Annotated in this window: 58 protein-coding genes and 1 riboswitch; of the genes, 28 read left to right on the plus strand and 30 right to left on the minus strand. The window is 70.7% G+C overall.

The annotated features are described in order from the left end of the window. Together M8J74_RS30880 and M8J74_RS30885 are read right to left on the minus strand one after the other, a co-directional pair. Positions 1-1278, minus strand: a 1278-nt coding sequence (locus tag M8J74_RS30880; protein ID WP_308406132.1) for a S1 family peptidase, incomplete at its 3' end; no start/stop codon positions are given. Then, complete coding sequence (locus M8J74_RS30885) at positions 1275-1766, minus strand: CU044_2847 family protein (protein ID WP_249839603.1); 492 nt, start codon at positions 1764-1766, stop codon at positions 1275-1277. The genes M8J74_RS30885 and M8J74_RS30880, both read right to left, overlap by 4 nt. A gap of 146 nt (positions 1767-1912) precedes the next feature. Here M8J74_RS30885 and M8J74_RS30890 point away from each other — a divergent pair, with 146 nt between their 5' ends. Continuing rightward, a complete protein-coding gene (locus tag M8J74_RS30890) occupies positions 1913-2092 on the plus strand; it encodes a DUF6104 family protein (RefSeq protein ID WP_003992906.1) in 180 nt (59 codons plus the stop codon). Positions 2093-2221: 129 nt separating this feature from the next. On the opposite strand, the gene M8J74_RS30895 is transcribed toward M8J74_RS30890, so the two are convergent. After that, a complete protein-coding gene (locus M8J74_RS30895; RefSeq protein ID WP_249839604.1) occupies positions 2222-3106 on the minus strand; it encodes a hypothetical protein in 885 nt (294 codons plus the stop codon). Positions 3107-3252: 146 nt separating this feature from the next. Between M8J74_RS30895 and M8J74_RS30900 the strand changes: the two genes are divergently transcribed. Together M8J74_RS30900 and M8J74_RS30905 are read left to right on the plus strand one after the other, a co-directional pair. Continuing rightward, entirely contained in the window at positions 3253-4275 is a 1023-nt protein-coding gene (locus tag M8J74_RS30900) for a DUF4097 family beta strand repeat-containing protein (protein WP_249839605.1), read from the plus strand. A gap of 1 nt (position 4276) precedes the next feature. Next, positions 4277-5335, plus strand: coding sequence for a PadR family transcriptional regulator (locus M8J74_RS30905; protein WP_249839606.1), 1059 nt, complete (start codon positions 4277-4279; stop codon positions 5333-5335). A 199-nt stretch (positions 5336-5534) separates the two neighbouring features. Here the strand turns inward: M8J74_RS30905 and M8J74_RS30910 are convergent, their stop codons facing one another. The 4 genes from M8J74_RS30910 to M8J74_RS30925 all read right to left on the minus strand — a co-directional run bounded on the left by M8J74_RS30910 (position 5535) and on the right by M8J74_RS30925 (position 8802). After that, complete coding sequence (locus tag M8J74_RS30910; RefSeq protein ID WP_249839607.1) at positions 5535-6107, minus strand: Clp protease N-terminal domain-containing protein; 573 nt, start codon at positions 6105-6107, stop codon at positions 5535-5537. Then, a complete protein-coding gene (locus M8J74_RS30915; protein WP_016437953.1) occupies positions 6107-6316 on the minus strand; it encodes a helix-turn-helix domain-containing protein in 210 nt (69 codons plus the stop codon). Before M8J74_RS30915 ends, M8J74_RS30910 begins: the two co-directional genes overlap by 1 nt. 110 nt (positions 6317-6426) lie before the next feature. Next, a complete protein-coding gene (locus M8J74_RS30920) occupies positions 6427-7392 on the minus strand; it encodes a zinc-binding dehydrogenase (protein ID WP_249839608.1) in 966 nt (321 codons plus the stop codon). 186 nt (positions 7393-7578) lie between these two features. Further along, the gene (locus tag M8J74_RS30925; protein WP_058923274.1) at positions 7579-8802 is read right to left on the minus strand and encodes an NAD(P)-dependent malic enzyme; all 1224 of its coding nucleotides are present in this window, start codon (positions 8800-8802) and stop codon (positions 7579-7581) included. 570 nt (positions 8803-9372) lie between these two features. On the opposite strand from M8J74_RS30925, the gene M8J74_RS30930 reads away from it, so the two are divergent. From M8J74_RS30930 to M8J74_RS30940, 3 genes are read left to right on the plus strand one after another with little or no spacing between them, the layout of a single operon-like run. Continuing rightward, a complete protein-coding gene (locus tag M8J74_RS30930) occupies positions 9373-10335 on the plus strand; it encodes an ABC transporter substrate-binding protein (RefSeq protein WP_058923275.1) in 963 nt (320 codons plus the stop codon). A 32-nt stretch (positions 10336-10367) separates the two neighbouring features. Further along, entirely contained in the window at positions 10368-11297 is a 930-nt protein-coding gene (locus tag M8J74_RS30935; protein ID WP_249839609.1) for an amino acid ABC transporter permease, read from the plus strand. Further along, positions 11294-12094: an amino acid ABC transporter ATP-binding protein gene (locus M8J74_RS30940; protein ID WP_283948816.1), complete on the plus strand. Its 801-nt coding sequence runs from the start codon at positions 11294-11296 to the stop codon at positions 12092-12094. Before M8J74_RS30935 ends, M8J74_RS30940 begins: the two co-directional genes overlap by 4 nt. Before the next feature lie 58 nt (positions 12095-12152). Here the strand turns inward: M8J74_RS30940 and M8J74_RS30945 are convergent, their stop codons facing one another. Further along, positions 12153-12935 (minus strand): class I SAM-dependent methyltransferase, encoded by a 783-nt coding sequence (locus M8J74_RS30945; RefSeq protein ID WP_249839610.1) that lies wholly within the window; start codon positions 12933-12935, stop codon positions 12153-12155. A gap of 97 nt (positions 12936-13032) precedes the next feature. Here M8J74_RS30945 and M8J74_RS30950 point away from each other — a divergent pair, with 97 nt between their 5' ends. Continuing rightward, the gene (locus tag M8J74_RS30950; protein WP_249839611.1) at positions 13033-13662 is read left to right on the plus strand and encodes a CGNR zinc finger domain-containing protein; all 630 of its coding nucleotides are present in this window, start codon (positions 13033-13035) and stop codon (positions 13660-13662) included. Here the strand turns inward: M8J74_RS30950 and sodX are convergent. Next, entirely contained in the window at positions 13566-14000 is a 435-nt protein-coding gene (sodX, locus tag M8J74_RS30955) for a nickel-type superoxide dismutase maturation protease (RefSeq protein WP_249839653.1), read from the minus strand. The genes M8J74_RS30950 and sodX overlap by 97 nt on opposite strands. 145 nt (positions 14001-14145) lie before the next feature. Here sodX and sodN point away from each other — a divergent pair, with 145 nt between their 5' ends. Further along, positions 14146-14541, plus strand: coding sequence for a superoxide dismutase, Ni (gene sodN / locus M8J74_RS30960; protein ID WP_004983535.1), 396 nt, complete (start codon positions 14146-14148; stop codon positions 14539-14541). 109 nt (positions 14542-14650) lie between these two features. Here sodN and ppk2 read toward each other — a convergent pair whose 3' ends face one another. Genes ppk2 through M8J74_RS30975 form a run of 3 tightly spaced genes read right to left on the minus strand, consistent with a single transcriptional unit; the run spans position 14651 to position 16965 of the window. Then, positions 14651-15541, minus strand: a complete 891-nt coding sequence (gene ppk2, locus M8J74_RS30965) for a polyphosphate kinase 2 (RefSeq protein WP_249839612.1) — start codon at positions 15539-15541, stop codon at positions 14651-14653. 20 nt (positions 15542-15561) lie between these two features. Next, complete coding sequence (locus tag M8J74_RS30970) at positions 15562-15795, minus strand: hypothetical protein (RefSeq protein ID WP_249839613.1); 234 nt, start codon at positions 15793-15795, stop codon at positions 15562-15564. A gap of 15 nt (positions 15796-15810) precedes the next feature. Beyond that, a complete protein-coding gene (locus tag M8J74_RS30975; RefSeq protein ID WP_249839614.1) occupies positions 15811-16965 on the minus strand; it encodes an inorganic phosphate transporter in 1155 nt (384 codons plus the stop codon). 102 nt (positions 16966-17067) lie between these two features. Between M8J74_RS30975 and M8J74_RS30980 the strand changes: the two genes are divergently transcribed. Both M8J74_RS30980 and M8J74_RS30985 read left to right on the plus strand, forming a co-directional pair. Beyond that, a complete protein-coding gene (locus M8J74_RS30980; protein WP_058923283.1) occupies positions 17068-17460 on the plus strand; it encodes a helix-turn-helix transcriptional regulator in 393 nt (130 codons plus the stop codon). A gap of 27 nt (positions 17461-17487) precedes the next feature. After that, entirely contained in the window at positions 17488-17901 is a 414-nt protein-coding gene (locus M8J74_RS30985) for a VOC family protein (RefSeq protein ID WP_058923284.1), read from the plus strand. Here the strand turns inward: M8J74_RS30985 and M8J74_RS30990 are convergent. From M8J74_RS30990 to M8J74_RS31015, 6 genes are all read right to left on the minus strand, one after another. Further along, complete coding sequence (locus M8J74_RS30990; protein ID WP_249839615.1) at positions 17882-18118, minus strand: hypothetical protein; 237 nt, start codon at positions 18116-18118, stop codon at positions 17882-17884. The two genes, M8J74_RS30985 and M8J74_RS30990, sit on opposite strands and share 20 nt — an antisense overlap. Then, positions 18115-18432 (minus strand): DUF952 domain-containing protein, encoded by a 318-nt coding sequence (locus M8J74_RS30995; protein ID WP_249839616.1) that lies wholly within the window; start codon positions 18430-18432, stop codon positions 18115-18117. Before M8J74_RS30995 ends, M8J74_RS30990 begins: the two co-directional genes overlap by 4 nt. Before the next feature lie 64 nt (positions 18433-18496). Further along, entirely contained in the window at positions 18497-18691 is a 195-nt protein-coding gene (locus M8J74_RS31000) for a hypothetical protein (protein WP_249839617.1), read from the minus strand. Positions 18692-18771: 80 nt separating this feature from the next. Then, entirely contained in the window at positions 18772-19386 is a 615-nt protein-coding gene (locus tag M8J74_RS31005) for a GNAT family N-acetyltransferase (protein ID WP_249839618.1), read from the minus strand. Between the two features lie 199 nt (positions 19387-19585). After that, positions 19586-20704 carry a family 2 encapsulin nanocompartment cargo protein polyprenyl transferase gene (locus M8J74_RS31010; protein WP_249839619.1) on the minus strand — a complete coding sequence of 373 codons (1119 nt, stop codon included), beginning with the start codon at positions 20702-20704 and terminating at the stop codon, positions 19586-19588. A gap of 112 nt (positions 20705-20816) precedes the next feature. Then, the gene (locus M8J74_RS31015) at positions 20817-22223 is read right to left on the minus strand and encodes a family 2B encapsulin nanocompartment shell protein (protein ID WP_249839620.1); all 1407 of its coding nucleotides are present in this window, start codon (positions 22221-22223) and stop codon (positions 20817-20819) included. 296 nt (positions 22224-22519) lie between these two features. On the opposite strand from M8J74_RS31015, the gene M8J74_RS31020 reads away from it, so the two are divergent. Both M8J74_RS31020 and M8J74_RS31025 read left to right on the plus strand, forming a co-directional pair. After that, positions 22520-23110 (plus strand): N-acetylmuramoyl-L-alanine amidase, encoded by a 591-nt coding sequence (locus tag M8J74_RS31020; protein ID WP_249839621.1) that lies wholly within the window; start codon positions 22520-22522, stop codon positions 23108-23110. 22 nt (positions 23111-23132) lie between these two features. Next, complete coding sequence (locus M8J74_RS31025; protein WP_249839622.1) at positions 23133-24065, plus strand: 1-aminocyclopropane-1-carboxylate deaminase/D-cysteine desulfhydrase; 933 nt, start codon at positions 23133-23135, stop codon at positions 24063-24065. Here M8J74_RS31025 and M8J74_RS31030 read toward each other — a convergent pair. After that, positions 24062-25666 (minus strand): Na+/H+ antiporter, encoded by a 1605-nt coding sequence (locus tag M8J74_RS31030; protein ID WP_249839623.1) that lies wholly within the window; start codon positions 25664-25666, stop codon positions 24062-24064. The two genes, M8J74_RS31025 and M8J74_RS31030, sit on opposite strands and share 4 nt — an antisense overlap. An 86-nt stretch (positions 25667-25752) precedes the next feature. On the opposite strand from M8J74_RS31030, the gene M8J74_RS31035 reads away from it, so the two are divergent. The 3 genes from M8J74_RS31035 (at position 25753) to M8J74_RS31045 (ending at position 27802) form a co-directional block, all read left to right on the plus strand. Then, a complete protein-coding gene (locus tag M8J74_RS31035; protein WP_058923293.1) occupies positions 25753-26013 on the plus strand; it encodes a UBP-type zinc finger domain-containing protein in 261 nt (86 codons plus the stop codon). A gap of 269 nt (positions 26014-26282) precedes the next feature. After that, positions 26283-26696: an ATP-binding protein gene (locus M8J74_RS31040; protein ID WP_004925829.1), complete on the plus strand. Its 414-nt coding sequence runs from the start codon at positions 26283-26285 to the stop codon at positions 26694-26696. Continuing rightward, complete coding sequence (locus M8J74_RS31045) at positions 26693-27802, plus strand: RNA polymerase sigma factor SigF (RefSeq protein ID WP_249839624.1); 1110 nt, start codon at positions 26693-26695, stop codon at positions 27800-27802. The genes M8J74_RS31040 and M8J74_RS31045 overlap by 4 nt, the downstream gene beginning before the upstream one ends. Positions 27803-27829: 27 nt before the next feature. Here the strand turns inward: M8J74_RS31045 and M8J74_RS31050 are convergent, their stop codons facing one another. Continuing rightward, positions 27830-28279 carry a hypothetical protein gene (locus tag M8J74_RS31050; protein WP_058923294.1) on the minus strand — a complete coding sequence of 150 codons (450 nt, stop codon included), beginning with the start codon at positions 28277-28279 and terminating at the stop codon, positions 27830-27832. A gap of 140 nt (positions 28280-28419) precedes the next feature. Between M8J74_RS31050 and M8J74_RS31055 the strand changes: the two genes are divergently transcribed. Further along, positions 28420-29388, plus strand: coding sequence for a diacylglycerol/lipid kinase family protein (locus tag M8J74_RS31055; RefSeq protein WP_058923295.1), 969 nt, complete (start codon positions 28420-28422; stop codon positions 29386-29388). 319 nt (positions 29389-29707) lie between these two features. Next, entirely contained in the window at positions 29708-29965 is a 258-nt protein-coding gene (locus M8J74_RS31060) for a WhiB family transcriptional regulator (RefSeq protein ID WP_006142322.1), read from the plus strand. A 207-nt stretch (positions 29966-30172) separates the two neighbouring features. Here the strand turns inward: M8J74_RS31060 and M8J74_RS31065 are convergent, their stop codons facing one another. From M8J74_RS31065 to M8J74_RS31075, 3 genes are all read right to left on the minus strand, one after another. Beyond that, on the minus strand, positions 30173-31639 hold the full coding sequence (locus M8J74_RS31065; RefSeq protein WP_249839654.1) for a sensor histidine kinase: 1467 nt from the start codon (positions 31637-31639) through the stop codon (positions 30173-30175). Positions 31640-32011: 372 nt separating this feature from the next. After that, positions 32012-32644: a TetR/AcrR family transcriptional regulator gene (locus M8J74_RS31070; RefSeq protein ID WP_249839625.1), complete on the minus strand. Its 633-nt coding sequence runs from the start codon at positions 32642-32644 to the stop codon at positions 32012-32014. 85 nt (positions 32645-32729) lie between these two features. Further along, a complete protein-coding gene (locus M8J74_RS31075; RefSeq protein WP_249839626.1) occupies positions 32730-33800 on the minus strand; it encodes an SIS domain-containing protein in 1071 nt (356 codons plus the stop codon). 218 nt (positions 33801-34018) lie between these two features. Between M8J74_RS31075 and nagB the strand changes: the two genes are divergently transcribed. Continuing rightward, positions 34019-34804, plus strand: a complete 786-nt coding sequence (nagB, locus tag M8J74_RS31080) for a glucosamine-6-phosphate deaminase (RefSeq protein WP_249839627.1) — start codon at positions 34019-34021, stop codon at positions 34802-34804. 138 nt (positions 34805-34942) lie between these two features. Here nagB and M8J74_RS31085 read toward each other — a convergent pair whose 3' ends face one another. The 4 genes from M8J74_RS31085 to M8J74_RS31100 all read right to left on the minus strand — a co-directional run bounded on the left by M8J74_RS31085 (position 34943) and on the right by M8J74_RS31100 (position 39643). Further along, a complete protein-coding gene (locus M8J74_RS31085; RefSeq protein ID WP_249839628.1) occupies positions 34943-36430 on the minus strand; it encodes a glycoside hydrolase family 3 protein in 1488 nt (495 codons plus the stop codon). Between the two features lie 9 nt (positions 36431-36439). Next, positions 36440-37294: a carbohydrate ABC transporter permease gene (locus tag M8J74_RS31090; protein ID WP_372500326.1), complete on the minus strand. Its 855-nt coding sequence runs from the start codon at positions 37292-37294 to the stop codon at positions 36440-36442. Positions 37295-37299: 5 nt separating this feature from the next. Next, a complete protein-coding gene (locus M8J74_RS31095) occupies positions 37300-38289 on the minus strand; it encodes a carbohydrate ABC transporter permease (RefSeq protein WP_249839630.1) in 990 nt (329 codons plus the stop codon). A gap of 73 nt (positions 38290-38362) precedes the next feature. Continuing rightward, on the minus strand, positions 38363-39643 hold the full coding sequence (locus tag M8J74_RS31100) for an extracellular solute-binding protein (RefSeq protein WP_249839631.1): 1281 nt from the start codon (positions 39641-39643) through the stop codon (positions 38363-38365). A gap of 308 nt (positions 39644-39951) precedes the next feature. On the opposite strand from M8J74_RS31100, the gene M8J74_RS31105 reads away from it, so the two are divergent. The 9 genes from M8J74_RS31105 to M8J74_RS31145 all read left to right on the plus strand — a co-directional run bounded on the left by M8J74_RS31105 (position 39952) and on the right by M8J74_RS31145 (position 50682). Beyond that, entirely contained in the window at positions 39952-40716 is a 765-nt protein-coding gene (locus M8J74_RS31105; protein ID WP_058923303.1) for a GntR family transcriptional regulator, read from the plus strand. 278 nt (positions 40717-40994) lie between these two features. Then, positions 40995-41258 (plus strand): DUF3311 domain-containing protein, encoded by a 264-nt coding sequence (locus M8J74_RS31110; RefSeq protein ID WP_249839632.1) that lies wholly within the window; start codon positions 40995-40997, stop codon positions 41256-41258. Then, the gene (gene mctP / locus M8J74_RS31115; RefSeq protein WP_249839633.1) at positions 41255-42892 is read left to right on the plus strand and encodes a monocarboxylate uptake permease MctP; all 1638 of its coding nucleotides are present in this window, start codon (positions 41255-41257) and stop codon (positions 42890-42892) included. Before M8J74_RS31110 ends, mctP begins: the two co-directional genes overlap by 4 nt. Before the next feature lie 83 nt (positions 42893-42975). Further along, positions 42976-43476: a GNAT family N-acetyltransferase gene (locus M8J74_RS31120; protein WP_249839634.1), complete on the plus strand. Its 501-nt coding sequence runs from the start codon at positions 42976-42978 to the stop codon at positions 43474-43476. Between the two features lie 62 nt (positions 43477-43538). Continuing rightward, positions 43539-43667: riboswitch (cobalamin riboswitch) on the plus strand. A 122-nt stretch (positions 43668-43789) separates the two neighbouring features. Further along, a complete protein-coding gene (locus tag M8J74_RS31125) occupies positions 43790-46138 on the plus strand; it encodes a ribonucleoside-diphosphate reductase subunit alpha (RefSeq protein WP_249839635.1) in 2349 nt (782 codons plus the stop codon). Next, positions 46138-47151, plus strand: coding sequence for a ribonucleotide-diphosphate reductase subunit beta (locus tag M8J74_RS31130; protein WP_249839636.1), 1014 nt, complete (start codon positions 46138-46140; stop codon positions 47149-47151). Before M8J74_RS31125 ends, M8J74_RS31130 begins: the two co-directional genes overlap by 1 nt. Before the next feature lie 26 nt (positions 47152-47177). Then, a complete protein-coding gene (locus M8J74_RS31135; protein ID WP_249839637.1) occupies positions 47178-47783 on the plus strand; it encodes a nucleotidyltransferase family protein in 606 nt (201 codons plus the stop codon). Between the two features lie 234 nt (positions 47784-48017). After that, the gene (locus M8J74_RS31140; protein WP_249839638.1) at positions 48018-50069 is read left to right on the plus strand and encodes a putative Ig domain-containing protein; all 2052 of its coding nucleotides are present in this window, start codon (positions 48018-48020) and stop codon (positions 50067-50069) included. Positions 50070-50181: 112 nt separating this feature from the next. Next, positions 50182-50682 carry a protease inhibitor I42 family protein gene (locus M8J74_RS31145; RefSeq protein WP_249839639.1) on the plus strand — a complete coding sequence of 167 codons (501 nt, stop codon included), beginning with the start codon at positions 50182-50184 and terminating at the stop codon, positions 50680-50682. Here the strand turns inward: M8J74_RS31145 and M8J74_RS31150 are convergent. Beyond that, the gene (locus M8J74_RS31150) at positions 50649-50867 is read right to left on the minus strand and encodes a hypothetical protein (protein ID WP_162494003.1); all 219 of its coding nucleotides are present in this window, start codon (positions 50865-50867) and stop codon (positions 50649-50651) included. The genes M8J74_RS31145 and M8J74_RS31150 overlap by 34 nt on opposite strands. Positions 50868-50960: 93 nt before the next feature. Between M8J74_RS31150 and M8J74_RS31155 the strand changes: the two genes are divergently transcribed. Beyond that, positions 50961-51926 carry a GlxA family transcriptional regulator gene (locus tag M8J74_RS31155; RefSeq protein WP_249839640.1) on the plus strand — a complete coding sequence of 322 codons (966 nt, stop codon included), beginning with the start codon at positions 50961-50963 and terminating at the stop codon, positions 51924-51926. A gap of 6 nt (positions 51927-51932) precedes the next feature. Here M8J74_RS31155 and M8J74_RS31160 read toward each other — a convergent pair whose 3' ends face one another. Beyond that, positions 51933-53309, minus strand: coding sequence for a bifunctional albaflavenone monooxygenase/terpene synthase (locus tag M8J74_RS31160; protein ID WP_249839641.1), 1377 nt, complete (start codon positions 53307-53309; stop codon positions 51933-51935). Continuing rightward, on the minus strand, positions 53306-54391 hold the full coding sequence (gene cyc1, locus M8J74_RS31165) for an epi-isozizaene synthase (RefSeq protein ID WP_249839642.1): 1086 nt from the start codon (positions 54389-54391) through the stop codon (positions 53306-53308). The genes M8J74_RS31160 and cyc1 overlap by 4 nt, the downstream gene beginning before the upstream one ends. Positions 54392-54507: the final 116 nt, after the last annotated feature.

Below are 54507 nucleotides of genomic sequence, written 5' to 3' on the forward strand. Positions count from 1 at the left end.
CGGTGCGATGCCCGGCCGGTCCGGTCCGCCGCCCGCCGTGCCCGCGGCGTCCGGCCCCCGCGTCCGCTGCCGCCGGCGCAGTGCGGACCACTCCTCACGGCGGCGCGCGAGGCTGCTGCGGTAGCCGCTGTCGAGACTGGCCGCCGCCTGGCGCACCCAGTCCCACAGCGCGCGCTCGGCGCTCAGCGTGCTGGGGGTGAGCGGCCGGTCGGCGCACATCACACGCATCGTGTAGTCGATGACGAGTTTGAGGACGCCGTCGTCCCGTGCGTTCTCGTAGAGCATGCCGAGGCCGTCGCGCCAGGCGCGCGGGGCGGGCAGCACGTGGGGGGCCTCGAAGTTGGGCAGGGAGTCGACGATGTCCAGCAGGGCCCGGGTGCTGGCGGGCGGGGGGAGTTCGGCGAGCCGGCCCAGCAGTTCGGTGCGCTCGTCCGGGTCCAGCGTGCGGCCCGGCCGGGCGCCGAGCCGCTTCTGCGCGTCGGCCCAGGTGGGGCGGCGGGAGTCGGAGGGCTGCTGGCGGTCGCGGTGGTAGCGGTCGTGGGCGTGGAAGACCGCCTGGTAGGCGTCCTCGTGCTCGGCGGTCACGGCGCCCTGCGCGACGGGCAGGGTCCGCAGCCGCTCGATGCCGGTGCAGGTGCCGCCCTGGCCGTGGTCGGAGCGGGACTTCAGGATGCCGACGACCTCGCCGCGCAGCGGGTCGACGACGGGGCCGCCGGAGACGCCGTACGGCAGGTCGTTGTGGCCGAGGCGCATCTGGACGCCCGTGGACCAGCCGCCGAGGGTGCCCTGGACCTCGATCGGCCCGTCCAGGATCTGCAGCTGTCCCGACACGACCGTCCAGCCCGCGTACAGCACCTTGCCCTCGCCGAGATACGTCGTCGGCCGTTCGGACACGTACATGCAGTCGTGGCCCACCGGCTCGCGCAGCCGGACCAGGGCCAGGTCCGGGGCCGGCCAGCCGCCGGTCGGTAACTGCCCGGCGCGGTCGGGCAGCGTCGCGGCCACCTCGCCGAGGACGACGGAGGAGGCCTGCTGGGGTCCGCTCTGGTGGATCACCGCGATCTCCGCCCCCTCACCGCCGGGCACGACGTGTGCGCAGGTCAGCACCCAGTTCGGAGCGACGAAGAAGCCACTGCCGAGAAAGGTGTCCGGTTCGTCAGGTGCATACCCGACACCTGTGCGATGGATGCGCACGGTCGCCGCCATGACGAGGTCACGCAGCGCACGGTGGGCCTCGTCGAAGCCGCCGGTTGCGCCCCCCTCGTGCTGCGGCGTCACGCCCCGCCCCCGTCGGCGCCCGCCGCGGTGCCGCCGTGCACCGGAGCGCCGGGGGACGCTCCCGCGCGCGTGGGCTCGCCGGACGGCGGGGCCGGCGGGGCGTCGCCGCGCGCCTGTGCGGCGGGGTCCGCGTCCGGCTGGGGCGGGCCGCCGTTCCAGGTGAGGGTGACGGTGAGGGCGGCCTTGGCCTCCCCGTCGGCCAGCAGGCCGACGACCTTGCCGGCCTTGGCGGTCAGCTCGATGCCGAACTCGACGCTCACCTCGTCGGGGCGCACCGCGCGCAGTGGCTCGGCGAGCGAGCGCGCGACCCCCGTGATGAGCGAGTGCAGACTGTCCACGCTCGCCTCGACCCGTTCGGCGAAGCCGACGTCGCTGAAGGACAGCTGTCCCGGCGGTGCGGTCAGCTCCTCGGTGCCGGAGATCCGGGCCCACACCGGTGTCCCGTCCGGCAGTGCGATGCGCGCTACCCGCGTCACGTCCTCGCTCATGGCGTTCCCCCATCGCCGCATATGCTTTTTCCGTCTCCCGGACGAACCGGAGGACCTTCCTCTCCCCGTCCCACCCATCGCAGGAGAAAGGGTCCTTCCCTTCAGGGAGCGTGCCAACCCCCGCAACCCATCACGGAGCACGATCCATGTACTTCACCGACCGCGGCATCGAGGAACTGGAGAAGCGGCGCGGCGAGGAGGAGGTCACCTTCGAGTGGCTCGCCGAGCAGCTGCGGACGTTCGTCGACCTCAACCCGGACTTCGAGGTTCCGGTGGAGCGCCTGGCGACGTGGCTGGCCCGCCTGGACGACGAGGACGACGAGTAGGCCTGCGGCGCTTCGAGGGCGGGGCGGGGAGCTGCGGCGCGCGCTGATTCTCGTCCTTGGAGGACTGGTCTTCGGGACCACGGCGTGAACGCGGTGGTCTTCGGGACCACGGCGTGAACGCGGCCGTCGTCAGTCCCGCGGCCGCACCACCTCGTACGCCAGCCCCAGCGCCCCGTGCGCCAGCAGGAGCGCCCCCGCCGCGGCCCAGCCGACGCTGTGCCGCCGTGCGCCCAGGACGGTGAGGGGGAGACCGGCCGCCAGCTGGGCGAGGGCCAGGGCGCGGGACTGGGGTGTGCCGGCCCAGGGGCGCCAGCGGCTCAGACGCCCGTCGCTGTCGACGTCGTCCAGTTCCGCCCGTACCGCCTCCCGCCATCCAGGCCACTCCACCGCACGGGTGTCCCGCTGCTCCTGAGCGGCCTGCCGCAGACGGTCGGCGGGCTCACCGGGGTCGAGGCCGGCCGGCAGGGCGACCCCCGCGCGTGTGAGGACGGCGAGCAGGGCGCGCAGACGGGCCGTGGCGTCGAGGGCGGGGTCGGGTTCGGTGAGTGCGTCGAGAGCCTGTACGTCCAGGACCGGGTCGAGGCCGAGGCGGGCCGCGAAGGTGCGCATCGCCTCGTCCTCGCCGGCCGGCGTGCCGTTGGCGAGCCAGACGTAGCCGACGGGGCGGCGGAAGCCGGACGCGAGGGTGTAACCGGCACGGTCGGCGTCCCACCACAGGGCCAGTACGGGCCACGGGGCGCCGACGGCGAGGGCGGTGGCCCAGCCGGTCAGGACCCGGTCGACGGGTTCGCCGCCGTCCCGCCAGGGCCGCCCCTCGGGCACGAGGACACTCCAGGTGTCTCCGACTCCCGATCCGGCTCCGGTTCCCTCCCCCTCCCCCTCCCCCGCTCCCGCTCCCGCGAGCAGCATGGGTTCACGCAGCAACTGGGCGGCGAAGGCGACGGAATCGGGCTCGGCCCGGCAGAGCAGCAGGGCTCCGGTGGCGGCACCGCCGCGAGAAGCATCCGTCGACATGGTCACAAACTAGGACGATTCCTCCCTCCGGTCGATTCCAGCGCGGGCGCCGTCCCCGGAAAGAGTGTCTTGACTTTCCGTGCCCGCGATATATCGTGAAATGAAGAAGACGCGATATGGCGCGTTGCGACGGGGAGGTCAGCACCATGCCCGAGTGGTCCGTCTCAGAGCCGCGGAAACTCACGTTCGACGAGCCCGTGCGAGAGCTCCACGTACGCATCGTCAACGGAACGGTGAACGTGGTGGGCACCGACGAAGGTTCCGCCCGCCTGGAGGTCTCCGACATCGAGGGACCACCCCTGGTGGTCACCCAGCAGCACGGCACGCTCACCGTGGCCTACGAGGACCTGCCCTGGAAGGGGTTCCTCAAATGGCTCGACCGCAAGGGATGGCGGCGCAGCGCCGTGGTCTCCCTGGCCGTGCCGGCCGACACCCGTCTCGAGGTGGGCGTGGTCGGCGCCGCGGCCGTGGTCTCCGGGCTGGAGGGGCGCGCGGAGGTCAAGGGGGTCACCGGCGACACGACCCTGGTGGGTCTCACGGGCCCGGTGCGTGCCGACACCGTGTCGGGAAACGTGGAGGCGCAGGCCCTGCGCGGGGACCTCCGCTTCAACTCCGTATCCGGGGACCTGACCGTCGTCGAGGCGGGCTCCTCGGTCAAGGCGGACTCGGTCAGCGGCTCGATGATCGTCGACCTCGACCCGGCGAGCCGGCCGACCGACATCAGTCTCACGAGCGTCTCCGGCGAGATCGCCATCCGGCTGCCCCACCCGGCGGACGCGAGGGTGGAGGCGAACACCGCGAGCGGGTCGGTCTCCAACGCCTTCGAGGACCTGCGGGTCAGCGGCCAGTGGGGGGCCAAGCGCATCACCGGCCGGCTCGGCTCGGGCAGCGGCAGCCTCAAGGCGACGACGGTCTCGGGCTCGATCGCCCTGCTGCGCCGCCCCCCGATCGAGGACGAGCCCTGGGACGTCGACCCGGAGGACATCGGCCCGGTCGTCGAGGACCCGGCGCCGGGCGGCTCGGGGACGGAAGCCACGCCCACGGGCGCCCCGGCAGACACCCCGGCGGACGGACCGCACGGCGACTCGGGGGACAATTCCGTTTCCGGCCAGGGCGGTGGCGCGAGCGGTGCCCCGGCCGATGGCACGACCGACAAGAAGGTGCTCTGACATGCCCCCCGTCTTCGCCCACGGCCGCCTCCGCCTCTACCTGCTGAAACTGCTGGACGAGGCGCCCCGCCACGGCTACGAGGTGATCCGGCTCCTGGAGGAGCGGTTCCAGGGGCTGTACGCACCGTCGGCGGGCACCGTCTACCCGCGCCTGGCCAAGCTGGAGGCCGAGGGCCTGGTCACCCACACCACCGAGGGCGGCCGCAAGGTGTACGCCATCACGGACGCGGGCCGCGCCGAACTGGCCGACCGCTCCGGCGAACTGGCCGACCTGGAGCTGGAGATCCGCGAGTCGGTCGCCGAACTCGCCGCCGAGATCCGGGCCGACGTGCGCGGCGCCGCGGGCGACCTGCGGCGCGAGATGCGGGCGGCGGCCACGGAGGCCCGGCGCGGCGGGGGCGCCAAGGACCACGGCGAGCGGGACGGCACGTCGCAGGACTTCGGGGACTACGAAGAGAAGGAGGCCTGGCGCGCCGCCAAGGAGGAGATGCGGCGGGTCAAGCAGGAGTGGAAGGAGCAGGCGCGGCGGGCCAAGGACGAGAGCCGGCGGGCCCGCGAGGAGGCCCAGCGGGCCCGGCGCCAGGCCAAGGAGGCCCAGGAGCGGGCCCGGGCCCAGGCCCAGGAGGAGCTGCAGCGCATCGGCCGGCGCGTGCAGGAGCAGGTCCAGGACCACTTCGCGCGCGGCGACTGGCCGACGGGGGTGCGCGAGGGACTGACGGAACTGGCCAAGGAGTTCGGGGACTTCGGGAAGGACTTCGGCAAGGAGTTCGGGAAGGACTTCGGGTTCGGCCGGAACGGCGCCGGCACCTCGACACCCCGGCCGGAGTACTCGCAGACGCCCGAGGACTTCCCCGCCGACTACGAACCGGCCTGGGCGCACGAGGACGCCACCGGCGATCCCTCCCGTGACCTCGACCGTCTCCTGGACCGCTTCCGCGACGACATCCGCGACGCCGCCAGGGACCACGGGGTGACGGAGGACCAACTCCGCGAGGCCCGCCGCCACCTGTCGACGGCGGCGGCCCACATCGGGGCGATACTGCGCGGCCCCAGGGTCTGAGCACCGGAGGACCGCTTCCCGTGTCCGCGGACGCCACAGCCGGCGGCGTCCGCACCACCACCGGAGGAAGCGGCCCTCCGCACGCCGGAGCACGAGAAGGGCACCACGCACCGCGCCCGCATCCGCGTCCGTCCTCGCCCTTCCCCTTCCCCCTCCCCTCTCCCCCCTCCCCCCTCTGCCCCCTCCCCTCCCCCTCCCCTCAGCCGGCCTTCGCCCGCCCCTCGCCGCCTCCGTACAGGACCCGCGTCAGCGACTCGTGGGTGACCCCGTGGTCGGCGAGGACCTCGGCCGCCACACCGCCGCCGGTCGTCAGGGCGAGCAGCAGGTGCTCGTCGCCGATGTGCCGGTCGCCGTGGGCGACCGCGGTGCGCAGCGACCTCTCCAGGACACCCTTGGCGTCGCGGCCGAAGGCACGGCGGCCCGACCACCGGCCCTTGTCCCCTCGGTCGCCGGACATGGCCCCGACGCCGTGCACCTCCTCGACGCGGGCGACGATCTCCGCCACGTCGATGCCCAGTCCGGAGAGGGCGTCGGCATCGGCCCGGGAGAGTCCGGCGCGCCGTCGGCCCTCGGCCACCGCGTCCCGTACGGACTCCTTCCTCGCGCCGGTCACCCCCAGCGAGGCCAGCGCGAAGGAGGCCCGGCTGCCCTCCCGTTCCAGGACCGCGAGGAGAAGGTGGTCGGCGTCGACCGTCCGCTCCCCCGCCCGCTCCACGTGCTCCACCGCGCCTCGCACCACGGCACGGGCGTCTTTCGTGAACCGTTCGAACATCAATGCCTCCCGTACTTCTTGTGCACGGCCTGCCTGCTGACGCCGAGTTCCGCGGCGATCTCCTGCCACGACCAGCCCTGATTGCGCGCACTGCGCACCTGCACCGCCTCCAACTGCTCCAGCAGACGGCGAAGGGCGGCCACGGCGCGCAGTCCGACCCGTGGATCGCGGTCACCGGCCCGCTCGGCGAGATCCGTTGCTTCGGTCATGCTGTCAACTTACATTGACAAGCCCTCACCGTCAACCACAGTTGACAAACGCCTGCGGCCGACCCGGAGAACGGGTCGGCCGCAGGCACGGACGAAGTACGGGACAGAGGTCAGTCGTTGGTGAGGACGATCTTTCCGAACAGCTCCCCGGACTCCATCCGCTCGAAGCCCTCACGCGCGCGGTCCATCGGCAGCACCTCGTCGATGACGGGACGGACGCCGGTGGCGGCGCAGAAGGAGAGCAGGTCCTCCAGTTCGTCCTTGGTGCCCATCGTGGAGCCGACGACCTTGAGTTCGAGGAAGAAGATGCGGGTGAGCTCGGCGTGCGAGGGCCGGTCGCCGCTGGTGGCACCGGAGATGACGAGCGTGCCGCCAGGACGCAGGGACTTGACGGAGTGCGACCAGGTGGCGGCGCCGACGGTCTCGATGACGGCGTCGACCCGCTGCGGCAGCCGAGCTCCCGACTCCACCGCCTCCACGGCACCGAGTTCCAGGGCCCGCTTCCGCTTGGCCTCGTCGCGGCTGGTGGCGAAGACGCGCAGCCCGGCGGCCTTGCCCAGCACGATCGCGGCCGTGGCGACACCGCCGCCGGCGCCCTGCACCAGCACCGAGTCCCCGGGCCGGACACCGGCGTTGGTGAAGAGCATCCGGTAGGCCGTGAGCCACGCGGTCGGCAGACAGGCGGCCTCCGCGAAGGAGAGCTCCTTGGGCTTGGGCAGGATGTTCCAGGTCGGCACGGCGACCTGCTCGGCGAAGGTCCCCTGGTAGCGCTCGGTGAGAATGGAACGGGGTTCCTTGGGCCCGACCCCGTGCCCGCTCTGGCCGATGACCGAGTGCAGCACGACCTCGTTGCCGTCCTCGTCGACACCGGCGGCGTCGCAGCCGAGGATCATCGGCAGTCGTTCCTCGGGCAGGCCCACGCCCCGGAGCGACCAGAGGTCGTGGTGGTTGAGGGAGGCGGCCTTGACGTTGACGGTGCTCCAGCCGGGCCGGGCCTCGGGGGCGGGACGGTCCCCGAGTTCGAGGCCGTTCAGCGGCTGGTCGCGGTCGATTCGGGCGGCGTAGACGGCGAACATGACCTTGACGATAGGCGGCGACCCGGACCGACGGAACCGTGCCGCCCTGTGACACATGCCCTCTTGCACCGGCCGGCCCGAGCACCGGGACACGTTCACTCGCCCGGCCGAGCGGCCGGGTAAAGAAATGACCCCGCCCTGACGGACGGGGTCATTCGGCCGATGCGACGGCCGGCGGCAGGGATGTCAGCGCCGGGCGACGCCCTCCGCACGGGCGGCGGCCGCGACCGCGGCCGTGACGGCCGGGGCGACGCGCTCGTCGAACGGCGAGGGGATGACGTAGTCCGCGGCGAGGTCGTCGCCGACCACGCCCGCCAGCGCCTCGGCGGCGGCGATCTTCATGCCCTCGGTGATCCGGGACGCCCGCACCTGCAGCGCGCCCGCGAAGATGCCCGGGAACGCCAGCACGTTGTTGATCTGGTTCGGGAAGTCGGACCGCCCGGTGGCCACGACGGCCGCGTACTTGTGCGCGACGTCGGGGTGGACCTCGGGGTTCGGGTTGGCCATGGCGAACACGAACGCGCCCTCGGCCATCGAGGCGACGGCCGCCTCGGCGACCGTACCGCCGGAGACGCCGATGAAGACGTCCGCGCCCGCCAGCGCGTCCTCCAGCGAACCGCTGATGCCGGCCTTGTTGGTGAAGCCCGCGAGCTCCCGCTTGACCGGCGTGAGGTCCTCGCGGTCGGCGGACACGACACCCTTGCGGTCGGCCACGGCCACGTCGCCGATGCCGGCCTCGACCAGCATCCTGGCGATGGCGACACCGGCCGCGCCGGCGCCGGAGATGACGGCCCGCAGGTCGGCGAGGCCCTTGCCGGTCAGCCGCGCGGCGTTCCTGAGGGCCGCCAGCGTCACGACCGCGGTGCCGTGCTGGTCGTCGTGGAAGACCGGGATGTCGACCCGCTCCTGCAGCTTGCGCTCGATCTCGAAGCACCGGGGTGCCGAGATGTCCTCCAGGTTGACGCCACCGAAGGAGGGCGCGAGCCGGACCACGGTCTCGACGATCTCGTCCACATCGGTGCAGTTCAGAGCGATCGGAACGGCGTCCACGCCGCCGAACTGCTTGAACAGGATGGCCTTGCCCTCCATGACCGGGAGGGAGGCCTCGGGGCCGATGTCCCCGAGTCCGAGCACGGCGGTGCCGTCGGTGACGACGGCCACCACGGACGACTTCCACGTGTAGTCGTGGACCAGGTCCGGCTGATCGGCGATCGCGGTGCACACGCGCGCCACGCCGGGTGTGTATGCGAGGGACAGGTCGTCCTTGTCACGGATCGGCACGGTGGCCTGCACGGCCATCTTGCCGCCGCGGTGCAGCGCGAACGCCGGATCGAAGGAATCGAGGGGCTCCGCCCCGCCGTCCTGGTCCGTATTGCTGTCGCTGCGAGGATTGACGATCTCCGCTGCCACTTTGTTTTACCCCTTAAATCTTCAATGGTTGAGGGTTGCCACTCCTGGTGAGAAGTGGGCGGGACCGCGCATGGCCCGATCTATTGATGCGTACGGGTCATACGCGACGGGCGCGCCGCACACGCGCCACGAGCCCCGGATGAGGGGTGTAAAGAACCTTCTTACCGGACGGACCCGCCGAGGACGAGTCCATTAAGTGCAAGGTCACACCACCGTGCCGGAAGGTCACATCTGGGTGACGAGAATCGTCCCGAAATATAGGGACAGACCCTTGACCAGCGCCTGACGACCGGTCGAACAGTGATCAACGCCTCGTCGCTCGGTCCGCATCCTGAGATCCGCCGGAGATCTTCCGGCCGGAATGACGGATTTCCGGAGATGATCCCGTCATCTTGTCCGGACCTGGTCGGGTTCGGGGGTCACCCGTTATCCGATTTTGACATCGCCAGCCCCCTGAACCGCTCCGTCCGAATGGCAAGATGCCGCTAAACCCACGAGGTCGCGACACCCGATGGTGTGTGTTCTCGTCGACCCATCGGCATCTCCACCCATCAGCCGGAGGAACCCAAGATGACCGCAAGCTCCACCCGTCGTGCGACCGCCACGCACCACCGTCTGGCCGCGGCCGGTGCGATCGCGGTCGCGGGCGCCCTGATCCTCACCGGCTGCGGTGACCAGACCGACAAGGGCGGCAGCAGCTCGGGGTCGGCGTCCTCGTCGAACGCGCCGCTCGCGAGCAAGCTCCCCTCCGACATCCGCAAGGCGGGCGTCATCAAGGTCGGCTCCGACATCGCCTACCCGCCGGTCGAGTTCATGCAGAACGGCAAGGCCGTCGGTATCGACCCCGACATCGCGGCCGCCCTCGGCAAGCAGCTGGGCGTGCAGTTCCAGTTCGAGAACGGCAAGTTCGACAACCTGATCGTGGGTCTGCAGGCCAAGCGGTTCCAGGTGCTCATGTCGGCGATGAACGACACCAAGGACCGCCAGAACGGCGTCGACTCCGACACCGGCAAGAAGGTCGGCAACGGCGTCGACTTCGTCGACTACTTCACCGCCGGCACCTCGATCCTGGTCCAGAAGGGCAACCCGAAGGGCATCAAGTCGCTCGACGACCTGTGCGGCAAGGTCGTGGCCCTGCAGAAGGGCACCACGTCCGAGGGCATCGCCAAGGCACAGAGCAAGAAGTGCACCAAGGACGGCAAGAAGGCCATCAACCTGCAGACCTTCGACACCGACCCCGAGGCGCTGCTCCGTCTGAAGCAGGGCGCGTCCGTCGCCGACCTGAACGACTTCCCGGTCGCGGCCTACAACGCCAAGACCTCCGGTGGCGGCAAGGACTTCGAGGTCGTCGGCGACCAGATCGAGGCGGGCCCCTACGGCATCGCGGTCAGCAAGACGGACACCCAGCTGCGCGACGCCATCCAGGCCGCCATGAACGCGATCATCAAGAACGGCGACTACCAGAAGATCTTGCAGAAGTGGAACGTCACGCAGGGCGCGGTCACCGAGTCGAAGATCAACGGCGGCTCCTGAACAGCTTCTGGCACCACTGAAGGGCTGTCATCGTGACTGACACCGTCGACAAGATTCCGGCGCCATCGGTGCCGCCGGAGCAGATCAAGGCCATACCGGTGCGGCACTACGGCCGCTGGGTTTCCGGCGTCGTGGTCATCGGCATCGTGGCGCTGATCGGTATCGCGTTCTCCAACGCGAACATCAACTACAGCGTCATCCCGGACTACCTCTTCGACCCGGGCATCGTGTCCGGCGCGTGGACCACGCTGTACATCTCCGTGCTGGCCATGGTGCTCGGCGTCGCCCTCGGCGTCATCCTGGCCGTGATGCGGCTGTCGTCGAACCCGGTCACCAGCACCGTGTCCTGGTTCTACATCTGGTTCTTCCGCGGCACGCCGGTCCTGGTCCAGCTGCTGCTCTGGTACAACATCTCGCTCGTCTTCCCCATCCTGAACCTGGGGTTCTACAAGAACGAGATGAACCAGGTGATGACGCCGATCCTCACCGCGCTGCTGGGCCTGGGCCTGAACGAGGCCGCGTACATGTCGGAGATCGTCCGGGCCGGCATCCAGTCGGTCGACGAGGGGCAGACGGAGGCGTCGCACGCGCTGGGCATGACCCAGGGCCAGACGCTGCGCCGGGTGATCCTCCCGCAGGCCATGCGGGTCATCATCCCGCCGACCGGCAACGAGTTCATCAACATGCTGAAGACCTCGTCGCTTGCCTACGCGGTCCAGCTGCCCGAGCTGATCAAGAAGGCCACCGACATCTCCAGCACCTCGCTGGCGGTCGTCGAGATGTACTTCGTGGCCTGCATCTGGTACCTGTTCCTGACCACGATCTTCAGCATCGTGCAGTACTACATCGAACGCCGGTACGCCCGTGGCTCGACGCGCAACCTGCCGCCGACCCCGTTCCAGCGGCTGAAGAAGAACCTCCGCATGTTCGGTTCGTTCCGTCGCCCGGAGGTGGCCCGATGACCCGTCTCAGCAAGGACATCCCGACGTCCGGCAGCGGCGCGCCGATGGTGAAGGCCGAGGGCGTGCACAAGTCCTTCGGTCTGGCGCACATCCTCAAGGGCATCGACCTGGAGGTGAACCCGCGTGAGGTGTTCTGCTTGATCGGTCCGTCCGGTTCGGGCAAGTCCACCTTCCTGCGGTGCATCAACCACCTGGAGCAGATCAGCGCCGGCCGGCTGTACGTCGACGGCCAGCTGGTCGGCTACCGGCAGAGCGGCGACAAGCTCTACGAGCTGAAGGAGAAGGAGGTGGCGGCGCAGCGGCGGGACATCGGCATGGTCTTCCAGCGCTTCAACCTCTTCCCCCACATGACGGCGCTGGAGAACGTCATGGAGGCGCCGGTCCAGGTCAAGCGCGAGTCCAAGGCCGTCGCCCGGGAGCGGGCCCAGCGGCTGCTGGACCGCGTCGGCCTCGGCGACAAGACGCGCCAGTACCCCAGCCAGCTCTCCGGTGGCCAGCAGCAGCGCGTCGCCATCGCCCGGGCACTGGCGATGGAGCCGAAGCTGATGCTCTTCGACGAGCCGACCTCGGCTCTGGACCCCGAGCTCGTCGGCGAGGTCCTCGACGTCATGCGGGACCTCGCGGAGGACGGCATGACGATGATCGTCGTCACGCACGAGATGGGCTTCGCCCGCGAGGTCGGCGACTCGCTGGTCTTCATGGACGACGGTGTCGTGGTCGAGGCGGGCCATCCGCGTGACGTCCTGACCAACCCGCAGCACGAGCGCACCAAGTCGTTCCTGTCGAAGGTGCTCTAGCCGTACGACGGAGAAGGGGCGGTACGGGACTCCCGTACCGCCCCTTCTCCGTACGCCGTTACCTCAACGCCAGCATCAACGTGTCCGAAGGCGAGCACCACACCGCACGGGCCTCTGCGAAGCCCTTCTCGCGCAGGGTGCTCGCGTGCCAGGCGGCGGAGGGCATCTCGCCGTCCGCGTGGGCGCCGTAGATCTCGAAGCGGCGGGCCGTGGGGGCGGCGAGGACCGGGTCCTCGGCGGCCCGGGCCCACCACTCGGCCCAGTCCAGGGCGCCCTCGCTCTGCGCCCGGCCCATGCGGGCGTGGCGCTGGATGCGCTCGGCCACGTTGATGCGGGGCGTGGTGTCGTCGGGCATGTGGTCGGCGTTCATGAACACGCCGCCGTGCCGGACGAGTCCGGCCAGCCGCCCGTAGAGGCCGTCCAGGGCGTCGGTGCGCAGCCAGTGCAGGGCGGTGGCGGTGAGGACCGCGTCGTAGGTGTCGTACGGCAGCAGCGCGGGCCAGTGCGGGTCCTTGAGGTCGGCCTCGACGAGGACCACCCGCTCGTCGCCCTCGAAGGTGCCGCGTGCGATGGTGAGCAGGGCCGGGTCGAGGTCGATCCCGGTGCTGGTGGCGTCCGGGAAGCGGTCGAGCAGGCGGGCGGTGATGCTGCCGGTGCCGCAGGCGAGGTCGAGGACGCGCGGCTCGGTGCCGACGAACGCCTCCACCATGTCGAGCATGACGCGGAACCGCTCCTCGCGGTCCGGCATGTACCACTCCTGCTGCCGGTCCCAGGACTGCTGGTACCGCAGCGCCCATGCGCGGTTGCCGGTGTCCGTCGCGTTCGTCGCGTCCGTCGTCATCTGCCCCTCCGCCGTCGACGGTCGTAATACCCTGGAAGCACGATCATCTGTTACCGACCGTACCCACGACCATAGAGCGCCTGCGTAAGGACCACAAGTGGAACTGGCCTATTACTCGGACTATGCCGTACGGCTCGTCAACAGCGAGGAGCCGAAGCGGGGCAAGGACGCGCTCACCTCGGTGGAGGCGGTGCGGGATCTCTTCGGCACCAACAAGGAGGCGGCCCGGCGCGCGACGGACGCGGACGTCACGCGGTTCCGCTCGGTCCGGGCCCGGCTGCGGGCGGTCTTCGAGGCGGCCGACGCCGGCGACGAGACGCTGGCGGTGAACCTGCTGAACTCACTGCTCCTGGAGTTCCCGGTCAGCCCCCAGATCTCGGGGCACAACTTCCGGGACGACGACGGCCGGCCCCTGTGGCACATGCACCTGGCGGACCACCCGTCGAACGCGACCGCGGGCTACGCGGCCATCGCGGCGATGGGCCTGGCGTTCCACCTGACCGAGCACGGCGTCGACCGGCTGGGCCTGTGCGAGGCCGCGCCGTGCCGCAACGCCTACCTCGACACCTCGACGAACCGCTCCCGCCGCTACTGCTCCGACCGCTGCGCCACCCGGGCGAACGTGGCCGCCTACCGGGCCCGCAAACGCCTGGAGGCCGACCGGTCGGAGACCACGGGCCACGCGGCCGACAGCGCCCAGCGCGCGAGCGCGAGCGGCGAGCGCTGACCGGCCTTCAGCGGCCGGTACCGGAAGCGGACCCTGCCCAGGACCAGGTCCTCCGGCACGGTCCCGTAGTCCGTGCTGTCGCCGCCCGCGTAGGGGTTGTCGCCGAGCACCCACCAGCCGCCCTCGCGGCGCTCGGCGGCCCGCTTGACGACCAGCAGGTCCTGCTGGAAGGGATGCCTCAGTACGACGACGTCACCGGGCCGGATCCGGGCGCCGTACTGCACCACGAGGCGGTCCCCGTGGTAGAGCGTGGGCACCATGGACGGTCCGGTCACTTCCGCCACCCCGAAGGGCAGCAGCGCCCGTCCGCGCTCGACGTCCTGCGACAGCTCCGGCATCGCCGGCACCTCCCCGGTCCGATCCTCCACCAGTCTCAGTCTGACCCTGGACTTTTGTCCTAAGCCCATGGGGGCACTCGCGAAATAGCCTCTCCCAGGGAGTAATGTCGCACCTGAGAAGACGATCACGAGGAAGGAACGCTTCATGCTTTCCCGCCTGTTTGCCCCCAAGGTCAAGGTCAGCGCGCACTGCGACCTGCCCTGCGGCGTGTACGACCCGGCCCAGGCCCGCATCGAGGCGGAGTCCGTGAAGGCCGTCCAGGAGAAGATGGCCGGCAACGACGACCCGCACTTCCAGGCGCGTGCCACCGTCATCAAGGAGCAGCGTGCCGAGCTTGCGAAGCACCACGTCTCCGTGCTGTGGAGCGACTACTTCAAGCCCCCGCACTTCGAGAAGTACCCGGAGCTGCACCAGCTGGTCAACGACACCCTGAAGGCCCTGTCGGCCGCCAAGGCGTCCACCGACCCGGCCACCGGCCAGAAGGCCTTGGACTACATCGCCCAGATCGACAAGATCTTCTGGGAGACCAAGAAGGCCTGACGAACGCCTCGTTCGCGGGGGCCGGCGATCGGTGCACCATCGCGGGTCCACGGGCTTCCCGAAGGGGTCCGGCCGGTTCTCCGGCCGGACCCCTTCGGCGTTCCCCGGCCTAACCGAGCCCGTCGTCGTCCTCGCCCGCCTCCAGCAGGCCCGCCGCCGCGCCCACGATCCGCGGGTCGGGGCGGCCGACGACCTCGCCGTCCTTGTCGGTGTAGTCGAAACGGGCCAGCACGCTGCGCATGGCCTCCACGCGGGCCCGCTTCTTGTCGTTGCTCCTCACCACCGTCCAGGGGGCGTGGTCGGTGTCGGTCTCGCGGAACATGGCGACCTTCGCGGCGGTGTAGTCGTCCCAGCGGTCCAGGGAGGCGAGGTCCATCGGGCTGAGCTTCCACTGCCGTACGGGGTCGACCTGACGGATCGTGAAGCGGGTGCGCTGCTCGCTGCGGGAGACCGAGAACCAGAACTTCACCAGGTCCACGCCGTCGTCCACGAGCATCCGCTCGAACAGCGGGGCCTGGCGCATGAAGCGGCGGGACTCGTCGTCGTCGCAGAAGCCCATCACGCGCTCCACGCCCGCCCGGTTGTACCAGGAGCGGTCGAACAGGACGATCTCCCCGGCGGTCGGCAGGTGTTCGACGTAGCGCTGGAAGTACCACTGCCCGCGCTCGCGTTCGGTCGGCTTCTCCAGCGCCACCACCCGGGCGCCGCGCGGGTTGAGGTGCTCGGTGAAGCGCTTGATGGTGCCGCCCTTGCCGGCCGCGTCCCGCCCCTCGAAGAGGATCACGATCCGGCGCCCCGTCTCCTTCACCCAGCTCTGCAGCTTCAGCAGTTCGATCTGCTGGAGCCGTTTGTGGAGCTCGTACTCCCTGCGCTCCATGCGCCGGGAGTACGGGTAGTCCTCCTTCCAGGTGTCGATCGGCGACCCGTCCGGGCGGATCAGCACCGGCTCGTCGGGGTCGGTGTAGTCGACCTTCAGCTCGGCCGTCAGGGGCGTCGTCATCCCGTCGTCCTTTCCGGTGCTCAGTGGAACCGCGGCACGATCAGCCAGATCCCGTACGCCACCACGGCCGCGCAGGCCAGGAAGCACAGCGCCGCCTGGGCCGTGCCGAGGGCGGAGGCGCCGTCCGCTTCGTCTCGGGCGCCCTCGTGGCGTGCGAGGCCGAGTACCCCGAGGGCGAAGACGACGACCACGGCGACGGTGACGCCGATGCTCACCGCAGTGACCTGGCCGAGCGCGTTCCAGTCCAGACTCATCGAACTCTCCCTGCCTCAGGCGGCCGTGCCGACCGGGGCCGGCGGCTCGGTGCGGATGGTGACCTCGTGGGCGTCGTTGACGTTGTTCGCGTGCACCGGGTTGCGGCGCGAGAGCAGCACGATGCCCGCGGCGAGGGCGGCGCCGACCAGGGCGACGACGACCGTGCCGAGGTCGCCGCCGTGCTTGACGGCGCTCGCCGAGACGCCGCCGACCAGCGCGGCGGCGGGCAGTGTAATCAGCCAGGCGGCGACCATGCGGCCGGCGACGCCCCAGCGGACCTCCGCCAGCCGCCGGCCGAGACCGGCGCCGAGGATGGAGCCGGAGGCGACCTGGGTGGTGGACAGGGCGAAGCCCAGGTGGGCCGAGGCGAGGATGACGGTCGTGGAGGCCGTCTCCGCGGCGAAGCCCTGCGGCGACTGGATCTCGGTCAGGCCCTTGCCCATCGTGCGGATGATCCGCCAGCCGCCGATGTAGGTGCCGAGGCCGATGGCGAGACCCGCGGAGGCGATCACCCACACGGGCGGGCCGGCGTCGTGGCCGAGGGCGCCGGCGGAGATCAGGGTCAGGGTGATGATGCCCATGGTCTTCTGCGCGTCGTTGGTGCCGTGCGCGAGGGAGACCAGGGAGGCCGAGGCGATCTGGCCGAGCCGGAAGCCCTTGGTGACCGAGCCCCTGCGGGCGCGGGCGGTGAGCCGGTAGGCGCAGTAGGTGGCGATCAGGGCGGCGACGCCGGCCACGACCGGCGAGGCCACGGCCGGGATCAGCACCTTCTCGACCACCTTGTCGAAGTGCACGCCGTGGGAGCCGGCCCCGACCCACACGGCCCCGATCAGGCCGCCGAACAGCGCGTGCGACGAACTCGACGGCAGCCCGAGCAGCCAGGTCAGCAGGTTCCACAGGATCGCCCCCACCAGCCCGGCGAAGATCATCGCCGGGCTGACGAGTGTGTCGTCGACGATCCCCCCGGAGATCGTTTTCGCGACCTCCGTCGACAGGAAGGCTCCGACGATGTTGAGGACTCCGCTGACCAGGACCGCGGTCCTGGGTTTGAGCGCGCCGGTGGCGATGGAGGTGGCCATCGCGTTCGCCGTGTCGTGGAATCCGTTGGTGAAGTCGAAGGCGAGAGCCGTGACGATGACGACCGCCACGAGGAACGTGATGTGGTCCATCGCCCCATGGGAACAAGCGCTTTCGTACAGCAGGCGAACTGAGGGCGAAGCCCGTGTCCGCTTCCGGCGCCCGGCCGGTGAGGATCGTGCGATGCTGACGTGATGAACCGTGAGGACCTGGTACGCCTGCGCGGGGCGCGCGACCGCATGGACCGCGAGTACGCCGAACCCCTCGACGTGGCCGCCCTCGCGCGCACCGCCCTGATGTCGCCGGGCCACTTCCAGCGCAGCTTCCGCGAGGCCTACGGCGAGACCCCGTACGGCTATCTGATGACCCGTCGCGTCGAGCGCGCCAAGCTCCTGCTGCGCCGCGGCGACCTCACCGTCACCGAGGTCTGCATGGCGGTCGGCTGTACCTCGCTGGGCTCCTTCAGCGCCCGCTTCACCGAGCTGGTCGGCGAGACGCCCAGCTCCTACCGGGCCCGCTCGCACGAGGAGAGCGCGGAGATCCCGCCCTGCGTGGTGCGCGCGTACACGCGTCCACGACGGACCTGACGGCGGCCGGGACCTTAGGTTGGAACCATGGACCTGAAACTGCACAACTGTTTCATCGCCGTCGACGACCACGACAAGGCGATCGCCTTCTACTGCGACGTCCTCGGCCTGGAGATCCGCAACGACGTCAAGTACGAGGGCATGCGGTGGACGACCGTCGGGCCGCCGCTGCAGCCCGACGTGTCGATCGTCCTGGAGCCGCCCGCGGCCAACCCCGACCTCTCGCCCGCCGACCGTGACGTGATGGAGCAGCTGCTGGCCAAGGGCGTGCTGCGCGGGGTCAACTTCACCACCGAGGACTGCGACGCCCTCTTCGCCCGCGTCTCGGCGTCCGGCGCCGAGGTGGTCCAGGAACCGACGGACATGCCGTACGGGGTACGCGACTGCGCGTTCCGCGACCCGGCGGGGAACATGCTGCGGTTCATGGAGCGGAAGAGCTGACCGTCGCCCAGGCACACACGAGGATCGTGCGGCCCTCCTCTTCCGGGCAGTCGCGGGGAGCGGGCCGCTCGGTGTGGGGCGCGTTCTCCCAGCGGGTGGGGGGCGGCGGCGCGGCGGAGTCCCGCAGCCACAGGGTGAGCAGTCCTCCGGCGGCCACCGCGACGGCCCACGCGATCACCGCCCACCGCCACAGTCGGGGGCGCGATAAGCCGATCATGCCCAGGGCTCCACGTCCACCACGGCGGCCACCGGTATCGGCCCGTACACGTGCGGGAACGCCTCCCCGCCCGGCCTGTCCGTCTCGTACTTCACGGGTACGTCGAGACGGTCGGGGTCGATGACCAGGACCACCAGGTCGTCCAGGTCCGCGAAGAAGCGGCGGGCCGTGCCCGGGAGCTGGGCGCGGGTGGAGCAGTGGATGAAGCCCTCCTGCGCGAGGGTGCGGCCGCGCGTGGACGTCTCGTACGTTCCCCTCGCACGGGCGGCCTCCCACAGGGAGCGCTCGGTGATGTGGACGATGTGCTCGCTCATGGGGTCACGGTACGGCGCGTCGCGCGGACCGAGGGCGCCTGCCCCCGGTGGTCGGCACGGGCTCTCAGGATTCTTCGGCGGTCCTCCCGCCCGGCTCCCCGCGGGGCTCGGCGCCGCCGGGGACGTACGCCGCGCACTCGCGGTTGTGGCAGGGGCCCGGTGTCCACAGCGGGACCCAGGCGCCGAGCGTCTTGTGCCGCTTGACGACGGTCTCCACGGGCTGTCCGCAGACGGGACAGACCTGGTCCGAGCTGTCCATGCCCTCAGGGTAGGCCGGTCCCCGCTGGCGCGCGCAGCCACCGCACGGCCGGCCACCCGCCCGCCCTGGGCGCCGGATGGTCAGGGGGTACGGGGTTCGCGGGGGGTACGGGGTTCGCGCCACATCGGCCACATGCTGGGGCCGTCGGGAAGGTCCAGGGGGGCGCGGGCGGGCTCGAAGCCCAGGCGCTCGTACAGGGCGCGGCTGCGGGCGCTGCTCGCCTCCAGGTAGGCGGGGCGGCCGTCGCGGTCGCAGCGGTCGAGGACCCGCCGGATCAGCGCGGTGCCCAGGCCCTCGCCCTGCCGCCCGGGCGCCACGCCGATCATCCACAGGTACTCGTGGGCGCGGCCCGCCGGATGGATCTCCGCCGTCAGCCTGCCGATCAGTTCGACGCGCTCGTTGTCCGGGTCGACGGCGGCCCGCAGCTGCTTCGCGCCGCCGTCGTCGCCGTCGTGCGCGTCGGCGGGCACGGGCAGCCACAGCGCGCACGCGCTGCCGTCCTCGGTGACGTCGATCCGCCCCTCGGCGAGCACGATCCCGGTGAAGGCGGCCATCAGCCGGTGGTGCGTCGTACGGCGGTACTCCTCCCCGGGGAAGACCCAGCCGCTGACCGGATCGTCCTGGAACGCCTCGTCCAGCAGCCGGACGACCATGTCGTGGTCGCCCTCGCCGGCCGTCCGGATCGCCACGGTCATGCGCCGCCCCTTCGTCTCAACCGCCTTTGCACACACGGGGGTTGAGCCTATCCGGAACATCGGGGAGCGCAACGGGAAAGAACGGGGCCCGCACACCGTGGGGATGTGCGGGACCCGTCGTCCGGGGCCCCCGGCGGCGGTACGGGGTCAGGAGCCGTACGGCCGGGCCGGTGGGCCCCGGAGTCTTCGTGCGGGACGGTCAGCCGGTGCGCCGGGTCACGAACTCCGCCAGCGCCAGCAGCCCGCCCGCCGCCTCCGGGGCGGGGACCGCACGGGACAGCTCGCCCATCGCGCGGGCCATCCGGTCGGCGGCCTCCACCTGCGCCCAGTCCCGCCCCCCGGCCCGCTCGACGGCGAGGGCGGTGCGCGCCATGTCCTCCTTGTCGTACGGCGCCTCGTACAACGCGGCCAGTTCGGCGGCCGCCGGTGTGCCCGAGGTCAGGGCGGCGACCACCGGCAGGGACTTCTTGCGGGCGGCCAGGTCGGCGCCGGCCGGCTTGCCGGTGCGGTCCGGGTCGCCCCATATGCCGATGACGTCGTCGATGAGCTGGAAGGCGAGCCCGGCCTGGCGGCCGAACGCGTCCAGCGCCTCGACGTCCTCCTCCCCGGCGCCCGCGAACAGCGCGCCGAGCGCACACGCGCACCCCAGCAGCGCGCCCGTCTTGGCCTCGGCCATGGTCAGCACCTCGTCGAGGCCGACCTCGCCGGGCCGGCGCCGCTCCAGTGCCGTGTCCGTGTGCTGTCCGGCGCACAGTTCCACGACGCAGGCCGCGAGCCGGGCCGCGGCCGCGGGGGCCGCCGGATGCGGGTCCTCGGCGAGCAGCCTCAGGGCCAGGGCCTGCAGGGCGTCCCCGGCGAGGATCGCGTCGGCGTCGCCGAACACCGTCCACGCGGTGGGCCGGTGGCGGCGGGTGGTGTCGCGGTCCATCACGTCGTCGTGCAGCAGCGTGAAGTTGTGCACCAGTTCCACCGCGGCCGCCGCCCGTACGGCCGCCCCGGCCGCCGCCGGTCCGCCGAGCGCGGTGGCCGCGGTGAGGACGAGCGCGGGCCGGATCGCCTTGCCGGCGTTGCCGGACGACGGTGTCCCGTCGGCGCGCTCCCACCCGAAGTGGTAGAGCGCGATACGGCGCATCGAGCCGGGCAACGAGTCGATGGCGGCGCGCAGTTCGGGGTCGACCGATGCCCGGGTGCGCTCCAGGATCGCCGTCGCCTCGTGGCCGTCGAGCGTCACCGGCCCCGCGGGGCGGTACCGTGCCGGGGCACGGTCTCTCGCGTCGTCGGCGCGGTGCTTCGTCTCCGCCAGGAACTCGGCGGTCATGGTCTCCCCCTCGGTCGGTCCGCGGACGGCGGCGTCTGAACTCCGGCCGGGCACATACGACCGAGGTCTACCCGCCCCGCCGGGCGAGGACACTGCTTCCAGGGGGCGAACGTCACCTCCAGCGACCGATCTCGACGTTCTCCAGGACACCGAGCGCGTCCGGGACGAGGACGGCGGCCGAGTAGTAGGCCGTCACCAGGTACTTGATGATCGCCTGTTCGTTGATGCCCATGAAGCGCACGGACAGGCTGGGCTCGATCTCGTCCGGGATGCCGGCCTGCTGCAGGCCGACGACGCCCTGCTCGGCCTCGCCGGTACGCATGGCGATGATGGAGCTGGTCCGCGCCTCGGTGACGGGGATCTTGTTGCAGGGGTAGATCGGCACACCCCGCCAGGTGGGGATGCGGTTGCCGCCCACCTCGATGGTCTCCGGGACCAGTCCGCGCTTGTTGAACTCGCGGCCGATCGCGGAGATCGCGCGCGGGTGCGCCAGCATGAACTTGGTGCCGCGCCGCCGGCTGAGCAGCTCGTCCAGGTCGTCGGGGCTGGGCACACCGTCGTGCGGCTGCAGCCGCTGGTCGTACTCGCAGTTGTGCAGCAGCCCGAACTCCCGGTTGTTGACCAGCTCGTGCTCCTGGCGCTCCTTCAACGCCTCGACGGTCAGCCGCAGTTGCTGCTCGGTCTGGTTCATCGGCTGGTTGTAGAGGTCGGCCACGCGCGTGTGGATGCGCAGCACGGTCTGGGCGACGCTCAGTTCGTACTCGCGGGGCCTGGCCTCGTAGTCGACGAAGGTGTGCGGGATGTCCGGCTCGCCGGAGTGGCCGGCGGCGAGCTCGATCGCCTTCTCGCCGTACCTGTTGGTGTCCTGCTCGGGGATCGCGCGCAGCCGCCGGAGGTGTTCGCTCAGGGACGCCGCACGCTCCGCGACCTGGTCGACGTCCTGCCGGGACAGGACCAGCACGGTGCAGGCGGTGGCCGCGCGGGCGGTGTACTCCCAGATGGCGTCGGGGTCCAGCAGCGCGGACTCGCCGAGGTAGGAGCCGTCGCCGAGCACGCCGAGGACCGCGTCGTCGCCGTAGGGGCCCGTGCCGACCTTCTCGACCCTGCCGTGCGCCAGCAGGAAGACCTCGTCCGTCCGGCTGCCGAAGGAGGCGATCAGCGATCCGGGCGCGTACTCCTGCTGCCGGCAGCGCTGGGCGAGTTCGGACAGCACCTCCTCGTCCTCGTAGGAGCGCAGCGCGGGCAGCTCACCCAGTTCGGCGGGGATGACCTCGACGCGGTCGCCCGTCTTCACGAACGTGATGCGGCCGTCCCCCACCGCGTAGGTCAGTCGCCGGTTCACCCGGTACGTACCGCCCTGCACGTTCACCCACGGCAGCATGCGCAGCAGCCAGCGGGAGCTGATCTCCTGCATCTGCGGCGCGGACTTGGTCGTGGTGGCCAGGTTCCGCGCGGCGGCCGTGCCGAGACTCTGCTGCGGCCTGCCCTGCTCCGTACGGACCTCTTCGCCTACCGACATATGAGAATTGCCCTCCCGGTCATGGACGGCGGCCGAGCCGCACACCCATCGCGATCTGCGTTGACCAGCCTTCCATCACGGAGCGTGTCGGTGCTATTACCCGAAAGAGCGGGAATGGATCACGAGCGGCCTGGGCAGATGCGCGGTCCGTGCACAGCCGGCCGGGAGTGCCGGGTGTCCGAAAAGCGCCCCCTCGTCACGAGCACGATGTGTAACTGCCCATGCACTGTCGGTAAAAGAAGCGGCACGAGGAGGCCGCAACCGGCGGCCGTCAGCACGGCACGAAGGAGGCGGTCATGGCCTCACCCATGTCCGCGGGCAGTTTTCTGGACGCTCTCCGGGCGGAGGGCGTCACCGTCGTCGAGGTCGGCGACTGGGCGCATCACAACCGCAACCACAAGGGCCCGTGGGGACCGGTCCACGGCGTGATGATCCACCACACGGCGTCGAGCGGCGGCGAGCGGACGGTGGAGATCTGCCGGGACGGCTACGAGGCCCTGCCCGGTCCGCTGTGCCACGGCGTGATCACCAAGGACGGCACGGTCCACCTGGTCGGCTACGGCCGCGCCAACCACGCGGGCCTCGGCGACGACGACGTGCTGCGCGCGGTGATCGCCGAGAAGGCGCTGCCGCCGGACAACGAGGCCGACACGGACGGCAACCGGTACTTCTACGGCTTCGAGTGCGAGAACCTCGGCGACGGCCACGACCCCTGGCCGCAGGCCCAGCTGGACGCCATCGAGAAGGCGGCGGCCGCGGTGTGCCGGCACCACGGGTGGACGGAGCGATCGGTGATCGGGCACCGGGAGTGGCAGCCGGGGAAGGTCGACCCGAAGGGGTTCACGATGACCTGGCTCAGGGAGCGGATCCGCGAGCGCCTGAAGTGACGTACCAGGTCACAATGGTCGGGTGACCGGCCCCGACACCCTGCGCCCCCGCCTCCCCTCCCCCGTGCAGGAGCTGTCGGACCCGCGCTTCGCCCGCCACGGCCTGCGCCTCCTCCTCAAGCGCGACGACCTCATTCACCCGGATCTGGTCGGCAACAAGTGGCGCAAGCTCGCGCCCAACCTGCGCGCCGCGGCCGGCCGGACGCTGGTCACCTTCGGCGGGGCCTACTCCAACCACCTGCGGGCCACGGCCGCGGCCGGCCGCCTCCTCGGGCTGCCGACCGTCGGCGTGGTCCGCGGCCAGGAGCTCGCCGGCCGGCCCCTCAACCCCTCCCTGGCCCGGTGCGCGGCCGACGGCATGCGCCTGCACTTCGTGGACCGGTCGACGTACCGCCGCAAGACCGAGCCGGACATCCTCGCGCGCGTGCTGCACGCGGCGGGCGCCGAGGACGCGTACGTCGTCCCGGAGGGCGGCAGCAACGCGGCGGCGGTACGCGGCTGCCGGGCCCTGGGCGAGGAACTGGGCGACCGGGCCGACGTCGTGGGCGTGGCCTGCGGCACCGGCGGCACCCTGGCCGGACTCGCCGCCGGACTCCCGCCCGGCCGGCGTGCCCTCGGCATACCGGTCCTCAAGGGCGGCTTCCTCACCAGTGACATACGGCGCCTCCAGGAGGAGGCGTTCGGCGGCCCGCGCGGCACCTGGCACCTCGACGACCGCTTCCACTTCGGCGGCTACGCGCGCGTGCCCGCGGAACTCGACGCCTTCGCCGAGGACTTCGAGCAGCGCCACGCGGTGCCGGTGGAGCGGCTGTATGTCGCCAAGTTGCTGTACGGACTTGTCGCCCTGGCGCAGGAGGGAGCGTTCCCGCACGGGACGACCGTGGCGGCCGTGGTGACCGGGCGCCCCTTCCCCCAGACCCCGCGACGCCGGGCTGATCCAAACGGCAGGCCCTAAGCCCCGTCCACCGCCTCCCGGTAGGCCGCCGCCTCCTCCAGGTCCAGGCGGCGCAGCAGGGTGCGCAGCATCTCGTCGTCGATGTAGCGGCCGTCGCGGAGGCGGACGAACATCGCGCGCTCGGCGCCGATCATCTCCCTGGACAGGCGGCGGTAGGTGTCGTCGACGGACTCGCCGGTGATCGGGTTGGTCTGGCCGAGGCGTTCCCAGACGGCGTTGCGGCGGCGCTCCAGGCTCTGGCGGAGGCGGTCGGCGAGGGGCGGCGGGAGGGTGTTGCGCTCGTCGGTGAGGAGTTCGTCGAGGCGCTGCTCGGCGACCCGGGAGGCCTGCGCCTGGGCGTTGGCCTCGGCGAGGGTCTCGGCCTGGGCGTCCCGGCCGGGGAATTTCAGCAGGCGGATCAACGGGGCCAGGGTGAGGCCCTGGACGACCAGGGTGCCGATGACGGTGGTGAAGGTCAGGAAGAGGATGAGGTTGCGCTGAGGGAACGGTTCGCCGCCGTGCACGGTGAGCGGGATGGAGAAGGCGATGGCCAGCGAGACCACGCCCCGCATGGCGGCCCAGGAGGTGACGATCGGCCCTCTCCAGGTGGGGTTCTCCTCGCGTTCCCTGATCCGCGCCGACACCATCCGGGGCACGAAGGTCCCCGGGTAGACCCAGACGAACCGGGCCGCGACGACCACCAGGAAGAGGGCGATCGCGTACCAGGCGGCGTCGACGCCCTCGTACTCCCCGAGGCCCCTGAGCACGACCGGCAGCTGCAGTCCGATCAGGGCGAACACCGCCGACTCCAGGACGAACGCGACCACCTTCCACACCGCCTCCTCCTGGAGGCGGGTGGCGAAGTCGACCTCCCACGCGCGGTGTCCGATGTAGAGGGCGACGACCACGACCGCGAGGACGCCGGAGGCGTGCACCTGCTCGGCGACGGCGTAGGCGACGAACGGGATCAGCAGGGACATCGTGTTCTGCAGGAGCGCCTCCTTCACGTGCGTGCGCAGCCAGTGGATCGGCAGCATCAGCACCAGGCCGACCGCGACGCCCCCCACCGCCGCGAGCAGGAACTCGCCGATCCCGCCGATCCAGGACGCGCCCTCGCCGACGGCAGCCGCGACGGCGACCCGGTAGGCGGTGATCGCGGTGGCGTCGTTCAGCAGGGACTCGCCCTGCAGGATCGTGGTGATCCGGGAGGGCAGGCCGACCCGGCGGGCGACCGCCGCCGCGGCGACCGCGTCGGTCGGCGCCACGACCGCGCCGAGCGCCAGCGCCGCGGGCAGGGGCAGCCCGGGCACGATCTGGTAGGCGGCCCAGCCGACGACGAAGGTCGCGAAGAGCACGTACCCGACCGACAGCAGGGCCACCGGCCGCATCGAGGCGCGCAGGTCGAGGTACGAGCTCTCGACGCCCTCCTTGTGCAGCAGCGGGGGCAGCACCAGCGGCAGCACGATCTCGGGGTCGAGCGTGTAGTCCGGCATGCCCGGGATGCCGGACACCACCAGCCCCACGGCGACGAGCACCAGGGGCGCCGGCACCGGGGTCCGCCGGGCCGCCGCCGCGACCGCGGTACTGCCCGCCACCAGCAACAGCAGCGGCATCACGTCCATGGCCCTCGCCCGCCCTCGTTCATCGTCGTCCGCCCGCCCTCGATTTTCCGCGCGGCCGTCCGCGCGGCCGTCGTAACCTGGCAATCATGAAACAGTGCACGCACGCCGACGCGCTGCCGCACCCGGAACCCGAGCCGCTGAGCGACACGTGTCCGGAGTGCCTGCGGGACGGCACGCACCCGGTACAGCTTCGGCTGTGCCTCACCTGCGGCCACGTCGGCTGCTGCGACTCCTCGCCCGGCCGGCACGCCACGGAGCACCACAAGGACTCCGACCACCCGATCATGCGGACGTTCGAGCCCGGGGAGAACTGGCGTTGGTGCTTCGTGGACCACGTTCTCGTGTGACCCTGGAGGACCGGGGACGGGCAACGATCCGGACGGTTCGACCGTCTGACGTCTGGGTACGTCAACCCGGCGCGCGTTCTTCCCATTTGGAGCCGCAGACCCCTAGACACGGAGCGTGTCCACAGTTTTACTGTGAGTGACGGCAAGGGGTCGGGGTCCCGGGGACAGGAAAGTTGAGGGCGCGATAGCGTCACCGCTGAAGCACACGTCGCGTTACCCCGGGGGGCGACCCTCGGCCCTGTAAAGCTTGTACCACCATGGAGGTGAGGGTGTCCCAGATCGCAGGCGAGCCCGCGACCCAGGACTTCGTCGAAGTCCGGCTGCCGGCCGCGGGTGCCTACCTGTCGGTGCTGCGTACGGCCACGGCCGGTCTCGCGGCCCGTTTGGACTTCACCCTCGACGAGATCGAGGACCTGCGCATCGCGGTGGACGAGGCCTGCGCGATCCTGCTCCAGCAGGCCGTGCCCGGCTCGGTGCTCAGCTGCGTCTTCCGCCTCGTCGACGACTCTCTCGAGGTCACCGTCTCGGCCCCGACCACGGACGGTCACGCCCCCTCGCGGGACACCTTCGCCTGGACCGTCCTGTCCGCTCTCGCGGGCAAGGTCTCCTCCGCCGTGGACGAGGACAAAACCGTTTCGATCAGCCTCTACAAACAGCGCGGCGCGGGACCCGGGCCGGCGTGAGGACAGGGGACGGGCCGGTGCGTGACGAAGAGCGCGGCACAAGGGAGCTGCCGGCCGAGGGCACGGGCAAATCCCGCGGCACGGGCGATGCAGTCGAGGGCATGGCGGGCATTCCCGAGCAGGCCCGGCCGCACCCGGAGGACACCTCCCCCGCGGCCGGTCTCCTGGACGACGGGCAGTGGGATCGGGAAGGTGTCGCGCCGGGTACGCCCGCGGACGGGCCGACGGGGATCTCCCCGGCCCGCCCGGCGGCGAGGGCTCGGCGACGGACAACGGGCGGGACGATGAGCGAGCACGAGCGAGACGACCAGCAGGACGCGCAGAGCGTGCCGCGGGCCACGCAGCACGACGCACAGGACCGCAGCGGGGCGCGCGCCATGTTCGTCGAACTGCGGGGACTGAAGGACGGCAGCCCGGAGTACGCGGAACTGCGCAACCGGCTGGTCCGGATGCACCTGCCGCTCGTCGAGCACCTCGCGCGCCGCTTCCGCAACCGCGGCGAGCCGCTGGACGACCTCACCCAGGTCGCCACCATCGGTCTGATCAAGTCCGTCGACCGTTTCGACCCGGACCGCGGCGTGGAGTTCTCCACGTACGCGACGCCCACGGTCGTCGGCGAGATCAAGCGTCACTTCCGCGACAAGGGCTGGGCGGTCCGCGTGCCGCGCCGCCTGCAGGAGCTGCGGCTGGCGCTGACCACGGCGACCGCGGAGCTCTCCCAGCTGCACGGCCGCTCCCCCACGGTCCACGAGCTGGCCGAGAAGCTCGCCATCTCGGAGGAGGAGGTCCTGGAGGGCCTGGAGTCCGCCAACGCGTACTCCACGCTGTCCCTGGACGTCCCGGACACCGACGACGAGTCCCCGGCGGTCGCGGACACCCTGGGCGCGGAGGACGAGGCGCTGGAGGGCGTCGAGTACCGCGAGTCCCTCAAGCCGCTGCTGGAGGACCTGCCGCCCCGGGAGAAGCGGATCCTGCTGCTGCGGTTCTTCGGCAACATGACCCAGTCGCAGATCGCGCAGGAGGTCGGCATCTCGCAGATGCACGTCTCGCGCCTGCTGGCCCGCACGCTGGCCCAGCTGCGGGAGAAGCTCCTGGTGGAGGAGTAGACCGGCGGTCGCTACGGCGTCGTAGGATTACCGCCCGCCGTCCTGTGCGCGGCCCGGACCCTTGATCCCGAGGGCCTGGGTCGTGGCCGGATTGACCAGCAGCACCAGGGAGGCGACGGCGACGACCGCCAGCGCGATCCCCGCCGGAATGGCCACGCTGTCGGCCTGCAGCAGGTTGTACGCCACCGGCAGCGCCATGATCTGCGTGATGACGGCCGGGCCCCGGCTCCAGCTCTTGCGCTTCAGCAGCCCGCGGGCGGCCAGCAGCGGCAGCAGGGCGAGGACGATCAGGGTGATGCCGCCGGTGACGGCGGACCCGCGGTCGTGCGGTGAGCCCGCCAGGCCCTCCGCGAGCATCCAGACGCCGCCGACGACCAGCGCCAGCCCCTCCAGCGCGGCGAGCGCGGCCGCACAGGTCAGGCGGCGGGGGCGGGGGCCGCTGTCTTCCTCGGTGGCGGGGGTCTGCTCAGTGGTCACCTCTGAAGGGTAGCCCCGGGGACGCGGGCCCCCACGGCGAGGTTGAGGGCGCCGCCCGTGGTGAGCCTCACGCCCCTGCCTCTTACCTGATCCACACCTCGCCCTGTGCCCGGTACCACCCAGTAGGTACGCTGCAACCCATGCGTGCACTTCTCGTGGTCAACCCGGCAGCCACCACCACAAGCGCACGTAGGCGCGACGTCCTGATCCACGCCCTGGCGAGCGAGATGAAGCTCGAAGTGGTCACCACCGAGTACCGCGGCCACGCGCGCGACCTCGGCCGGCAGGCCGCGGACAGCGACGACATCGACCTCGTGGTCGCCCTCGGCGGCGACGGCACGGTCAACGAGGTCGTCAACGGCCTCCTCCACGCCGGGCCCAACCCGGACGGGCTTCCCCGCCTCGCCGTGGTCCCCGGCGGCTCCACCAATGTCTTCGCCCGCGCGCTGGGGCTGCCCAACGACGCCGTCGACGCGACCGGCGCGCTGCTGGACGCGCTGAACGAGGGCAGCGAGCGCACGGTCGGCATGGGCCTCGCGGCGGGCACGCCGGGTACCGAGGACGAGGCGGTGCCCGCCCGCTGGTTCACCTTCTGTGCGGGGCTCGGCTTCGACGCGGGTGTGGTGGGCCGGGTGGAACAGCAGCGCGAACAGGGCAGGAAGTCCACGCACGCCCTTTATCTGCGCCAGGTGGTACGGCAGTACTTGCAGGAGCCGAACAAGCGGCACGGCACGATCACCTTGGAGCGGCCCGGTGAGGATCCGGTGACCGATCTCGTGCTCTCCATAATCTGCAACACCTCGCCGTGGACGTATCTGGGTAATCGTCCGGTGTACGCGGCGCCTAAGGCTTCGTTCGATACCGGGCTCGACGTACTCGGTCTCAGCCGTATGTCCACGGTGGCGGTTGCCCGGTATGCCACACAGTTGCTCACTTCGTCCGCCGACCGCGGACCCCACGGCCGGCACGTGGCATCCCTGCACGACCTGGACCGGTTCACCTTGCATTCGAAGGTGCCGCTGCCCCTCCAGATGGACGGCGACCACCTCGGGCTGCGTACGAGCGTGACGTTCACAGGCGTACGCCGTGCACTGCGTGTGATTGTGTGAGCAGAAGGGGCCAAAGTCCTTTCACTCGAACGTTTAGGCCAGGGTCCACCCCATGGAAGTACGGCTGTGACCTAGTCGACACCGAGGAATCAAAAAAAACTTTCCGGAAGGGGTTGTATCCGCCGCTGAGGTTTGCGAGTCTCTACGTGGCGATCGGGACAGCCCGCAACACCGGCATCCACAGATCACCGGAACCCCTCTTCGATTAACAGGACCCGCGCCGGGGAACTGGCGGTAGGCCCTTCACTTGTTGAGGGATTCGTGAAAGCGTTCACATTCACAAGCAACTTGCACGTAATACCAAGGAGAGGTAGCAGCCATGGACTGGCGTCACAACGCCGTTTGCCGCGAGGAAGACCCCGAGCTCTTCTTCCCCATCGGCAACACCGGTCCTGCGCTGCTGCAGATCGAGGAAGCCAAGGCCGTCTGCCGTCGCTGCCCCGTCATGGATCAGTGTCTGCAGTGGGCGCTCGAGTCCGGTCAGGACTCCGGCGTCTGGGGTGGTCTCAGCGAGGACGAGCGTCGCGCGATGAAGCGCCGTGCCGCCCGCAACCGGGCCCGTCAGGCCTCCGCCTGACAACACCCGCCCCGCAAACAGCCTGAGCTTGGCGGCGCGTACAGCGAGTACGCATCTCCCGCCCCCGAGCCGCAGCGCGCAGTACCCCCGATGCGCAGCACAAGCTGGCAACGAGCATTCGAGCCCCGGACCCGGGACAGGGTCCGGGGCTTCTTGCTGTGGTCCTCGTTTCCCCGCCGAGGGCTTCCCGAGTGACCGGCGCCCTTTCTACTTCCCGGCCCGCACCGGCACGTCGAGGATGACCCGGGTGCCCCGCTCGGGAGCCGGGACCATGTCGAAGGTGCCGCCCAACTCCCCCTCCACCAGCGTCCGTACGATCTGCAGGCCGAGGTTGCCCGCGGTCTGCGGGTCGAAGCCGTCGGGCAGACCGACGCCGTCGTCCTGGACGGTGACCAGCAGGCGGGCCTCCTTCGTGGTGCCCCCGCGGACGGCCGAGACCTCGACCGTGCCGGTGTCGCCCTCACGGAAACCGTGTTCGAGGGCGTTCTGCAGGATCTCGGTGAGCACCATGGACAGCGGGGTGGCGACCTCCGCGTCCAGGATCCCGAACCGGCCGGTGCGCCGGCCGGTCACCTTGCCCGGCGAGATCTCCGCGACCATGGCCAGCACCCGGTCGGCGATCTCGTCGAACTCCACGCGCTCGTCCAGGTTCTGAGACAGCGTCTCGTGCACGATCGCGATGGAGCCGACCCGCCGCACCGCCTCCTCCAGCGCCTCGCGGCCGCGCTCGGAGTCGATGCGCCGGGCCTGGAGGCGAAGGAGGGCGGCGACCGTCTGGAGGTTGTTCTTCACCCGGTGGTGGATCTCCCGGATGGTCGCGTCCTTGGTAATCAACTCGCGCTCGCGGCGGCGCAGTTCGGTGACGTCGCGGAGCAGGACGAGTGAACCGATGCGGGTGCCCTTGGGTTTGAGCGGGATCGCGCGGAACTGGATGACCCCGTCGTGCGCCTCGATCTCGAACTCGCGCGGCGCCCAGCCGCTGGCCACCTTGGACAGCGCCTCGTCCACCGGGCCGCGTGTCGGGGCGAGTTCGGCGGTGGTCCGGCCCAGGTGCTGGCCGACGAGGTCGGAGGCGAGGCCCATGCGGTGGTACGCGGACAGCGCGTTCGGCGAGGCGTACTGGACGATGCCGTCCGCGTCGAGCCGGATCAGGCCGTCGCCGACGCGCGGGGCGGCGTCCATGTCCATCTGCTGGTTGGCGAAGGGGAAGGCGCCGGCCGCGATCATCTGCGCGAGGTCGGAGGCGCTCTGGAGGTAGGTCAGCTCCAGGCGGCTCGGGGTGCGCACGGTCAGCAGGTTGGTGTTGCGGGCGATGACGCCGAGGACGCGCCCTTCGCGTCGTACTGGGATCGACTCGACCCGGACCGGGACCTCCTCGCGCCACTCCGGGTCGCCCTCGCGCACGATCCGGCCCTCGTCCAGGGCGGCGTCCAGCATGGGGCGGCGGCCGCGCGGGACGAGGTGGCCGACCATGTCGTCCTGGTAGGAGGTGGGGCCGGTGTTGGGCCGCATCTGGGCCACGGACACGTACCGGGTGCCGTCGCTGGTGGGGACCCACAGGACGAGGTCGGCGAAGGAGAGGTCGGAGAGCAGCTGCCACTCCGAGACCAGCAGATGGAGCCACTCGAGGTCGGAGTCGTCGAGCGCGGTGTGCTGGCGGACCAGTTCGTTCATGGAGGGCACATGTGCGAGCGTACCTGGGGGTATGTGCGGCCCAGAAACACCCGCGGGCCGCGGCGCCTGGGAGGGACCCTCAACCCTCCCGGCACCGCAGCCCGGAGCAGTATCGGCCGCGGGGTGTGCGGTCCCGGTGTCGGCCGAAGGGTGAGGAGCCGGGGCAGTCAGGGCAGAGAGCTCCGGTTCCTCGGTCCGTCTTCCTGTGCGGGGAAGACGGAAGCCTGTTCGTGCTGCTGCGCACTGTTTCAAGTGTGGACTAGACCACACGGGGTGTCCATGCGTTGGAGGCTGTTCGTTGTTGTTATTTTCCCGACCGCTCCAACTGTTCGGACGCCCTAGCATCCATCACGCAGCCTAGCCTGTGTGGGTTCATGTGCGGGGCCAGATGGCCAGGGCAATTTCCGCGAGCGCCGCCAGTTCCTCCCGGCTCGCCCCGTCCCGCGCCTGTTGCGACATGCCCTGGATCATCGCCCCGGTGTGCCGGGCGAGGGCACGGGCGTCGACACCGGCGGGCAGCTCCCCCGCCGCCGCGTCCGCCTCGATACGGCCGCGGATCGCGGCGATGGTGGCGTTGCGCCGCTCACGCAGGGACTGCTCGACCTCCGGGGTCGTGCAGTTGGCCGCCGCGTGCACGACGAGACAGCCGTGCGGGCGGCCGGGGGCCGTGTACTCGGCGGCGGCCTCGCGCAGCACCCGCGCCACGGCCGCCCGCGCGGTGGGCTCCTCGGCCAGGGCACGGTCGACGAAGGAGCCGTAGCGGGCGCCGTAGACGGTCACGACCTCGTCGAACAGCGCACGCTTGTCGCCGAAGGCCGCGTACAGGCTGGGCGCGCCGATGCCCATGACGCGGGTCAGGTCGGAGACGGAAGTGCCCTCGTAGCCGTGCTCCCAGAAGGCCATGACGGCCTTCTCCAGCGCGGTCTCACGGTCGAACGAACGAGGACGCCCGCGCGGCCTGCTCACGGTCGCCGCCTTCGCCCTCGGCTCCTCACTGCCCACCATGGAGTGAATTGTATAGGGGACGCTAGAGAAATGACCGAGCACTGCTGTACGGTCCAGCGGCCCCCGCGGGGCGGTGCCGGTCGGGTCAGTGGGTTTCGGTGACCTTTGCCAGGGCGCGGGGGGCGTCCGGGTCCTGGCCGCGGGCGATGGTGACCTCGTAGGCCAGCAGCTGCAGCGGGATGATCTCCAGGATCGGCTGGACCTCCTCGGCCACGCCCTCGGTGGGCAGGACGAAGCCGGCGGAGGCCTGCTCGACCTGGTGGGCGGGGCCGACGACGAAGAGGTCGGCGCCCCGGCCGCGCAGCCGGTCGAGGACGGGCTGGAGGGCCTCGCCGCCCTTGCCGTCGGTCACGACCGCGATCACCGGGGAGACGTTGTCGACCATGGCGAGCGGACCGTGCAGGAGGTCGGCGCCGGAGTAGGAGAGCGCCGGGATGTAGCTGGTCTCCATCAGCTTCAGGGCGGCTTCCTTGGCCGTGGGGTAGCCGTAGCCGCGGGAGGTGATGACCATGCGCTCGGCGAAGCGGTAGCGGGCGGCGAGGGCGCGGACCTCGTCCTGGCGGGCGAGCAGCTGCTCGGCGAGCTCGGGCAGCTGCTTCGCGGCCGCGCCGTCGCCGCCGCGCAGGCCCTCGACGAAGAGGTAGAGGGCGAGGAGGGAGGCCGTGTAGGTCTTGGTCGCGGGCAGGGCCTTCTCCGGTCCGGCCATGACGTCGACGTGGTACTCGGAGACGCCGGCCAGCGGGGAGTCGGGGTTGTTGGTGACGGCGAGGGTGATCGCGCCGGCTTCGCGGGCGGCCCTGGTGGAGGCGACCAGGTCCGGGGAGCCGCCGGACTGGCTGACGGTGATCACCAGGACGTCGGTGAGGTCCGGGCGGGCGCCGTAGGCCGTGGTGGTGGACATCGAGGTGAGGCCGCACGGCAGGCCGAGGCGGATCTCGAGGAGGTACTTGGCGTAGAGGGCGGCGTTGTCGGAGGTGCCGCGGGCGGTCAGCAGGACGAAGCGGGGACGGCGGGCGGCGATCGCCTGGGCCACCTGCCGGATGGCGGGGGCGCCCTCGTCCAGGAGGCGGCGCAGCACGGCCGGCTGCTCGGCCATCTCGCGGGCCATGGTCCGGCCCGGGACGTCGACGGGGGGCTCCGGTGTCGTGGCGGTCATGGTCGGTTCCTCCTGGCTCGGTCCGCGGGGCAGCGCACATCCCACTCCCCCAGGGTGAATCATGCCTGGCCCCCGGGTGGAATCGGGGTGTCACGGGTGCATCTCCGGTGCCGTCGGCTCCCCTGGGCCGCGGAGGCCACCTCTGTTAGATTGGTCTAAACCACCTGACCCTTCCAGGTTCCGGTTGAGTCCCCCTCTTTCAGATCGGCAGGCCCAGCGTGGAAGTTGTCATCGTTCCGGACGCCAAGGCGGGCGGCGAGATCGTCGCCGAGGCCATGGCGCGGCTCCTGCGGCGCAAGCCGGACGCGCTGCTCGGCGTGGCCACCGGCTCGACCCCGCTGCCCGTCTACCAGGCGCTGGCCGCCAAGGTGGCCGCCGGCGCGGTCGACACCTCGCGGGCCCGGGTGGCGCAGCTCGACGAGTACGTGGGGCTGCCGGCCGAGCATCCCGAGTCGTACCGGTCCGTGCTGCGGCGCGAGGTGCTTCAGCCGCTGGGCATCGGGGTGGACGCGTTCATGGGGCCCGACGGGACGGCCGCGGACATCCCGGGGGCCTGCGAGGCGTACGACACCGCGCTGGCGGAGGCCGGGGGCGTGGATCTGCAGCTGCTCGGGATCGGGACGGACGGGCACATCGGCTTCAACGAGCCGTGTTCCTCGCTCGCCTCGCGGACGCGGATCAAGACGCTGACCGAGCAGACGCGGATCGACAACGCGCGGTTCTTCGGGGGCGACATCGAGCAGGTGCCGCATCACGTCATCACCCAGGGCATCGGGACGATCCTCGACGCCCGGCACGTCGTGCTGCTCGCCACGGGCGAGGGCAAGGCGGACGCGGTCGCCGCGAGCGTGGAGGGGCCGCTGGCATCGGTGTGCCCGGCGTCGGCACTGCAGTTGCATCCGCATGCGACGGTCGTGGTGGACGAGGACGCGGCGTCCAAGCTGAAGCTGGCGCACTACTTTCGGCACACCTATGTCAACAAGCCTGACTGGCAGGGCATCTAGCGGATTCGTCTGCCGGGTGGCCGTGGTCCTCGGGCCGCGGGCGGCAGGGGGTTGCTCGCGCAGTTCCCCGCGCCCCTTCGGGGGCGCGGCCGGGCGCCGGTTCCTTTCGGGGAACCGGCGCCTTCGGCGTCGTAGGGGCTAGGCGCCTGCGATGATCTCCGCTGCCGCGCGGCCGCAGACCCTGGCGGCGCCGTGGGTGGCGATGTGGAGGGCGCCGCGCGGGGGTGCCTGGGGCAGGCCCATCTCGATCACGACCGTGTCGGGGCGGCTCCTGAGGACGGTGTCCAGGGCCGCCGCCATCCAGGGGTGACGGTGTTCGTCCCGGACCACGGCGACGATACGGCGCGGGCCCGCGGCGGCCAGGGTGGCCAGGCCCGCGTCCTCGCCGGAGAACGTGCCCGTCTCCGTGCCCGGCAGGAGGCGGAACAGCTCCGCCGCCACCCCCCAGGGGGTCTCGTCGCCGACCGCGATGTTGGCCACCGGGGTGAGGGCGGCGACGTAGGGCGGGTCGGTGAGCGGGGTGAAGGCGTCCGCGCCGGTCAGGCGCAGCGCCCGGCGGGCCGCGCGCAGGCCGACCTCGGTGTCCGGGGCGGGCTGGGGGCGGGCCGCCTTGGCGGTGCTCGTCCAGCCGGCCAGGGACCTGACCCGGTCCGCCGCCTCGGCCAGGCGTGCCTCGGGGAGTTCACCGGAGCGGACGGCCGCGACGAGGGCGTCCCGCAGGCGCCGTACCGTCTCGTCGTCGGCGAGGCCGCCGCCCACGCAGATCGCGTCGGCGCCGGCGGCGATCGCGAGGACGCTGCCGCGTTCGATGCCGTAGGTGCCGGCGATCGCCCGCATCTCCATGCCGTCGGTGACGATCAGGCCGTCGTAGCCGAGTTCGCGGCGCAGGAGGCCGGTGAGGATCCGGTGGGAGAGGGTCGCCGGGCGGTCCGGGTCCAGGGCGGGGACCAGGATGTGGGCGCTCATCACGGCGCGGGTGCCGGCGGTGATCGCCGCGTGGAAGGGGGCCAGTTCGCGTGCGGACAGCACGTCGGCGGGCACGTCGATGCGCGGGAGAGCGTGGTGGGAGTCGACGGCCGTGTCGCCGTGGCCCGGGAAGTGCTTGGTGCAGGCCGCCACTCCGGCCGACTGCAGGCCGGTGACGTAGGCGGCGGTGTGGCGGGCGACCAGGGCGGGTTCGGCGCCGAAGGAGCGGACGCCGATCACCGGGTTGGCGGGGTTGGAGTTGACGTCGGCGGAGGGGGCCCAGTTGAGGTTGACGCCGCAGGCGGCGAGGCGGCGGCCCAGTTCGGCGGCCACCTCGCGCGTGAGGTCGACGTCGTCCACCGCGCCCAGGGCGTTGTTGCCGGGGAAGGAGGACCCGGTCCGCACCTCCAGCCGGGTCACGTCGCCGCCCTCCTCGTCGATGGCGACGAGGACGTCGTCCCGCTCGGCGCGCAACTGGGCGGTCAGCGCCGACAGTTGCTCGGCGGAGGTGATGTTGCGGCCGAACAGGCCGACGGAGGCGAGGCCCTCCCCGAGGCGCCGCAGCAGCCAGTCGGGGGCGGTGGTGCCGGTGAACCCGGGTTGCAGGACCGTCAGGGCGTCGCGCGTCAGGGTGTCTGTGCCGCTGGCGAATGTCGTCATCGGGGGGCGTTATCCCTTCACTGCGCCCGCGGTCAGGCCCGCGGCCATCTTGCGCTGGACGAGGAGGAACAGCACGACGATCGGCACGGCCATCATCGTGGCTCCGGCCATCATCGGGGCGTATTCGGTGCCGTGCTTGGTGGTGAAGTTGCCGAGCCACACGGTGGCCGTCTGGTGCTCCTGGCTGAGCAGCATCAGGGCGTAGAGGTACTCGTTCCACGCCTGGATGAAGCCGTAGACGGAGGTGGCGACCATGCCGGGGGCGAGGAGCGGGAAGACCACGCGGACGAAGGCGGCGGTGCGGGAGCAGCCGTCGACCATGGCCGCCTCCTCCAGTTCCCGGGGGATGTTGACGATGAAGCCGCGCAGCGTCCACACCGTGAAGGGGAGGATGAAGGTCAGGTACGTGATGATCAGGCCGGTGAGCTTGTCGTACTGATGCAGGTCGTTCAGGAGCAGGAAGACCGGGATGATCATGGCGACCAGCGGGACCATCTGGACGGCGAGGATGCCGACGATGACGATCTTGCGGCCGCGGAAGGCGAACCGGGAGATGGCGAGCGCGGCCAGCATGCCGACGACGATGCCGATCGCCACCACGGACAGGGAGACGATCAGGCTGCGGCCGACCGGGCCCCAGAAGTCCGCGATGTCCAGCGCCCGGCTGAAGTTGGAGAGCGTGAAACCGGTCGGGAACAGGCTCGGGTCGGGGTCGATGGTGTCCTTGGCCGGCTTGATCGCCGTGTTGAGCATCCAGTAGACGGGGAAGCCGGCGGTGAGGAAGACGAGGAGGCCGAGGAGGTTCCAGCCGAGCCTGGACCTGCGGCGCCGCGAACCGCCGCCCGCGGTCGCCACGGCGTTCATGGTGGTCATTCGACCTCTCCGATCTTCAGCATCTGGCGCATGTACACCGCGACCACGCCGAGCAGCAGCACCACGGTGATCAGGGCGATCGCCGAGCCCTGGGCGTAGTCGTTGACCACGAAGGCCCGGTCGTAGGAGTAGGTGGTCAGCAGCTGGAACTCCTGCTCGGGATGGCCGTTGCGCATCACGAAGACCTGCGGGAAGACGCCCATGTCCCAGATGACCGACAAGGTCGTGAGCATCACGATGATCGGCTTGAGGATGGGCAGGGTGACGTACCGGAACACGCCCCAGGCGCCCGCGCCGTCGAGCCGTGCGGCCTCCTCCAGTTCGGCCGGGACCTGGGTGAGGCCGGCGCTGAGGGTGATGACGACGAAGGGGACCGCTCCCCACACCACCAGCAGCATGATCACGGCGAGGCCCTGGGGTCCGCTGGCGAACCAGTTGTGGCCGATCAGGTCCACACCGGGCAGCTTGCTCAGCAGCGCGTTGAGGATGCCGTAGTCGGCGTCGAACAGCCACTTGAAGACCGTGGTGGCGACGATGATCGGCATGCCCCAGCTGGCCACCAGCGCGATGTTGACCAGTGTCTTCACCCAGCCGGAGACCCGCTGGAGCAGCAGGGCGATCAGCATGCCCAGCACCATCGTGAACACGACCGAGCCGGCCGCGAAGACGATGGTGCGCACGACGACCTGCCAGAACTCGCTGTCGCCCAGCACGCCGCTGAAGTTGTGGAACCCGACCCAGTCGGCCGGCTGGAAGCCCCACAGCTGGGACTGCCCGAACTTCTGGAAGGAGAGCGTGACCAGACGGAACAGGGGATAGCCGAGGACCAGCGCCAGGATCAGCAGACAGGGCGCGAGCAGCAGCCAGGGCGTGGCCGCGCCGCCCGACGTCCCGCCTCTGCGGGGGGCCTTGGCGACCGGCGGTGGTGGCGGCGCCTGCCGCGGCGGCGGCACCTTGGCAGGGGTGGTGGTGTCTGCGGCACTCATCGCGCGCTCCTCAGCGGTCCCTCAGGTCGTACGGACAGGCGGGGTTCCGCCGGGACGGAACCCCGCTCGCAGGTCACTTGGTGTTGATGACCTTGTCGATGGCGCTGTCCGCGTCCTTCGCGGCGGCCTCGACCGACTTCTTGCCGGTGCCGATGTTCTGCAGCATCGTCTGCAGGACCTGGGCCTTCTCGACCTGGCCCCAGCCGGGCGCCATGGGGACGAACCAGTTGGACTCGGCCGCGGTGGCCGGGACCGCCGTCGCGGGGTCGTTCTTCAGGGTCGCGAGGTCGGTCTTGTTGTTGGGCAGGTTGCCCTTGGCCATCAGGCCCTTCTGGCCGGAGGGGCCGGTGAAGGCGTTGATCCACTCGGCGGCGACGCCCTGCGCCTTGGACTTGACCGGGATGGCGAGGTCCGAACCGCCCAGGAAGACGGGCATGTTCTTGCCGGACGGACCGGGCATCACGAAGTTCTCGAGGTTGTCCTTGAGCTTGCCGGTCTTGTCGTTCTTCGGGTCGGCGGAGGTCGCGCCCTCCCACGCGGCGCCGAAGATCATGCCGGACTTGCCCTGGCCGTAGACGATGTAACGGTCGGACTCGTCCTTGGTCTTGTCGCCGTGCATGTACTTGTCGACGACGTTCTTGAACTCGGTCAGGCCCTTGATGGACTCGGGCGAGGAGAGGTCGGCCTTCCACTGGCCGCCCTCCTCCTTGGCTATGGAGCCGCCGGCGTCGTAGACGAAGGACATGGCCGCGTACCAGTCACGGGTGGGCTGGTACCAGGCGGAGAACTTGTTCCCCTCCTTCTTCTGCACCTTGTCGAGGGCGGCGGTCAGTTCGGCGTACGTCTTCGGGGCGGACTTCACGCCGACCGAGGCGAAGAGGTCCTTGCGCCAGTTGGCGACGCGGCCGCCGGCGTAGTACGGGACGCCGTAGGTCTTGCCCTGGTAGGACACCGACGCCTTGAGGCCGTCGAGCCAGGCCGAGGAATTGTCGAACTTCGAGGCGTCGACCGGGGCGAAGGCGCCCTTGACCATGTAGCCGAGCATCTCGGTGTTGCCCATCTCGACCACGTCCGGCGCCTTGTCGGTGGCGAGGACCGCGTCGAGCTTGGTGTTCTTGTCCGGCCAGCCGTAGTACTCGTGCTTGATCTTGATGCCGGGGTGCTTCTTCTGCACGGCCGCGTCGGCCGCCTTCACCAGGTCCGGCCAGTTGTTCTGGGCGTCGACGGTGAGCCAGACGGTCAGCTCCTTGGCGTCGGTGCCGGACGTCGAGCTCTTGTTGTCGCTGCCCCCACACGCGGCGACCGAGACCATCATGCCCGCGATACCGATCGCGGCTGCCAGCTTGCGCTTCACGCCACCCTCCTCAGGGATGCCCACACCTCCCCGCCCATGCGCCGGGACCTGAACCAATGGTGTAGACCAGTACCGGGAGCTTGGACCAGACCAGGAAGCCTGTCAAGGGTGCTCGAAACCGCCCTGACCAGCCGTTATGCGACCTACATATGCAGGAACCTTTAAGTAAGAAGCCAGCGAAAAGAGCGTCGGCGGAGTACTCTCGTCCGCTAGACCACTTGGCCCTGTGGACTAGACCAACAAAGACGGCGACGGTATACAGAAGGGATCACGAAGTGACCCGCATCCGTCAGCCGGGAAGGCAGAGCATGAGCAGCGACGTCAGCAGTGCGGAGACCGAGGGCGGGGCAGGCGTCCGCACCGCGCGCGTGCCCAAGTACTACCGCCTCAAGAAGCATCTGCTCGACATGACGGAGACCCAGTCGCCCGGCACCCCCGTACCGCCCGAGCGCACCCTCGCCGCCGAGTTCGACACCTCCCGCACGACCGTGCGCCAGGCGCTGCAGGAGCTGGTGGTCGAGGGCCGGCTGGAACGCATCCAGGGCAAGGGCACCTTCGTGGCCAAGCCGAAGGTCTCCCAGGCCCTCCAGCTCACCTCCTACACCGAGGACATGCGCGCCCAGGGTCTGGAGCCGACCTCGCAGCTGCTGGACATCGGCTACATCACCGCCGACGACCGCCTCGCCGAGCTGCTCGACATCACCGCCGGCGGCCGGGTGCTGCGCATCGAGCGGCTGCGCATGGCCAACGGCGAGCCGATGGCCATCGAGACCACCCACCTCAGCGCCAAGCGCTTCCCCGCCCTGCGCAGGTCCCTCGTCAAGTACACGTCCCTCTACACGGCGTTGGCCGAGGTCTACGACGTCCACCTCGCCGAGGCCGAGGAGACCATCGAGACCTCACTGGCCACCCCGCGCGAGGCGGGCCTGCTCGGCACCGACGTCGGCCTGCCGATGCTGATGCTCTCCCGGCACTCCTTCGACAAGGACGGCGAGCCGGTGGAGTGGGTCCGCTCGGTGTACCGGGGCGACCGGTACAAGTTCGTGGCGCGACTGAAGAGGCCGATGGAGTAGCGCACTCGGTGGAGCGCAACCGCCGCCGCTGCTCCTCGCGCTCGCCCGGGGCGAGAACGCCTCCGCCGCCTGGATGGTGGCGGCGGCCCTGGGCGGACGGACCGTCAGGAGGAGGTCCCGCGCCAGGGCTTCCGCTGCCGTTGACACCGATGTCGGGCCTTCACGGAATCGACATACCGATATGCGGACGAGGTCTTCCGCTCCCGTGACGGCGTGACCTAGATTGCCTGCGCATTACATACGTGATCACAGGTGATGTGAGGGGACGGAGCCGCCGTATGTCCGATGTGCCTGAAGTGAGACCTCCGGTGGTGACCCCGGTCCGGGTGGTCATCGCCGTCTGCCTGATCGCGCCCTTCGTGGCGATGCTGTGGGTCGGTTCCTACGCCAAGACGGACCCGGCGTTCATCGGCATCCCGTTCTTCTACTGGTACCAGATGCTGTGGGTGCTGATCTCCACCGCGCTGACCATGACCGCGTACAAGCTGTGGCAGCGCGACCAGCGCTCCCGCGGCGTGCACAAGGGCGGTGAGGCGAAGTGAAGGACGGTGTGAACGGCGTCGCGCTCGGCGTCTTCGTCTTCTTCTTCGTGGCCGTCACGGTCATGGGCTTCCTGGCCGCGCGCTGGCGCCGGGCCGAGACCGAGCACTCGCTGGACGAATGGGGCCTGGGCGGCCGGTCGTTCGGCACCTGGATCACCTGGTTCCTGCTCGGCGGCGACCTGTACACGGCGTACACCTTCGTCGCCGTGCCGGCGGCGATCTACGCGGCGGGTGCGGCCGGCTTCTTCGCGGTGCCGTACACGATCCTCGTCTACCCGCTGATCTTCACCTTCCTGCCCCGCCTGTGGTCGGTCTCGCACCGCCACGGGTACGTCACCACCTCGGACTTCGTGCGCGGGCGGTTCGGCTCGAAGGGGCTGTCGCTGGCCGTCGCGCTGACCGGCATCCTCGCGACGATGCCGTACATCGCGCTCCAACTGGTCGGCATCCAGGCGGTGCTGGACGTGATGGGCGTCGGCGGCGGCGAGAACACCAACTGGTTCGTCAAGGACCTGCCGCTGCTGATCGCCTTCGGCGTGCTGGCCGCGTACACCTACTCGTCCGGTCTGCGGGCCCCCGCGCTGATCGCGTTCGTGAAGGACACGCTGATCTACATCGTCATCGCGGTGGCGATCATCTACATCCCGATCAAGCTGGGCGGCTTCGACGACATCTTCGCCAAGGCCGGCCAGGCGTTCAGCCAGACCAACCCGGTGACGGGCAAGCCGCGCGGCGCGCTGGCCCCGGCGGAGGCGACCCAGTGGACGTACGCGACCCTGGCGCTGGGCTCCGCGCTCGCCCTGTTCATGTATCCGCACTCGATCACCGCCACGCTCTCCTCCAAGAACCGTGACGTCATCCGCCGCAACACCACGATCCTGCCGCTGTACTCGCTGATGCTGGGTCTGCTGGCGCTGCTGGGCTTCATGGCGATCGCGGCCGGAGTCAAGGTCACCAACGGCCAGTTGGCGATCCCGCAGCTCTTCGAGGACATGTTCCCGAGCTGGTTCGCGGGCGTGGCCTTCGCGGCGATCGGCATCGGCGCGCTCGTCCCGGCGGCCATCATGTCCATCGCGGCCGCGAACCTGTTCACCCGCAACATCTACAAGGACTTCATCAAGCCGGACGCGACGCCCGCGCAGGAGACCAAGGTCTCCAAGCTGGTGTCCCTGCTGGTGAAGGTCGGCGCGCTGGTCTTCGTGCTGACCATGGACAAGACGGTCGCCATCAACTTCCAGCTGCTGGGCGGCATCTGGATCCTGCAGACCTTCCCGTCCCTGGTCGGCGGCCTGTTCACGCGCTGGTTCCACCGCTGGGCGCTGCTCGCCGGCTGGGCGGTCGGCATGGTCTACGGCACCCTCGCCGCGTACGGCGTCGCCTCGCCGACCAACCCTTCGCAGAAGCACTTCGGCGGCTCCAACGCGGAGATCCCGGGCATCGGCGAGATGGGCTACATCGGCCTGACGGCGTTCGTGCTCAACGTGGTCGTCACGGTGGTCCTGACCTTCGCCCTGAAGGCACTGAAGGCGCCGGACGGCGTCGACGAGACCAGGCCGGAGGACTACACGGCGGACGCGGGCGACGCGGGCGTCCAGGTGGAGCTGCCGCCGGCCACGGCGGGGACCTCGCACTAGGCACCACCGAGTGCCGCGAGTTCGGCGGGCCGTCGGAGGAATCCGGCGGCCCGTTGTCGTACCCGTCCGGCAGACTCGGACCCATGGACATCGTGGTCAGGCCGGTGGAACCCGGCGAGTTCGGCGCCCTCGGCGAGATCACCGCCGGGGCCTACGTCCAGGACGGCCTGCTGGCCTTCGGGGAGAGCGACTGGTACCTGGAGGAACTGCGCGACGTCGCCAAGCGCGCGGCGGCCGCCGACGTCCTGGTGGCCGTCCGCGACGGCAGCCTCCTCGGCGGCGTCACCTTCGTCCCCTCCGGCGGCCCGATGGCCGACCTCGCCCGCCCCGGGGAGGGCGAGATCCGCATGCTGGCCGTGGCCGGCGCGGCCCGCGGCCAGGGCGCCGGCGAGGCCCTCGTGCGGGCCTGCGTCGACCGCGCGAGGGTCGCGGAGTGCACCGGCGTGGTCCTGTGCACCCAGCCGAAGATGCGTGCCGCGCACCGCATCTACGAGCGCCTCGGCTTCCTCCGCGCGCCCGGCCGCGACTGGCGTCCGATCCCCGGTGACGCGTTCACGCTCCTCGCCTACGAGTTGACGCTCTGACACGCTCCGAAGTCGCCACGACACAACATATGGGGGCGGTGTTCCCACCCGGCACAAGATGTATGCTCATGCTCGCTGTCGCCGCAGGGGAATCCGGTGCGAATCCGGAACTGTCCCGCAACGGTGTACTCATGCGCGTTCGTCCGCGTATGGGCGTCAGTCCGAGGACCTGCCGACAGTGCGCCCAGGCCGCCGTGGCCCGGGTGCCATGACGTCCGGGCCTCGTGGAATGGGCCGGTGGACGCGACGCCGCGTGCGCTCGTGAGCTGCCCCCTGCCCGCAAGGCCCCGTGCCGAGCGAGGGAGAGCCCCACGTGACCATCGCGCCAGCCGATCCGGCTTCAGCGGCGACGGAGACCGACGGTCCCGGAACCGCACTGCTGCGGACCCTGACCGAGCTCACCGCCGACCTTCCCGACGCCGACCCCGGCCGGGTCGCCGCCGCGGCGCTGCGCGGCCGGTCGGCGCACGCCGACGAGGCGGAACTGCGCGAGCTGGCCACCGAGGCGGCTGCGGGCCTGATCTCCGAGGACCCCGACTACAGCAGGCTGGCCGCCCGGCTGCTGACCGTCTCCATCGCCGCCGAGGCCGCCTCGCAGGGCGTCACGTCGTTCACCGGGTCCGTCGCCGTCGGGCACCGCGAGGGCCTCATCGCCGACCGCACCGCCGAGTTCGTACGCGTCCACGGCGACCGCCTCGACGCGCTCATCGACCGCCGGGCGGACGACCGGTTCGGCTACTTCGGCCTGCGCACCCTGCACAGCCGCTACCTACTGCGGCACCCGATCACCCGCAAGGTGATCGAGACGCCCCAGCACTTCATGCTGCGGGTGGCCGCCGGTCTCGCCGAGGACGACAGCGTCCGCGCGCTGGACGAAGTCGCCGCCCTCTACGGCCTGATGAGCCGCCTGGACTACCTGCCCTCCTCCCCCACCCTGTTCAACTCCGGCACCCGCCACCCCCAGATGTCGTCCTGCTACCTCCTCGACTCCCCCAAGGACGAGCTGGACTCCATCTACGAGCGCTACCTCCAGGTCGCCCGCCTCTCCAAGCACGCCGGGGGCATCGGCATCGCCTACTCCCGCATCCGCGGCCGGGGTTCGCTGATCCGCGGCACCAACGGCCACTCCAACGGCATCGTCCCGTTCCTGAAGACCCTCGACGCCTCGGTCGCCGCCGTGAACCAGGGCGGCCGGCGCAAGGGCGCGGCCGCGGTGTACCTGGAGACCTGGCACTCCGACATCGAGGAGTTCCTGGAGCTGCGCGACAACACCGGCGAGGACGCCCGCCGTACGCACAACCTGAACCTCGCGCACTGGGTCCCGGACGAGTTCATGCGCCGGGTCGACGCCGACGAGCGCTGGTCGCTGTTCTCCCCGGCGGACGTGCCGGAGCTGGTGGACCTGTGGGGCGAGGAGTTCGACGCCGCCTACCGCAGGGCGGAGGCCGCGGGCCTCGCGAGGAAGACGCTCCCCGCCCGGGACCTGTACGGCCGCATGATGCGCACCCTGGCGCAGACCGGCAACGGCTGGATGACCTTCAAGGACGCGGCCAACCGCACCGCCAACCAGACCGCCGAGCCGGGCCACGTCGTGCACTCCTCCAACCTCTGCACGGAGATCCTGGAGGTCACCGACGACGGGGAGACGGCGGTGTGCAACCTGGGGTCGGTGAACCTCGGGGCGTTCGTCCGCGACGGCGACATGGACTGGGAGCGGCTGGACGAGACGGTCCGCACGGCCGTCACCTTCCTGGACCGCGTGGTCGACATCAACTTCTACCCGACCGAGCAGGCGGGCCGCTCCAACGCCCGCTGGCGCCCGGTGGGCCTGGGCGCGATGGGTCTGCAGGACGTCTTCTTCAAGCTGCGCCTGCCCTTCGACTCGCCCGAGGCCAGGCGGCTGTCGACGAGGATCGCCGAGCGGATCATGCTCGCCGCGTACGAGGCGTCCGCCGACCTCGCCGAGCGGAGCGGTCCGTTGCCGGCCTGGGAGAAGACCCGTACGGCCCGGGGTGTCCTGCACCCCGACCACTACGACGTGGAGCGGGCCTGGCCCGAGCGCTGGGCCGCCCTGCGCGAGCGCGTCGCCGCCGTCGGCCTGCGCAACGCCCTGCTCCTCGCGATCGCCCCGACCGCCACCATCGCCTCGATCGCCGGCGTCTACGAGTGCATCGAGCCGCAGGTGTCCAACCTGTTCAAGCGCGAGACGCTGTCCGGCGAGTTCCTCCAGGTCAACTCGTACCTGGTGCGGGAGCTGAAGGAGCTGGGCGTCTGGGACGCCCGGACCCGCGAGGCGCTGCGCGAGGCCAGCGGCTCGGTGCAGGACTTCGCCTGGATCCCGCAGGAGGTCAGGGCGCTGTACCGCACGGCGTGGGAGATCCCGCAGCGCGGGCTGATCGACATGGCAGCGGCGCGCACCCCGTACCTGGACCAGTCGCAGTCCCTGAACCTCTTCCTGGAGACGCCGACCATCGGCAAGCTCTCCTCGATGTACGCCTACGCCTGGAAGAAGGGCCTGAAGACGACGTACTACCTGCGCTCGCGCCCGGCGACGAGGATCGCCCGCGCCGCGCAGGCCGCTGTCCCCGTCCAGCAGACCGCCGACCCCGAAGCGGTCGCCTGCTCCCTGGAAAACCCCGAGTCCTGCGAGGCCTGCCAGTAATGACCACCCGCACCCAGAACCTCCTCGACCCCGGCTTCGAGCTCACGCTCCGCCCCATGCGCTACCCCGACTTCTACGAGCGCTACCGGGACGCCATCAAGAACACCTGGACCGTGGAGGAGGTCGACCTCCACTCGGACGTCGCCGACCTCGCGAAGCTGACGCCCGCCGAGCAGCACCTGATCGGGCGGCTGGTCGCGTTCTTCGCGACGGGCGACTCGATCGTGGCGAACAACCTGGTGCTGACGCTGTACAAGCACATCAACTCCCCCGAGGCGCGCCTGTATCTGTCGCGCCAGCTGTTCGAGGAGGCCGTGCACGTCCAGTTCTACCTGACCCTGCTGGACACCTACCTGCCCGATCCGGACGACCGCGCGGCGGCCTTCGCGGCGGTGGAGAACATCCCCTCGATCCGTGAGAAGGCGGAGTTCTGCTTCCGGTGGATGGACTCGGTGGAGAAGCTGGACCGCCTTCAGTCCCGGGCCGACCGCCGCCGCTTCCTGCTGAACCTGATCTGCTTCGCGGCCTGCATCGAGGGCCTGTTCTTCTACGGCGCCTTCGCCTACGTCTACTGGTTCCGCAGCCGGGGCCTGCTGCACGGCCTGGCCACCGGCACCAACTGGGTGTTCCGCGACGAGACGATGCACATGTCCTTCGCCTTCGACGTGGTCGACACCGTCCGCAAGGAGGAGCCGGACCTCTTCGACGACGCACTCCGGCAGCAGGTCACCGACATGCTGCACGAGGCCGTGGAGGCGGAGCTGCAGTTCGCCCGCGACCTGTGCGGCGACGGACTGCCCGGCATGAACACCGAGTCCATGCGCCAGTACCTGGAGTGCGTCGCCGACCAGCGCCTGGTCCGCCTCGGCTTCGCCCCCGTGTACGGCTCGGAGAACCCCTTCTCCTTCATGGAACTCCAGGGCGTGCAGGAGCTGACCAACTTCTTCGAGCGGCGGCCGTCGGCCTACCAGGTGGCGGTCGAGGGCACGGTCGATCTCGACGAGGACTTCTGACGCGGCACGTGTGATAGGCCTGCGGGGTGATCGGCCGTCTTCCGCTCGATGAGCAACTCGACGCCCTGCGGGCGGTGTTGTCCCGCAACAGCCTGCTGACCCAGGTGCTGGAGCGGGCCGCGACGATGGGGCTGCCCGGCTGGTATCTCACCGCCGGGTGCCTCTTCCAGACCGTCTGGAACGTCGTCACCGGCCGCCCGCCCACCGAGGGCATCAAGGACTACGACGTCTTCTACTTCGACGCCGGCGACCTGTCCTGGGAGGCCGAGGACGCGGTGATCAGGGCCGGCCGGGAGGTCTTCGCCGGTCTCCCGGCCGCGGTGGAGATCCGCAACGAGGCGCGGGTGCACCTGTGGTACGAGCGGAAGTTCGGGGTGCCGTGCCCGCCGTACGCGTCCAGTGAGGCGGCGATCGACGGCTTCGCCGCGACCACCTGCTGTCTGGGCGTGCGGCTGGAGGCCGGCGGGCGCTGGCGGGTGTACGCGCCGCACGGGCTGTCGGACGTGTTCGGCCTCGTCCTGCGCCCCAACCCGGTGCTCGCCCCGCGCTCGGTCTACGAGGCCAAGGCCGCCCGGTGGCGGGAGCAGTGGCCGGAACTGACCGTCCTGGAATGGCCCATGGACCGTCCATAGGGCCTCCATCCGCCGTCCATGGAGTTGCTATGGAGCGGCAAAGTTCTTCCGGCGCCCCTGTTGGGGTCTCGCGCGTCCCGGTTACGTTCTGGCCGTCCTGTCATGTTCACACAGCATCAGCGCAGGACCTCAAGTGTCATGCCCATGACGGTATCGCGCACCGCCGCCGCTACGCGCGTCACAGGCCTGCCACCCGCGTCGAGAACCCCACTCCCACGACGGAGGCAGTACCCCATGCGTGAGAAGCCCCGACGGAGTCTGCGAAGACTCCTGACCGCAGCCCTCCCCGCCCTCGCCCTCGGCGTCGCCGGACTCGTGTCCGCGCCGACCGTGCACGCCCAGCCCCAGGCCGGCGCCCCCCACTCCCGGACCACGCAGAACGCCAAGGCGCTCACCTCCCCCGACCGCCAGACGTTCCACTCGACCGGCAGGGCCGGCCAGAAGGTGCCCACCACGCACCTGTGCGCCACCGCCGCCCCCGGTCACGCGGCCTGCTTCGCCCAGCGCCGGACCGACATCAGGCAGCGGCTGGCCTCCGCGGTCGCCGCCGCCGCGCCCTCCGGCCTCAGCCCGGCCAACCTGCACAGCGCCTACAACCTGCCCTCGACGGGCGGGTCGGGCCTGACGGTCGCCGTCGTCGACGCCTACAACGACCCGAACGCCGAGTCGGACCTGGCCACCTACCGCTCCACCTACGGCCTGTCCTCGTGCACCAAGGCCAACGGCTGCTTCAAGCAGGTCAGCCAGACCGGTTCGACGACCTCGCTGCCGACCAACGACAGCGGCTGGGCCGGAGAGGAGGCGCTCGACCTCGACATGGTCAGCGCCGTCTGCCCGAACTGCAACATCATCCTCGTCGAGGCGAACTCCGCGAACGACACCGACCTCGGCATCGCCGAGAACGAGGCCGTGTCCCTCGGTGCCAAGTTCGTCTCCAACAGCTGGGGCGGCTCCGAGTCCTCCTCCCAGACCAGCGAGGACACCTCGTACTTCAAGCACCCGGGTGTCGCGATCACCGTCTCCGCAGGTGACTCCGCCTACGGCGCCGAGTACCCGGCGACCTCGCAGTACGTGACGGCGGTCGGCGGTACGGCCCTGTCCACGTCCTCCAACTCCCGCGGCTGGACCGAGTCGGTGTGGCACACCAGCTCGACCGAGGGCACCGGTTCGGGCTGCTCCGCGTACGACCCGAAGCCGAGCTGGCAGACCGACACCGGCTGCTCCAAGCGCATGGAGGCCGACGTCTCCGCCGTCGCTGACCCGGCCACCGGTGTGGCGGTCTACGACACCTACGGCGGCTCCGGCTGGGCGGTCTACGGCGGCACCAGCGCCTCCGCGCCGATCATCGCCGGCGTGTACGCCCTGGCCGGCACGCCCGGTTCGAGCGACTACCCGGCGAAGTACCCCTACAGCCACACGAGCAACCTGTACGACGTCACCAGCGGCAGCAACGGCTCCTGCTCCACGTCGTACTTCTGCACCGCGGCCACCGGCTACGACGGCCCGACCGGCTGGGGCACCCCGAACGGCACCACCGCCTTCACCGCCGGCAGCACCTCCGGCAACACGGTGACCGTCACCAACCCGGGCAGCCAGTCGACCGCGACCGGCGGCTCGGTCAGCCTCCAGGTCAACGCGAGCGACAGCGCGGGGGCGACGCTGACCTACAGCGCCTCCGGTCTGCCGACCGGGCTGTCCATCGGCAGCAGCACCGGCCTGATCTCCGGTACGGCGTCCACCGCGGGCACCTACCAGGTCACCGTGACCGCGAAGGACTCCACCGGCGCCTCCGGCTCGGCCTCCTTCACCTGGACCGTCGGCTCCTCCGGCTCCACCTGCACCTCGGCCCAGCTGCTGGGCAACCCCGGCTTCGAGTCGGGCAGCAGCACCTGGACCTCCTCCAGCGGGGTCATCACCAACTCCAGCGGTGAGAGCGCCCACGGCGGCTCGTACTACGCCTGGCTGGACGGCTACGGCTCCAGCCACACCGACACGCTCTCGCAGTCGGTGACCGTGCCCAGCGGCTGCAAGGCCACCTTCACCTTCTACCTGCACATCGACACCGCGGAGACCGGCAGCAGCGCGTACGACAAGCTGACGGTCAGCGCCGGTTCGACCACCCTGGCGACGTACTCGAACCTGAACGCCGCCTCCGGCTACGCGCAGAAGTCCCTCGACCTGAGCTCGTACGCGGGCTCGACCGTCACCCTGAAGTTCAGCGGTGTCGAGGACTCCTCGCTGCAGACCAGCTTCGTCGTCGACGACACCGCCGTCACCACGAGCTGAGCACCGCCCGACACCGGAGCCCCGGCCGCCGCCTTCGCGGCCGGGGTTCCGGCCTGCCCGGGAGTGGATCCGAAGATGTGGGTGACACGTCAAAAGGGAGAGGAGGCCCCCCATGCGTCGATCGATCCCCCACACGGCCCTCGCCGTCACCGCGCTCGCCCTCGCGCTCGCCGGCTGCGGCGGGCAGACAGACAGCGGCAAGGGCGGCGACAGCGGCACCGTGTCGTCCTCCCCCACACCCGCCCCCAGCACCACACCCACACTCACGCCCTCGCCCTCGCCCTCGGCGAGTGCCACCGGCTGCGCGCCCGCCGCCACGCTGGACGTCCACGACAGCGGCCGTACGGTCTGCCTGTCGGTGGGCGACACGATCCGGATCAGCCTGGACGGGACCGCCAAGCGGCCCTGGAAGCCGGTCACCGCCGACGGCTCCGGGCTGCAGGCCGTCAACAGCGGCTTCGTGCTGCAGCCCGGCGACGCCAGCGCCGCGTTCAGGGCCGTGTCCGACGGCAGGACCCGGCTTCGGTCCACGCGGCCGCTGTGCGCCACGCAGACCGGCCGGGTCTCGTGCCTGGGGATTCAGGAGTGGTGGGTCACCGTGGTGGTGAAGTAGCGCGGGCGCGCCTCGCGCGGCCCCGGTCCGGCGCCCGCCTCCCGGCGCGCGCGGTCGGCCTCGCGGATCTGCCGGTCGGCACGACGGTCGCGCGCGATGCCGAGCACGGACGGCAGGACCAGGAGAACGAGGATTGCGAGAACGGTCAGCATGCCGATCAGTCCTTCGATGTGTGCCGTATCCATGGACACCACTGTCGCGCCGTTGACTCCTTACCAACAGTGGCAGGACTGCCGTACCCCCTCGAAAAACTGCCAACGGCGAGGCACACTGGACGCATGCTGCAGAACGTCGCCGCCGTCGTGCTGGACGGTGTGAACCCCTTCGAACTGGCCGTCGTCTGCGAGGTCTTCGGCACCGACCGCAGCGACGACGGACTGCCCGTGTACGACTTCGCGGTCGCCTCGGCCGAGGGACCGGTCCTCGGCACGCGCTCCGGCTTCTCCCTGCACGTCGAGCACGGGCTGGAGCGGCTGGAGGAGGCTGACCTGATCGCCGTGCCCGCCGGGGCGCGCTTCGAGACGCGCGCGTTCCCGCCGGAGCTGCTCGACGCGCTGCGCCGGGGCGTGGACCGCGGCGCCCGGGTGCTCAGCGTCTGCTCCGGTGTCTTCGTGCTGGCCGCGGCCGGGCTGCTGGACGACCGGCGCTGCGCCGTGCACTGGCACCACGCGGACGAGCTGGCACGGGCCTACCCGCGGCTGACGGTGGAGCCGGACGTCCTCTACGTCGACGAGGACCCGGTGATCACCTCGGCCGGCACGGCCGCCGGCATCGACGCCTGTCTGCACCTGGTGCGCAAGGAGCAGGGGCCGGAGGTCGCCAACAAGATCGCCCGGCGGATGGTCGTGCCGCCGCACCGCGACGGCGGGCAGGCGCAGTACATCGAGCGCCCGCTGCCGAAGAAGGCGTGCGACACCGTCGGCGAGGTCCTGGCGTGGATGGAGCGGCACCTCGACGAGGAGGTCACCGTCGAGCAGCTCGCCGAGCGCGCCCACATGTCGCCGCGCACCTTCGCCCGCCGCTTCCAGCAGGAGACGGGGACGACCCCCTACCGCTGGATCCTGCGCCAGCGCGTACTGCTGGCCCAGCGGCTGCTGGAAGCGACGGACGAGACGGTGGACGCGATCGCCGGACGGACGGGCTTCGGCAACGCGGCCGCGCTGCGCCACCAGTTCGTCCAGGCGATCGGGACCACCCCGCAGGCCTACCGGCGTACCTTCAGGGGCCCTGAGGCGGCCGCCTGACCCCGCTCAGCGTGCCACCGGCCGCAGCCTCAGCCCGCGTGGACGCAGCGTGATGCCGATGCGGGTGCGGGCGTCGGAGTCCGGCGTCTGCTCCAGCCGGAAGGCGCGCGCCACCTCCGCGGTGACGAGCGTCAGCTCGGCCATCGAGAAGTGGTCGGCCGGGCACTTGCGGTTGCCGACGCTGAACGGGCTCATCGCGTACTTCGGCACCTCGGCGGACCGCTCGGGCAGCCAGCGGTCGGGGTCGAACTCCTCGTGCCGTCCGAACGAGCGCGCGTCGCGCTGGATCGCGTACGGGCTGTACACGATGTCGGCACCGGCCGGAATTCGGTAACCGCCCAGCGTCGTGTCCGTCACCGCGCGCCGGGTCAATATCCATACCGACGGATGCAGCCGCATTGTCTCGACCACCACATTCGCGGTGTACGTCAGCTTCCGTACGTCCTCGAATGCGATCGGCCCCTCGCCGGCGACGCCATTCGCCTCGTTCCGGATCTTGTCGGCCAGATCCGGGTGCTCGGTGAGCACCAGGAGCAGTGACATGACCATCGAGCCGATGGATTCGTCGCCGGCGGTGAGCATGGCGACGACCTGGTCATGGATCTCCTGCTCGCCGATCGGATCGCCATTCCCGTCCCGCGCCTCCAGCAAAGCCGTGAGCAAATCGTTCGGCTTTTGACCGGATGCCCGGCGCTCGGCGACGATCTCGTCGACCAGGAGGTGCAGATCGGCCAGCGCCCGATTGAATTCGCGGTTGGCCGGAAGCGGCACCCGATAAAGCGGTCCGAGAGGCACGACCATGCGTTGGTACATACCTCGGAACAGGGTGGCGAGGGCGCTGGAGATGCGTTCGGCGCGGTTTTCGTTGCATGTGTCGTGCATCAGACAGCGCACCGAGATCCGCACGGCAAGCCGGAACGCCTCGGTGGTGGCGTCGACGCTCTCGCGGGAGCGCCAGCGGGCCACCAGCGCGCGGACCTCCTCCTCCATGACGGGGCCGTAGCGGGGGATGGCGTCGAGCCGGAACGCGGGCTGGATGGTGCGGCGCTGGCGCCGGTGCAGCGGACCGTTGGCGGTGGCCACGCCCTCCTTGCCGAGCAGGCCCTCCAGGGACTCCCACAGCGGTCCGGCGATGATGTAGTCGGGGCTGAGGGCGATGGCCCCGGTCAGTTCGGGGACGGTGACGGCGTACACCGTCTTGGGGCCGAGCCGCAGGCGTACGACGTCTCCCTGCTCGCGCAGTCCCGTCAGGAAGACGAGCGGGTCGCGGACCAGCTTCCAGCCGTGGCCGAGCAGCGGCAGCGCGCCGTCGGCGAGCGGTGGCTCACCCGGTTTCGCCTCCGTGTGCGTCCGGGGTTCGGGGGTGACGGACTCGACGGTCATTTCTCACCTGCCGCTTCGTTGTCGACGTACGGGGGTGTGGACCGGTCGTCCCAGCTGTCGACCATGTAACGGCCGGACTCGTGGTGGAACCAGTAGACGGTGGAGAACCAGTTCCGCATATTGCCGACGCAGGCCCGTACGGCGAGGCTCAGTTCTTTTCCGCGTACGGTGCCGTCGGCGAGGTCGTCGGCGAATCGCAGGGCGTGGCGTTCGACGAATATGAATTCGTTGATGCATTTCTCCACGCGCCGCCGCACTTCGGCGATCGCCTCTTCCAGGGTCAGCCCCTCGTGTTTGATGAGACTGATGCCGAGATTGTGGACCTCGTCGCCCGCTATTTCCTTGGGAAGCGAACACAGGTCGTTGTACCAGGCGGCGAATTCCTGACTCAGCAGGGCAGCCCGCCGGTAAGCCGGGTGTTTCCGTACGGCGTCCGGGAGTTCACACCCGGCGGCGGCCTCCAGAAGGTCGGTCCAGATCCAGTGCGCGAAGGTGAGCCGGCGGAGTTCCAGGTATTCCTCGACCGCCGGGACGACTCCCTCGGTGCGGTTGTGGAACTCGCGGTCGTACGCCTCGATGACCGCGTGGAAGTGCCGCGCGAAGCGGGCGTTCCAGGTGCCCGGCAGGAACGAGTACAGGCGCACCATGCTGTCCGCGAACGCCGCGACCAGCGGGTCCTGGTGGCGCAGGTACTCCTGCGGGGAGTCGAGCGCCGCGTGCAGGCCGAGCCGGAGCCGGCGCCAGGCCTCCGGGCGGCGGTGGACGATGTCCCGGTCGTGCCGGTCGTCCCAGACGAAGAACCACGCGCTGTAGTCGGCTATCGCCTGAAGGACCTCGTCGGGGGCGCCCAGGTAGTACCCCGCCATGAGGTCGGTGTAGCAAAGTCGGTCGGCATATTCCTTCACCTTGTGCGCCGGCATGAGCCGTTTTCGCAGCAGCCAGGTGCGCGTTGTCTCCTGGAGCCGAGGCCAATACGGGTGCAGTTGCCGGGGAAACGCCGCCTCGATCACCGGAAGGGACAGTGATGGTGGGACCGCGGTCGGCGTCGCGGTCGACGTGGTGCTGTGTGGGAAAGCAGGCACGAACAAGCCCCTCTCAGCCGCCAGTTTCGCACGCCCCTCGCACTGTGCCGGGCGTGCGCCGTTGCGTATCCCCGCACTGACTATTCAGCACCACAACTGACCGATCTGGGAACGCA

It is taken from the genome of Streptomyces panaciradicis, assembly GCF_023516615.1.
GTDB lineage: Bacteria > Actinomycetota > Actinomycetes > Streptomycetales > Streptomycetaceae > Streptomyces > Streptomyces panaciradicis.

Bases quoted from the DNA above. Each gene is read 5' to 3' on its own strand.
- M8J74_RS31155 (WP_249839640.1), top strand. From the start codon at position 50,961: ATGCTGCAGAACGTCGCCGCCGTCGTGCTGGACGGTGTGAACCCCTTC.
- M8J74_RS30895 (WP_249839604.1), bottom strand. From the start codon at position 3,106: ATGTCGACGGATGCTTCTCGCGGCGGTGCCGCCACCGGAGCCCTGCTG.
- M8J74_RS31020 (WP_249839621.1), top strand. From the start codon at position 22,520: ATGGCCTCACCCATGTCCGCGGGCAGTTTTCTGGACGCTCTCCGGGCG.
- M8J74_RS31015 (WP_249839620.1), bottom strand. From the start codon at position 22,223: ATGTCGGTAGGCGAAGAGGTCCGTACGGAGCAGGGCAGGCCGCAGCAG.
- M8J74_RS30975 (WP_249839614.1), bottom strand. From the start codon at position 16,965: ATGGACCACATCACGTTCCTCGTGGCGGTCGTCATCGTCACGGCTCTC.
- M8J74_RS31030 (WP_249839623.1), bottom strand. From the start codon at position 25,666: ATGGACGTGATGCCGCTGCTGTTGCTGGTGGCGGGCAGTACCGCGGTC.
- M8J74_RS30905 (WP_249839606.1), top strand. From the start codon at position 4,277: ATGCCCCCCGTCTTCGCCCACGGCCGCCTCCGCCTCTACCTGCTGAAA.
- M8J74_RS30900 (WP_249839605.1), top strand. From the start codon at position 3,253: ATGCCCGAGTGGTCCGTCTCAGAGCCGCGGAAACTCACGTTCGACGAG.
- M8J74_RS30910 (WP_249839607.1), bottom strand. From the start codon at position 6,107: ATGTTCGAACGGTTCACGAAAGACGCCCGTGCCGTGGTGCGAGGCGCG.
- M8J74_RS31090 (WP_372500326.1), bottom strand. From the start codon at position 37,294: ATGAACGCCGTGGCGACCGCGGGCGGCGGTTCGCGGCGCCGCAGGTCC.
- M8J74_RS30885 (WP_249839603.1), bottom strand. From the start codon at position 1,766: ATGAGCGAGGACGTGACGCGGGTAGCGCGCATCGCACTGCCGGACGGG.
- M8J74_RS30920 (WP_249839608.1), bottom strand. From the start codon at position 7,392: ATGTTCGCCGTCTACGCCGCCCGAATCGACCGCGACCAGCCGCTGAAC.
- M8J74_RS31105 (WP_058923303.1), top strand. From the start codon at position 39,952: ATGAGCAGCGACGTCAGCAGTGCGGAGACCGAGGGCGGGGCAGGCGTC.
- M8J74_RS31055 (WP_058923295.1), top strand. From the start codon at position 28,420: ATGCGTGCACTTCTCGTGGTCAACCCGGCAGCCACCACCACAAGCGCA.
- M8J74_RS30970 (WP_249839613.1), bottom strand. From the start codon at position 15,795: ATGAGTCTGGACTGGAACGCGCTCGGCCAGGTCACTGCGGTGAGCATC.
- M8J74_RS31140 (WP_249839638.1), top strand. From the start codon at position 48,018: ATGCGTGAGAAGCCCCGACGGAGTCTGCGAAGACTCCTGACCGCAGCC.
- M8J74_RS31150 (WP_162494003.1), bottom strand. From the start codon at position 50,867: ATGGATACGGCACACATCGAAGGACTGATCGGCATGCTGACCGTTCTC.
- M8J74_RS30940 (WP_283948816.1), top strand. From the start codon at position 11,294: ATGACCCGTCTCAGCAAGGACATCCCGACGTCCGGCAGCGGCGCGCCG.
- M8J74_RS31145 (WP_249839639.1), top strand. From the start codon at position 50,182: ATGCGTCGATCGATCCCCCACACGGCCCTCGCCGTCACCGCGCTCGCC.
- M8J74_RS31110 (WP_249839632.1), top strand. From the start codon at position 40,995: ATGTCCGATGTGCCTGAAGTGAGACCTCCGGTGGTGACCCCGGTCCGG.
- M8J74_RS31060 (WP_006142322.1), top strand. From the start codon at position 29,708: ATGGACTGGCGTCACAACGCCGTTTGCCGCGAGGAAGACCCCGAGCTC.
- M8J74_RS31085 (WP_249839628.1), bottom strand. From the start codon at position 36,430: ATGACGACATTCGCCAGCGGCACAGACACCCTGACGCGCGACGCCCTG.
- M8J74_RS30915 (WP_016437953.1), bottom strand. From the start codon at position 6,316: ATGACCGAAGCAACGGATCTCGCCGAGCGGGCCGGTGACCGCGATCCA.
- M8J74_RS31000 (WP_249839617.1), bottom strand. From the start codon at position 18,691: ATGGACAGCTCGGACCAGGTCTGTCCCGTCTGCGGACAGCCCGTGGAG.
- M8J74_RS30890 (WP_003992906.1), top strand. From the start codon at position 1,913: ATGTACTTCACCGACCGCGGCATCGAGGAACTGGAGAAGCGGCGCGGC.
- M8J74_RS30985 (WP_058923284.1), top strand. From the start codon at position 17,488: ATGGACCTGAAACTGCACAACTGTTTCATCGCCGTCGACGACCACGAC.
- M8J74_RS30930 (WP_058923275.1), top strand. From the start codon at position 9,373: ATGACCGCAAGCTCCACCCGTCGTGCGACCGCCACGCACCACCGTCTG.
- M8J74_RS31005 (WP_249839618.1), bottom strand. From the start codon at position 19,386: ATGACCGTGGCGATCCGGACGGCCGGCGAGGGCGACCACGACATGGTC.
- M8J74_RS31130 (WP_249839636.1), top strand. From the start codon at position 46,138: ATGACCACCCGCACCCAGAACCTCCTCGACCCCGGCTTCGAGCTCACG.
- sodX (WP_249839653.1), bottom strand. From the start codon at position 14,000: ATGCCGGAGCTGTCGCAGGACGTCGAGCGCGGACGGGCGCTGCTGCCC.
- M8J74_RS31010 (WP_249839619.1), bottom strand. From the start codon at position 20,704: ATGACCGCCGAGTTCCTGGCGGAGACGAAGCACCGCGCCGACGACGCG.
- M8J74_RS31070 (WP_249839625.1), bottom strand. From the start codon at position 32,644: ATGGTGGGCAGTGAGGAGCCGAGGGCGAAGGCGGCGACCGTGAGCAGG.
- M8J74_RS31095 (WP_249839630.1), bottom strand. From the start codon at position 38,289: ATGAGTGCCGCAGACACCACCACCCCTGCCAAGGTGCCGCCGCCGCGG.
- M8J74_RS31075 (WP_249839626.1), bottom strand. From the start codon at position 33,800: ATGACCGCCACGACACCGGAGCCCCCCGTCGACGTCCCGGGCCGGACC.
- M8J74_RS31120 (WP_249839634.1), top strand. From the start codon at position 42,976: ATGGACATCGTGGTCAGGCCGGTGGAACCCGGCGAGTTCGGCGCCCTC.
- M8J74_RS31065 (WP_249839654.1), bottom strand. From the start codon at position 31,639: ATGAACGAACTGGTCCGCCAGCACACCGCGCTCGACGACTCCGACCTC.
- M8J74_RS30980 (WP_058923283.1), top strand. From the start codon at position 17,068: ATGAACCGTGAGGACCTGGTACGCCTGCGCGGGGCGCGCGACCGCATG.
- M8J74_RS30990 (WP_249839615.1), bottom strand. From the start codon at position 18,118: ATGATCGGCTTATCGCGCCCCCGACTGTGGCGGTGGGCGGTGATCGCG.
- M8J74_RS30945 (WP_249839610.1), bottom strand. From the start codon at position 12,935: ATGACGACGGACGCGACGAACGCGACGGACACCGGCAACCGCGCATGG.
- M8J74_RS31160 (WP_249839641.1), bottom strand. From the start codon at position 53,309: ATGACCGTCGAGTCCGTCACCCCCGAACCCCGGACGCACACGGAGGCG.
- M8J74_RS30995 (WP_249839616.1), bottom strand. From the start codon at position 18,432: ATGAGCGAGCACATCGTCCACATCACCGAGCGCTCCCTGTGGGAGGCC.
- sodN (WP_004983535.1), top strand. From the start codon at position 14,146: ATGCTTTCCCGCCTGTTTGCCCCCAAGGTCAAGGTCAGCGCGCACTGC.
- ppk2 (WP_249839612.1), bottom strand. From the start codon at position 15,541: ATGACGACGCCCCTGACGGCCGAGCTGAAGGTCGACTACACCGACCCC.
- M8J74_RS31035 (WP_058923293.1), top strand. From the start codon at position 25,753: ATGAAACAGTGCACGCACGCCGACGCGCTGCCGCACCCGGAACCCGAG.